This is a genomic window from Halobacillus dabanensis, from assembly GCF_900114165.1.
In the GTDB taxonomy this organism is placed as follows: domain Bacteria; phylum Bacillota; class Bacilli; order Bacillales; family Halobacillaceae; genus Halobacillus; species Halobacillus dabanensis.
On record NZ_FOSB01000002.1, the window covers coordinates 519044 to 576714 of the forward strand.

General features: G+C 41.4%; 56 protein-coding genes and 1 riboswitch (2 of these 57 running past the window's edge). Of the genes, 17 read left to right on the forward strand and 39 right to left on the reverse strand.

Annotated features, from left to right (window positions below; all coding sequences use genetic code 11):
- The 3 genes from BMZ58_RS05590 to BMZ58_RS05600 form a co-directional block, all read right to left on the reverse strand.
- Window positions 1-1477, reverse strand: partial view of a zinc ribbon domain-containing protein gene (locus tag BMZ58_RS05590; RefSeq protein WP_075035559.1) — the 5' portion only. It extends 365 nt beyond the left edge of the window; only the first 1477 of its 1842 coding nucleotides appear in the window; its start codon is at window positions 1475-1477; its stop codon lies beyond the left edge, outside the window.
- A gap of 199 nt (window positions 1478-1676) precedes the next feature.
- The gene (locus tag BMZ58_RS05595) at window positions 1677-3380 is read right to left on the reverse strand and encodes a methyl-accepting chemotaxis protein (RefSeq protein WP_075035560.1); all 1704 of its coding nucleotides are present in this window, start codon (window positions 3378-3380) and stop codon (window positions 1677-1679) included.
- A gap of 35 nt (window positions 3381-3415) precedes the next feature.
- Window positions 3416-3880, reverse strand: coding sequence for a chemotaxis protein CheX (locus tag BMZ58_RS05600; RefSeq protein WP_075035644.1), 465 nt, complete (start codon window positions 3878-3880; stop codon window positions 3416-3418).
- A gap of 557 nt (window positions 3881-4437) precedes the next feature.
- Between BMZ58_RS05600 and BMZ58_RS05605 the strand changes: the two genes are divergently transcribed.
- The 4 genes from BMZ58_RS05605 to BMZ58_RS05620 are packed head-to-tail and all read left to right on the forward strand — an operon-like array spanning window position 4438 to window position 7248.
- Window positions 4438-4797 carry a PadR family transcriptional regulator gene (locus BMZ58_RS05605; protein ID WP_139207288.1) on the forward strand — a complete coding sequence of 120 codons (360 nt, stop codon included), beginning with the start codon at window positions 4438-4440 and terminating at the stop codon, window positions 4795-4797.
- On the forward strand, window positions 4781-5449 hold the full coding sequence (locus BMZ58_RS05610) for a permease prefix domain 1-containing protein (RefSeq protein ID WP_075035562.1): 669 nt from the start codon (window positions 4781-4783) through the stop codon (window positions 5447-5449). Before BMZ58_RS05605 ends, BMZ58_RS05610 begins: the two co-directional genes overlap by 17 nt.
- A gap of 6 nt (window positions 5450-5455) precedes the next feature.
- Window positions 5456-6523, forward strand: a complete 1068-nt coding sequence (locus BMZ58_RS05615; RefSeq protein ID WP_075035563.1) for an ABC transporter permease — start codon at window positions 5456-5458, stop codon at window positions 6521-6523.
- 2 nt (window positions 6524-6525) lie between these two features.
- Window positions 6526-7248: an ABC transporter ATP-binding protein gene (locus BMZ58_RS05620; RefSeq protein WP_075035564.1), complete on the forward strand. Its 723-nt coding sequence runs from the start codon at window positions 6526-6528 to the stop codon at window positions 7246-7248.
- Window positions 7249-7472: 224 nt separating this feature from the next.
- On the opposite strand, the gene BMZ58_RS05625 is transcribed toward BMZ58_RS05620, so the two are convergent.
- The 5 genes from BMZ58_RS05625 to BMZ58_RS05645 all read right to left on the reverse strand — a co-directional run bounded on the left by BMZ58_RS05625 (window position 7473) and on the right by BMZ58_RS05645 (window position 12188).
- Entirely contained in the window at window positions 7473-8075 is a 603-nt protein-coding gene (locus BMZ58_RS05625) for a YesL family protein (RefSeq protein ID WP_075035565.1), read from the reverse strand.
- 176 nt (window positions 8076-8251) lie between these two features.
- A complete protein-coding gene (locus BMZ58_RS05630; RefSeq protein WP_075035566.1) occupies window positions 8252-9085 on the reverse strand; it encodes a sugar phosphate isomerase/epimerase family protein in 834 nt (277 codons plus the stop codon).
- Between the two features lie 21 nt (window positions 9086-9106).
- Window positions 9107-9949, reverse strand: a complete 843-nt coding sequence (locus tag BMZ58_RS05635) for a PfkB family carbohydrate kinase (protein ID WP_075035567.1) — start codon at window positions 9947-9949, stop codon at window positions 9107-9109.
- Window positions 9950-10086: 137 nt separating this feature from the next.
- Entirely contained in the window at window positions 10087-11082 is a 996-nt protein-coding gene (locus BMZ58_RS05640; protein WP_075035568.1) for an SIS domain-containing protein, read from the reverse strand.
- A gap of 92 nt (window positions 11083-11174) precedes the next feature.
- On the reverse strand, window positions 11175-12188 hold the full coding sequence (locus BMZ58_RS05645; protein ID WP_075035569.1) for an SIS domain-containing protein: 1014 nt from the start codon (window positions 12186-12188) through the stop codon (window positions 11175-11177).
- Window positions 12189-12732: 544 nt separating this feature from the next.
- Between BMZ58_RS05645 and BMZ58_RS05650 the strand changes: the two genes are divergently transcribed.
- The 4 genes from BMZ58_RS05650 (at window position 12733) to BMZ58_RS05665 (ending at window position 16825) form a co-directional block, all read left to right on the forward strand.
- Window positions 12733-14022, forward strand: coding sequence for an ABC transporter substrate-binding protein (locus BMZ58_RS05650; protein WP_083412541.1), 1290 nt, complete (start codon window positions 12733-12735; stop codon window positions 14020-14022).
- Between the two features lie 89 nt (window positions 14023-14111).
- The gene (locus BMZ58_RS05655; protein ID WP_075035570.1) at window positions 14112-14993 is read left to right on the forward strand and encodes a carbohydrate ABC transporter permease; all 882 of its coding nucleotides are present in this window, start codon (window positions 14112-14114) and stop codon (window positions 14991-14993) included.
- A 6-nt stretch (window positions 14994-14999) separates the two neighbouring features.
- Entirely contained in the window at window positions 15000-15938 is a 939-nt protein-coding gene (locus tag BMZ58_RS05660) for a carbohydrate ABC transporter permease (RefSeq protein ID WP_083412543.1), read from the forward strand.
- A gap of 143 nt (window positions 15939-16081) precedes the next feature.
- Window positions 16082-16825 carry a UTRA domain-containing protein gene (locus BMZ58_RS05665; RefSeq protein WP_075035571.1) on the forward strand — a complete coding sequence of 248 codons (744 nt, stop codon included), beginning with the start codon at window positions 16082-16084 and terminating at the stop codon, window positions 16823-16825.
- Window positions 16826-17258: 433 nt separating this feature from the next.
- Here the strand turns inward: BMZ58_RS05665 and BMZ58_RS05670 are convergent, their stop codons facing one another.
- The 3 genes from BMZ58_RS05670 to gabR all read right to left on the reverse strand — a co-directional run bounded on the left by BMZ58_RS05670 (window position 17259) and on the right by gabR (window position 21331).
- A complete protein-coding gene (locus BMZ58_RS05670; protein WP_075035572.1) occupies window positions 17259-18611 on the reverse strand; it encodes an APC family permease in 1353 nt (450 codons plus the stop codon).
- A gap of 89 nt (window positions 18612-18700) precedes the next feature.
- Window positions 18701-19528, reverse strand: a complete 828-nt coding sequence (locus tag BMZ58_RS05675) for a carbon-nitrogen hydrolase family protein (RefSeq protein ID WP_075035573.1) — start codon at window positions 19526-19528, stop codon at window positions 18701-18703.
- A gap of 387 nt (window positions 19529-19915) precedes the next feature.
- On the reverse strand, window positions 19916-21331 hold the full coding sequence (gabR, locus tag BMZ58_RS05680) for a MocR-like transcriptional regulator GabR (RefSeq protein ID WP_075035574.1): 1416 nt from the start codon (window positions 21329-21331) through the stop codon (window positions 19916-19918).
- 108 nt (window positions 21332-21439) lie between these two features.
- Between gabR and gabT (BMZ58_RS05685) the strand changes: the two genes are divergently transcribed.
- Together gabT (BMZ58_RS05685) and BMZ58_RS05690 are read left to right on the forward strand one after the other, a co-directional pair.
- The gene (gabT, locus tag BMZ58_RS05685) at window positions 21440-22777 is read left to right on the forward strand and encodes a 4-aminobutyrate--2-oxoglutarate transaminase (protein WP_244151497.1); all 1338 of its coding nucleotides are present in this window, start codon (window positions 21440-21442) and stop codon (window positions 22775-22777) included.
- Window positions 22752-24149, forward strand: coding sequence for an NAD-dependent succinate-semialdehyde dehydrogenase (locus BMZ58_RS05690; protein ID WP_075035576.1), 1398 nt, complete (start codon window positions 22752-22754; stop codon window positions 24147-24149). Before gabT (BMZ58_RS05685) ends, BMZ58_RS05690 begins: the two co-directional genes overlap by 26 nt.
- Window positions 24150-24334: 185 nt before the next feature.
- On the opposite strand, the gene BMZ58_RS05695 is transcribed toward BMZ58_RS05690, so the two are convergent.
- The 6 genes from BMZ58_RS05695 to BMZ58_RS05720 form a co-directional block, all read right to left on the reverse strand.
- A complete protein-coding gene (locus tag BMZ58_RS05695) occupies window positions 24335-24943 on the reverse strand; it encodes a flavin reductase family protein (protein ID WP_075035577.1) in 609 nt (202 codons plus the stop codon).
- 26 nt (window positions 24944-24969) lie between these two features.
- Window positions 24970-26193, reverse strand: coding sequence for an MFS transporter (locus BMZ58_RS05700; protein WP_075035647.1), 1224 nt, complete (start codon window positions 26191-26193; stop codon window positions 24970-24972).
- Between the two features lie 64 nt (window positions 26194-26257).
- Complete coding sequence (locus BMZ58_RS05705) at window positions 26258-27745, reverse strand: sodium:solute symporter family protein (protein WP_075035578.1); 1488 nt, start codon at window positions 27743-27745, stop codon at window positions 26258-26260.
- A 3-nt stretch (window positions 27746-27748) separates the two neighbouring features.
- The gene (locus BMZ58_RS05710) at window positions 27749-28006 is read right to left on the reverse strand and encodes a hypothetical protein (protein ID WP_075035579.1); all 258 of its coding nucleotides are present in this window, start codon (window positions 28004-28006) and stop codon (window positions 27749-27751) included.
- 261 nt (window positions 28007-28267) lie between these two features.
- Window positions 28268-29182 carry a hydroxymethylglutaryl-CoA lyase gene (locus BMZ58_RS05715; RefSeq protein ID WP_208601402.1) on the reverse strand — a complete coding sequence of 305 codons (915 nt, stop codon included), beginning with the start codon at window positions 29180-29182 and terminating at the stop codon, window positions 28268-28270.
- 17 nt (window positions 29183-29199) lie between these two features.
- Entirely contained in the window at window positions 29200-30396 is a 1197-nt protein-coding gene (locus BMZ58_RS05720) for a CaiB/BaiF CoA transferase family protein (protein ID WP_075035581.1), read from the reverse strand.
- A gap of 255 nt (window positions 30397-30651) precedes the next feature.
- Here BMZ58_RS05720 and BMZ58_RS05725 point away from each other — a divergent pair, with 255 nt between their 5' ends.
- On the forward strand, window positions 30652-31344 hold the full coding sequence (locus BMZ58_RS05725) for a GntR family transcriptional regulator (RefSeq protein WP_075035582.1): 693 nt from the start codon (window positions 30652-30654) through the stop codon (window positions 31342-31344).
- A gap of 149 nt (window positions 31345-31493) precedes the next feature.
- Here BMZ58_RS05725 and BMZ58_RS21000 read toward each other — a convergent pair whose 3' ends face one another.
- Window positions 31494-31658 (reverse strand): hypothetical protein, encoded by a 165-nt coding sequence (locus BMZ58_RS21000; RefSeq protein ID WP_155996943.1) that lies wholly within the window; start codon window positions 31656-31658, stop codon window positions 31494-31496.
- Between the two features lie 228 nt (window positions 31659-31886).
- The gene (locus BMZ58_RS05730; protein ID WP_075035583.1) at window positions 31887-32492 is read right to left on the reverse strand and encodes a pyroglutamyl-peptidase I; all 606 of its coding nucleotides are present in this window, start codon (window positions 32490-32492) and stop codon (window positions 31887-31889) included.
- Window positions 32493-32780: 288 nt separating this feature from the next.
- On the opposite strand from BMZ58_RS05730, the gene BMZ58_RS05735 reads away from it, so the two are divergent.
- Entirely contained in the window at window positions 32781-33875 is a 1095-nt protein-coding gene (locus tag BMZ58_RS05735) for a DUF3221 domain-containing protein (protein WP_075035584.1), read from the forward strand.
- A 131-nt stretch (window positions 33876-34006) separates the two neighbouring features.
- Here BMZ58_RS05735 and BMZ58_RS05740 read toward each other — a convergent pair whose 3' ends face one another.
- The 6 genes from BMZ58_RS05740 to BMZ58_RS05765 form a co-directional block, all read right to left on the reverse strand.
- Window positions 34007-34870, reverse strand: a complete 864-nt coding sequence (locus BMZ58_RS05740; RefSeq protein ID WP_075035585.1) for a VanW family protein — start codon at window positions 34868-34870, stop codon at window positions 34007-34009.
- A gap of 181 nt (window positions 34871-35051) precedes the next feature.
- Window positions 35052-36254 carry a transglutaminase domain-containing protein gene (locus tag BMZ58_RS05745; RefSeq protein ID WP_075035586.1) on the reverse strand — a complete coding sequence of 401 codons (1203 nt, stop codon included), beginning with the start codon at window positions 36252-36254 and terminating at the stop codon, window positions 35052-35054.
- A gap of 4 nt (window positions 36255-36258) precedes the next feature.
- On the reverse strand, window positions 36259-36678 hold the full coding sequence (locus BMZ58_RS05750; RefSeq protein ID WP_075035587.1) for a thiol-disulfide oxidoreductase DCC family protein: 420 nt from the start codon (window positions 36676-36678) through the stop codon (window positions 36259-36261).
- Window positions 36656-37615, reverse strand: a complete 960-nt coding sequence (locus tag BMZ58_RS05755; protein ID WP_075035588.1) for an HTTM domain-containing protein — start codon at window positions 37613-37615, stop codon at window positions 36656-36658. Before BMZ58_RS05755 ends, BMZ58_RS05750 begins: the two co-directional genes overlap by 23 nt.
- A gap of 23 nt (window positions 37616-37638) precedes the next feature.
- Entirely contained in the window at window positions 37639-38295 is a 657-nt protein-coding gene (locus tag BMZ58_RS05760) for a DUF5819 family protein (RefSeq protein WP_075035589.1), read from the reverse strand.
- An 87-nt stretch (window positions 38296-38382) separates the two neighbouring features.
- Window positions 38383-38721, reverse strand: a complete 339-nt coding sequence (locus tag BMZ58_RS05765; RefSeq protein ID WP_075035590.1) for a hypothetical protein — start codon at window positions 38719-38721, stop codon at window positions 38383-38385.
- A 234-nt stretch (window positions 38722-38955) separates the two neighbouring features.
- Between BMZ58_RS05765 and BMZ58_RS05770 the strand changes: the two genes are divergently transcribed.
- The 3 genes from BMZ58_RS05770 (at window position 38956) to BMZ58_RS05780 (ending at window position 41810) form a co-directional block, all read left to right on the forward strand.
- The gene (locus tag BMZ58_RS05770; RefSeq protein ID WP_075035591.1) at window positions 38956-40215 is read left to right on the forward strand and encodes a helix-turn-helix domain-containing protein; all 1260 of its coding nucleotides are present in this window, start codon (window positions 38956-38958) and stop codon (window positions 40213-40215) included.
- A 30-nt stretch (window positions 40216-40245) separates the two neighbouring features.
- The gene (locus BMZ58_RS05775) at window positions 40246-40431 is read left to right on the forward strand and encodes a hypothetical protein (protein ID WP_075035592.1); all 186 of its coding nucleotides are present in this window, start codon (window positions 40246-40248) and stop codon (window positions 40429-40431) included.
- A 243-nt stretch (window positions 40432-40674) separates the two neighbouring features.
- Window positions 40675-40778, forward strand: a riboswitch (purine riboswitch).
- A gap of 153 nt (window positions 40779-40931) precedes the next feature.
- A complete protein-coding gene (locus tag BMZ58_RS05780; protein ID WP_075035593.1) occupies window positions 40932-41810 on the forward strand; it encodes a 5'-methylthioadenosine/S-adenosylhomocysteine nucleosidase in 879 nt (292 codons plus the stop codon).
- Window positions 41811-41942: 132 nt separating this feature from the next.
- On the opposite strand, the gene BMZ58_RS05785 is transcribed toward BMZ58_RS05780, so the two are convergent.
- A complete protein-coding gene (locus BMZ58_RS05785) occupies window positions 41943-42146 on the reverse strand; it encodes a hypothetical protein (protein ID WP_075035594.1) in 204 nt (67 codons plus the stop codon).
- Window positions 42147-42542: 396 nt separating this feature from the next.
- On the reverse strand, window positions 42543-43514 hold the full coding sequence (locus BMZ58_RS05790; protein ID WP_244151498.1) for a C40 family peptidase: 972 nt from the start codon (window positions 43512-43514) through the stop codon (window positions 42543-42545).
- Between the two features lie 488 nt (window positions 43515-44002).
- Here BMZ58_RS05790 and BMZ58_RS05795 point away from each other — a divergent pair, with 488 nt between their 5' ends.
- Window positions 44003-44398: a VOC family protein gene (locus BMZ58_RS05795; RefSeq protein ID WP_075035595.1), complete on the forward strand. Its 396-nt coding sequence runs from the start codon at window positions 44003-44005 to the stop codon at window positions 44396-44398.
- Window positions 44399-44687: 289 nt separating this feature from the next.
- On the opposite strand, the gene BMZ58_RS05800 is transcribed toward BMZ58_RS05795, so the two are convergent.
- The 12 genes from BMZ58_RS05800 to BMZ58_RS05855 all read right to left on the reverse strand — a co-directional run bounded on the left by BMZ58_RS05800 (window position 44688) and on the right by BMZ58_RS05855 (window position 56885).
- Window positions 44688-45680 (reverse strand): C40 family peptidase, encoded by a 993-nt coding sequence (locus BMZ58_RS05800; RefSeq protein ID WP_075035596.1) that lies wholly within the window; start codon window positions 45678-45680, stop codon window positions 44688-44690.
- Between the two features lie 24 nt (window positions 45681-45704).
- Entirely contained in the window at window positions 45705-46769 is a 1065-nt protein-coding gene (locus BMZ58_RS05805; protein WP_075035597.1) for a dipeptide epimerase, read from the reverse strand.
- A gap of 11 nt (window positions 46770-46780) precedes the next feature.
- On the reverse strand, window positions 46781-47944 hold the full coding sequence (locus BMZ58_RS05810; protein WP_075035649.1) for a DUF819 family protein: 1164 nt from the start codon (window positions 47942-47944) through the stop codon (window positions 46781-46783).
- A 116-nt stretch (window positions 47945-48060) separates the two neighbouring features.
- On the reverse strand, window positions 48061-48378 hold the full coding sequence (locus BMZ58_RS05815) for a DUF3870 domain-containing protein (protein WP_075035598.1): 318 nt from the start codon (window positions 48376-48378) through the stop codon (window positions 48061-48063).
- A 676-nt stretch (window positions 48379-49054) separates the two neighbouring features.
- Complete coding sequence (locus tag BMZ58_RS05825) at window positions 49055-49507, reverse strand: hypothetical protein (RefSeq protein ID WP_075035600.1); 453 nt, start codon at window positions 49505-49507, stop codon at window positions 49055-49057.
- Window positions 49508-50096: 589 nt separating this feature from the next.
- Window positions 50097-50294 (reverse strand): DnaD domain-containing protein, encoded by a 198-nt coding sequence (locus tag BMZ58_RS21740; RefSeq protein ID WP_139207297.1) that lies wholly within the window; start codon window positions 50292-50294, stop codon window positions 50097-50099.
- The gene (locus BMZ58_RS05830) at window positions 50210-50818 is read right to left on the reverse strand and encodes a helix-turn-helix domain-containing protein (RefSeq protein ID WP_075035601.1); all 609 of its coding nucleotides are present in this window, start codon (window positions 50816-50818) and stop codon (window positions 50210-50212) included. The genes BMZ58_RS21740 and BMZ58_RS05830 overlap by 85 nt, the downstream gene beginning before the upstream one ends.
- Window positions 50819-51025: 207 nt before the next feature.
- On the reverse strand, window positions 51026-52423 hold the full coding sequence (locus BMZ58_RS05835; RefSeq protein ID WP_075035602.1) for a YjiH family protein: 1398 nt from the start codon (window positions 52421-52423) through the stop codon (window positions 51026-51028).
- Window positions 52424-52444: 21 nt separating this feature from the next.
- Window positions 52445-53407 (reverse strand): agmatinase, encoded by a 963-nt coding sequence (gene speB, locus BMZ58_RS05840; RefSeq protein ID WP_075035603.1) that lies wholly within the window; start codon window positions 53405-53407, stop codon window positions 52445-52447.
- Between the two features lie 29 nt (window positions 53408-53436).
- Window positions 53437-54852 (reverse strand): NAD-dependent succinate-semialdehyde dehydrogenase, encoded by a 1416-nt coding sequence (locus tag BMZ58_RS05845; protein WP_075035604.1) that lies wholly within the window; start codon window positions 54850-54852, stop codon window positions 53437-53439.
- Between the two features lie 13 nt (window positions 54853-54865).
- Window positions 54866-56215 carry a 4-aminobutyrate--2-oxoglutarate transaminase gene (gene gabT / locus BMZ58_RS05850; protein ID WP_075035605.1) on the reverse strand — a complete coding sequence of 450 codons (1350 nt, stop codon included), beginning with the start codon at window positions 56213-56215 and terminating at the stop codon, window positions 54866-54868.
- A 13-nt stretch (window positions 56216-56228) separates the two neighbouring features.
- Entirely contained in the window at window positions 56229-56885 is a 657-nt protein-coding gene (locus BMZ58_RS05855; RefSeq protein ID WP_075035606.1) for a GntR family transcriptional regulator, read from the reverse strand.
- Between the two features lie 392 nt (window positions 56886-57277).
- Here BMZ58_RS05855 and BMZ58_RS05860 point away from each other — a divergent pair, with 392 nt between their 5' ends.
- Window positions 57278-57671: the 5' portion of a hypothetical protein gene (locus BMZ58_RS05860; protein ID WP_075035607.1), read on the forward strand. Its footprint extends 32 nt past the window's final position; 394 of the gene's 426 nt are visible here — the first part of the coding sequence; the start codon lies at window positions 57278-57280; the stop codon falls past the right edge of the window.

Here is a 57671-nt window from a genome sequence, read left to right on the forward strand (position 1 = left end):
CCAAATTTTCCACTGGTGTATCCTGTTCAGGAATCTCCAATTGAAAAACATCCGAATCTTCCATGATCGGGACTGTTTCCTTGAAATCTTCTTCATAGTCCAAAGATAAATATTCCACATCATCTATTTCCCAACCATCGTTAAAAACCATGTGATAGCTTAAGGTATTATTATAAAAGCCGGGATCTCCCGGACCTTCCGCTGTTAAGAAATGACTCTCAAAGTATTCCATCCTTACATCAGCACGGATATAGTACTTATCATCACGCTTCGTCAGGTATTTATCTGCACGCGACATTTCCATATTCTTCACCCAAAGCTGAGTGGTATAGCCTTCATCATCCCATCCACTGATTCTTTCTAGTACATCTTCTTCAAAATCTTCGGTTACATGTTCCAGTGGCAATTCTCCCTTTGTTTCAAAGGACACTAAATAGGATTGATAATATTCTCCTACTATTTTCGCGATTTCCTTTTCCATGTCATCGCTGTATTCGAAGTTCACCTCTACATTCGGTTCCTTCAAAGCAATAGTGTCAGACTTCATTACCCCCCAAGGAAATTCCGCTTCCACCTCCACCTTTACAGAACCATCCAGCATCACAGGACCGTATGACTCTTTTGAAAATGGATCGAAGTCCACCAGTTCTCCATTCACATATAGCTTAGCTGAACCCTCAGGCATCGCTTCTGTTTCAAATGTGACAGTGTCGGCTTTCATTTGGAAGTGAACATCCTTGCTGGAAGTCCCCCATAGCTCCACTTCTTCCGTAGTAGTCAAATCAGCTGTGTCATTTTTATAAGCAGCAGAAAATTGATAGATTCCAGGGAAGAGCGGTCCATACTCCTGTCCCTCACCATCTTCGGACGCCGTATAAACCTCACTTTCTCCATGCGTTACTTTCGTCCCTTTATAATCCGAGTGGAGTGTAACAAACACTGGTTTCACTGCGAGACGGTAGCGGTCAAAAAATAAAAACTTCCCGTCTTGAACAATGGTTATAAAGTAATCTTCATCCAGCCATTCATCCCAAAGTTCCTCTTCTTTCGATTTCGGCTCATCCAACTGTCCTTCCAGTTCCTCCAATAATGCCTCTGCTTCCCCTGGATACTCGGTAAGATAATCCAAAAACGCCTGCGTACCCTCTTCATCCACTTTCTCGTCGGAGTCTTCAAAAACAAACAAATCTGCCAGCACCTTAGTATCCTTCTGTTCTACGGCCTCTTCATACTTTTGGACAAGGCTTGTTTTTGAATTCATATTTGACCCAAGCAAGTATGTAGTGACTAACAGGAAAACGATCATGATACCGACTACCGACCATAGTTTCTGTTTCTTTGATAACTTCTTCTTTCCGGGCTTTATTGATGGCTCTTCAGATTCCGGACTTGATGCAGGATCAACTGGATGCCCGCATTCCAAGCAAAACTTATTCCCCTCGACCAGCTCTTCTCCACACTCTCGACAGTATTTCATAAAGCCCTCCTTTTCTCTAGGAACATTGATGGGTAATCCCCTCAAATCATCCTATGAAAACGGTGGGGTAATCATACTGTAATGTAAAGCCGCCATTTACCTTACATACACTTAACCATAATCTAATGTTCATAAATAGAAGGGAGAGTCAGTTATTGATCGCTGACTCTCCCTTTTTGAAGATACTTATTCTATTCCCTTATATTTTGAATTTCTGTACATAACCATTCAATGTTTCGGCTAGTTTGGACAATTCATTGGAACTATCCGCTACTTCTTCCATTGAACTGCTAGTCTGTTGAGCAGATGCCGAGGTTTGTTCCACACCGGCAGCAGCTTCTTCGGAAATGGATGCGATTTCTTCGACGGAAGCATTCATTTCTTGACTGCTTGCTGATATCGCAGACAAGTTACTTGTTACAGATTGAATGTCATTTGTCATTTCTTTGGCAGCTTCATTAATTTTCGTGAAAGTTTCACGGGTGGTCTTCATCTGGCTGGTCCCTTTTTCAACTTCCTGGTAGCCTCCCTGCAAGGATTCTGCCATATCTGCGGATTCTGTTTGTATGCTTTCTACAATGCCAGTTATGTCCGTAACTGATTCCGCTACTTGTTCGGCAAGTTTCCGTACTTCATCCGCGACAACCGCAAAGCCTTTCCCATGTTCTCCTGCCCGTGCCGCTTCAATCGCTGCATTAAGGGCTAAAAGATTGGTTTGATCGGCGATATCTCTAATGACTGATACTAATTTTGAAATTTCTTGTGACTGGGAATCCAACCCTTTCACCTTCTGTACAGCTTCCTGTACGATTTTATCAATGGCAGCCATTTGCTGAACTGACAAATTCATCAATTGGCTTCCTTCTGTGGTCATACCTAGTACATTTTCAGAAGACTGTCGGATGTTCTCACCATTGGCATTCGCTTCCTCCACTTGTGTAGAAAAGGTAGTCATAGCGGAAGAGAGATCTGTTGCATTGTTTGCCTGAGATTCAGAACCTGAAGCCAGTTCCTGCATAGTTACAGCTACTTGCTCCGATCCGGACCTCACTTCATTGGCCGATTGCGTCAATTCTTCACTTTGGCTGCTGACCGTTTCGGAAACCTCAGAGATTTGGCTGATCATTTCTTTCAAGTTTGTACTCATCGTATTAATACTTTGAGCCAGTTGCCCAATTTCGTCTTTTCCATCATACTCAATAGCTTGGATACTAAGATTTCCATCTGCAATCTGGTTACTAACATCCACCACTTCATGCAGGTTCCTGGTTACCATCCGACTTATAAAGTAAACAAGCAAGCCACCAATAAGAACAGAGATGCCTACGGATGCAAGGAGGATCAATAGTGTTAATTGCTGATCTTTTTTTGCCTTTATGATGGCATTAGCACGCTGATCATTCACCACCGTACGGAGTTCTGCTAACAAATCCACCGTTTCGGAACGGATCGTATTCGAATCCTGCAGCAAGCTATCCGCCGCTTCTGTTTCTCCATTTTGAACTGCGGGTACAATCTGTTCCATAAAGACATCATTCATTTCTTTATCCATAGCGACGATTTGGTCAAATAAAGCAAGCTCTTTTTCAGAATCCATCTTGCTTCGTATATCTGCTTCTAAAGTGTTGAAGTTTTCCCTGCGCTTTTCAAATTCATCGATATAGATTTGTTCGGGGGTTCGTACATAATCGATGACCCGAATACTTTTTGAACGGGTCAATGAACCCATTTCAGTGATTTTCAAAGCCCTGTCCCCTCGTCTTTCCAGCGCATCTATATCATCACCTATACTAGTGATCAATGTAGTTACTACTACTGTCGAAATACCAAATAAGACAAAAACGACGATTAAAGTAAGACCGTATTTCCATGCTATACTCAAATTCCTTAACTTTTGTTTCATTTATTTTCCTCCTAAGTATTCAAATGCTTCTGTTCTTACAAATCCAACAAAAGATAAACATCCATTTCTCCCGCATTTTCGACCGTAATTGGTATATGCAGACCATCTTTAAAACCACTCATGATGGTATCTCCCTGTAGTATGGTGGGAGAAGTGATGTCTGACTTGATTTCCTTTTCCATGACTTTTGTAGCCATACCGCCTGCAATCATATTTCCTAACTCCCCACTAAAGGAAAGCAGCATATCTCCTTCCGGTGTCATGCCAAACATCTCTTTTCCAATCCTCCCAAAAAAGGCCCGTTCACCCACCAGGACCATTTTTCCTTTCACATCCCCGATGATCCCTATTAAAACCCCGTATTCCAGTTTTACTACTTGTTCCGATGATGTAGGGGCATGGAAATCAAGTTGCAATGGAATGACATTTTCGATGGAGCTAATGATACCACTTAATAAGTCTGTGGCTTGTTCGTGAAGCCGTTCTGTTGTCTCTAACATTTGATCACTTCTCCTTTTCAATTTTGTATAGAAGACTTCGGCATGAGGGGAGATGGTTTCTCCACAGGAATAAAGTCTAGAAAAAAACATAAAAAAGGCCATCCTCACATGAGGATAGCCAATCGGTTAATCTGTTTCGGCAAAGGGGATTGCAGAAAATTGACTATCATGATGTAAAGTAGCCCTTACTCCAGCCCCCTGATATTGCATTTTATCCTTTTGACTTTACTATCCGTATGTATGATTTTCGTTCTAATTATCTACGAGACCCCAACGTTCCAATCTACCTACATGCCTCTTACGTCTTTATCTCTAATTTCAGGTGGCTCTATACTATATATCGACAAAGGTGTTTATTTTTACAGATTTAAAAATAATTCCTTGTAAATTCATTGGACAAAAAAATTAATACTTCAAAGCTTAAACATCTGATGGTGTCCATTCTCTAGCTTATTAACGCAGCGGGGGGGCAGGCACATTAATTACATCAAATAACATATTACTTTGACAGACACAGTAATATGTTATACATTGTATTACAAGGAGGTGATGGTACGTTGACAAAGAAAATTTCTACAGACCTCATTCGCGGTCACACAGATTCGATCGTTTTGAACATTCTCTACCAACAAGATAGCTATGGTTATGAAATTTACAAAACGATTCTCGAACTGAGCGAGGGGCAGTATGAACTGAAGGAAGCCACACTGTACACAGCTTTCCGGCGGCTACAGAAAGAGGGCCTGATCGCTTCCTACTGGGGAGATGAATCACAGGGCGGGCGACGCAAGTACTACCGGATTACAGAAGAAGGAATCGAACGTTTCGAACAAAACAAGAAGGATTGGGAATTTGCGAAAGAAATATTAAACAAATTGATTGGAGGAGGAATCAACCCAAATGACACAAAAGAATAAAACAGATAAGAAAATCCAGAATTATCTCGACCGGGAGTTTGCCGGAATCGGGGAAAGCCAGCAATTATTTGAGTTGAAAGAGGAACTTTATATGAACCTCAAAGAAAAAGTAAGAGATTTTGAAAAAGAAGGAAAAACAGAGGATGAAGCCTTTAAAGAAGCCATCAGTTCGATGGGGGATTTGAGCGGGCTTAAAGAAGATATGCGGCAAATCGGTGATGACCATACGAAGAAAGCTGTTTATACATCGATGGCGTCCCGCGTTTCAACCGCAGGTTTAATCATAGGCATTCTTGTGATCGTCTTTGGTGCGTTGACTTCAGCTATGTTGTATTTTATGGATCTCCCAGGAGAAGCGGTGTTCGGCCCATCCATATTCATTGTCGTAGGTGGGGCGATCGTAACTTACAGTGTCTTAACACGTGAAACGGCCGCCAAGTATGCGATGAATAAAATCAGAGCGCTTCTTTACGCATTGGCGATAGGATTACTTTTATTCAGCTTGAGTGTTGCACTCCTTTCTGGTATGGCTACTGGCGAAGTGTTCGTAGCGATCAGTTCTTTCATGGTGTTTTTCATTATAGGTCTTGGACTGCTTTTAGGTCTGCTCTTTTCTAAAGGCACCGATCGAACCAAAGGAAGAATGGGGTGAATTGGTATGTTTTTAGCTTTAAAAGAAATGAAGCGAGCCAAACTCCGATATATTTTGCTAAGCCTGATCATGGTTTCGATTTTGTTTTTAGTATTTTTCATGACAGGGCTTGCTAATGGTTTGTCCTTTGCTGATAGTTCTTCCTTACAAAAAATCAAGGCAGACTATATTGTGACGAACGAAGAAGCAGAAGGTGCGGTCATCAATTCTGAGCTGACTCAAGAGCAATTCAAGGAAATCAGCAGCTCTATAGAAGAACCTGCTTCTCCACTATCACTGACGATGTCGACTATTACGGGAAAAGAAAATCAAAAAGATACCGATATGATTTATTTTTCCGTCGACCCTGAACACTACGCTGACCTTCCCATCATAGAAGGAAAGAATATTAGTGAAATAACAGGCAAGGAAGTATTGGTTAATGAAAGTTTCAAAAAAGATGGATATGAATTGAACGATCGACTCATCGATGAGAGTACAGAGAAAACGATGACCATTGCAGGTTTTATCGAAAATCAAACGTACTCTTTTCTTCCAGTCATCTATTCTGATATTGATTCAGGAATCCATCCAACGAAAAGCAATGAGGGTATCTACAATGCCGTCGTATATAACGGGGCAAAAACAGATATAGCAGGCTTCGATACTTCAACGAATGAAGAAGCAGTTCAATCGATGCCGGGATATTCGGAAACGCAAGGCTCTTTCACCGTCATGAAAGTATTCATGTTCATCATTTCCGCCTTTGTGTCCGCAGTATTTTTCTATGTCATGACCATCCAAAAAACGAACCAGTTCGGTGTTTTAAAAGCGATGGGAGCAACGACGTTTTATATCTCAAAAAGCATCGTCACTCAAGTACTGCTTCTTACACTGTTCAGCTTATCCGCCAGTGCTACAGCTGTTGTAGGAATGGCGCAAATCCTGCCTGAGGGCGTCCCTTTTCAAGCATCCGTTTCATTGGTACTCGTAACAGGCGCTGTATTCATCCTTTTGAATTTAGCAGGATCTCTTCTTTCCTTATATAAAGTGACAAAAATAGATCCATTAGAAGCAATCGGGAGGAGTGAATGATCATGTCCGAAGAAATCCTGACGCTACAGCACTTATCGAAGTTCTTTCCAGATGGCGATCGCACCATCACAGTCTTAGACGATATCTCACTCTCCATGAAAGAAGGGGAATTCGTGGCCATCGTCGGTCCATCCGGTTCTGGAAAAAGTACCTTATTATCGATCATCGGTGCTTTACTGACCCCAACGAAGGGAAAAGTTATCTTAGACGGGAAAGATATTTCGGCTTTCAAGCCAGCCCAATTGACTGCTACACGAGCCAGTAACATTGGATTCATCTTTCAGTCACCGAATTTAATCCCTTACTTGACGATTAAGGATCAACTTCTATTAATAGGAAAAATCAATAACATCAACAAAAAGGCGAACCGAAATAAAATGAATGAATTGGTCCGGGAGTTAGGATTGGAACATCGAGTGAACAACTATCCAAGCAGTCTTTCAGGTGGGGAAAAGCAAAGAGTTGCGATAGGAAGGGCTTTTATGAATGATCCGAAAATCATCCTAGCTGACGAACCTACCGCAAGTTTAGACACCGAGCGAGGCAGAACAGTCGTTGAAAAGATAGCTTATGAAGTGAAAACGAGAAGGAAAGCTGCCATTATGGTCACCCATGATGAAAGAATGTTGGGGGTATGTGACCGCGTTTTGCATATGGAAGACGGGAAACTGATCGAAGATAACCAAGCAGAAAAAAAGAACCACCCTACGCCTGCCCAGACATAAGGTGGAATCAACCACTTTAATGAAAGTGATAAAGAGAAGTGTTGGCGCACTTCTCTTTTTTCTATCATAAAATAAATTCAATTTTCCATCCAGATACCGGGGTTCTACCTTCACTTCTTAATTGAAAAGCGCTGTCCTCTTCCCCGTTTAAAACTCGCATAACATCTGTATATAGGCAATCCTCTTAATGTTACGCCACCCTTTAGTTTTCTATTCTACCAGGGTCAGACTTCAAGATTTATCTCTTGGTCAAGTAAACCATAGGCCACCCACATAATATATGCTAATGGAGCGCTGATTCCCACAAAGATGACTGTCCCAGGGAAGTAAGAGGAGACTAGATAAATTACAACTATGCAGGCGGCTATAGATATTGTACGAATCGGTTTGACGAATCCAATAATGAATGCAAATTGAAAATATTTAAACAAAGGAAGGTCATAATGCACATATACCGGGAAAAGATAAACAGCAATAATAAAGTACAAAATGAACAAGAAAACAAATCCATACTTCATAAACTCCTGTAGTAAGCCATCCATTTGGAGGATGAATTGCACGTCAGCATATAATAAAAATCCCATTATAACTAAGATATACCCTAGTATATTCGCTTGCCAGAAGTCCTTTTTAACATAGGTAACAAATTGCCGAAAGAATTTTTCATCATTTCCTCTTGACCATTGCCGAACAACAGCGAACAAAGCTACTGTTGCAGGAAACAGACCAAAAACCCCCATTCCAACAATAGTAATAAATATCCAATAAAAGTTCAGTAACGTTATTTTCATGATGAAATCTGACATACGATAAATCCTCTGGGCCATCCATCACCCTCCTAGCTGTACGATATTTCAAAAATTCCAAATCTTCTCTCCAATAGCATACCACAATATTTCACCCACATTGGTCACTCACCTGCCTCCACCTACCAAAGTCACCATGTTAAATCAACAACAAAGGAGAGTCATGCTCTAATGTCGACTCTCCCAAACCAGCCTTATTAAGTAGATTTTTCCAGCACATTCTTTATCCTATTCAAACTCTTTACCACACCCGCTTCTGGGTCTGATGTGTACTTGGAACCGATAAGCTCTAATGTCAGGTAACCCTCATAGCCATTTTCTTCCACAACCTTTAAATAGTCAGCTAGTGGAAGGTTTCCGTCGCCCCAGGCCAAATGTGCATGGTGTTGGTTCGTGTCAACGAGATGAATATGGATTAAATCCTTACCAAACTCCGCGAAGTATCTTTTCAGACTTTCACCACTTAGAGCCATCGGGACAGTATCCACCATTGCTTTCAGGTTAGGAGAATTCACTTCAGTAAGCATCCGCTTCAGTGTAGGCAGGTCAGTAACAAGGTTAGATTCATAGGTTGATAGCGGTTCCAGCGCGAGGGTAACCCCTTTTTCCTCCGCACTCTTCGTCAATTTTTCAAATGAATCGCGGGCTCTCACCCAACCCTCTTCCATATCCTCATCGAAATAACCCAGCCCAGCAGTTACTAGCATTTTGTCTACTTCAAGCGAATGACAAATATCTAAACACCGAGTAAAGTAATCCAAGCTTCTTGTTCGCATCATTTCATCTTCAGCACCTAAGCTAATCGGATACATACATTGCTCCGGTGTGAAGAAGTTGATCGTTAAATCACGGTCCCGGATTTTTTTCCGTGTTTCTTGAATTTTCTGGTGAGTAAGGTCTTCCAGATAGAAATGCGGCGCACCGCCCCAAAGTTCAATAGAGGGGATCTCAAGCTTAGCCATCGAATCCAGGAACATCTCAAAAGAATATCTGTAATAAGTAATATTCATTCCAGCAATTTTATTGATCATATGCCCTCCTTAGTCAGCTAATCATAGATTATTTTTCACAAAACCATTTTTCTCTACACCATAGCCAAAGGCGCCATAATCACCGCAAGTTTGAACTGCCGCAACTGCTCCTTCGTGCATTGCTTTTTGAATATCTTGATGCTCATAATACTTCGTGAGCAGCATGGAAATATACGAATCCCCTGCACCTAAGGTATCGACTACCTCACCTTCCACGATCGGTTGTTCATATAACTCATCATCGACCAAGAATAATGACCCCTTCGAGCCACGAGTCAGCCCAACCTTTTTCACACCTAGTTTCTGGACGTGTTTCATTAAATCGATACATTCTTCCTTAGAAAGATCCCCTCCAGAGAAAAATCCGAACTCCAAATACGGACAGACTGCCTTTAAGTACTCCTCATCACGACGAGTGGAAAAGTCAAAGGAAATCGAGATAATTTCTGCTAGGTCTTCTAAATCTTTTTCGATGTGACTAAATACACTCGTATGAAGCAGGTCATGCTCCTTAATGAACTCTACAATATTTTTGTTGAAATTCAGTTTCAATTGGGATTGGATACTAAATTCTTTATTAGAGCCAACAAAAATCCGATCCCCTTGCTCATCTAACGTGACTCTCGCTTCTCCATTCACACCAATAGCCTGAAGGACATGAGTAACATCTATATTTTCTGCTCTTAACGTATCCAGTACATGATTACCTGCTTGATCATTCCCAACCAGCCCAACATACGAGCTTTTTTCTACTCCATAACGTTTACAAAAAACCGCCACATTGAGAGCATTACCACCTGGGAACATTTCTCCACGATCTTCATAAAAATCTACTACATTATCACCAATTCCTATTATTTTCATCCTGACACCTCTTCCCTATCGGCTTGAAATTCTACGTTCATTAAATTATATATTAACAGAAAACAGAAACTATAGAGTTATACCCATCGATTGGTCTTCAACCGATGGGTATAACTGGTCCATTTTCAAGGTAGAGCTTAATATTCTACTTTCCACATATATCTTCTAGTACTTAGTGGATGATTACGCTCCTCCGCTAACGCTTCTGCATAACGACGAAGCAGACGATCAAAGATTGCCGGAACAACATAGCCCTTAACAGAGTCACTGATCCCTTCTAAATCTAACTCTTTCGCATCAACTACCTCCAGCTTTTCACCATATTTCTTGGAGAACGTCAGCGCTCTTTCTTCTAGCGGACGAGTTTCATCTAGTCCTAGTAAAATCAGGAAAGGTGTTTCTTTATCAAGAATTTCAAAAGGTCCATGGAAGTATTCTCCTGCGTGGATTGCATTAGAGTGAATCCATTGCATTTCCATTAGGAAACAGCTAGTAAATGAGTATGCCGGCCCGTAGTTTCCACCGCTTGCTAATGTATAGATATTGGATTCATCCTTGTATTTCTTCGCAAACTCTTTTACTTTTGGTGCAAATTGCTTTTCTGCCTTTTGGAAGACATCCTCCAGGTTATGCAAGCTCTCCACTGTGTCAGCGAACTTTTTGTTACCTTCTTTTACATATAGAACACCCATCGTAAGCTGAATCATAATTGCTTGGTTAGTATTAACTGCAATTAAATCCGGGAACCACCCATATTCCACAACAAACTCCGCATTCTGTGCAAGTGGAGATTCTGGTTCATGAGTCAGCGCAATAGTAAGGGCGCCTTTGTTTCTAGCAAACTCCGCAGCTTCTACTGTTTCTGGAGTTGTTCCTGACATTGAGCATAAAATGACAAGTGATTTGTCGCCTAGTGTGTTCGGGTTACGGTGAATAAACTCGTTGGAGCTATAAAGATCCGAGCTAATTGCTACTGCCTCTCTGTCCATTAAGTATTTACTTGGGTACATCAGTGCAGATGAACCACCACATGCAACGAAGAATACCTTGTTAATGTCCCGTTTTTCTACCTCTTGTAATGCTAATTCAATGTGTGGATTGATCCCTTTCACTTCCGTGTTTTTTACAGCCATTCAAAAATCCCTCCAGTTATATTTTTCAAAAACTTACTATTTATAGTGCTCAATCTTGTGACTTGATTTTTATTTAAATCTACTAAACGGTATTAATACTCTACTTTTCTGTAGTAGCGTCTTTTTTCTAATGAATGTCCACGTTTGTCCTCGAGATGAACACTGACTCGTTGCAAGAATGTGTTCATGATCAATGGCGATAGGTACTTTCTGAATTCTTGACTGATTCCACTTAATTCAAAGTCTGCTGTGTCAAATATGGTTAGTTTATTCGTATATGTTTCACCAAAGTTCTCCACTCTTTCTAATAGAGGTCTTGTTTCGTCCTCCCCTTTAACAACGACAATACTGGTTTCTTCGTCAACGATTTCTAAAGTGCCATGGAAAAACTCTGCTGCATGGATAGACTTAGTCCGGATCCATTGCATTTCTTCTAATACACACATCGCATAAGAGTATGTTTTACCCCAAAGGTTACCAGCACCAGTAAATATATGATATTTTTCATCTTTATACTTTTCAGCAAACGCTTCCGCTTGTGCTTCCCCTTGTTCTTTTACACTGATTAACTGATCAGGGATGGTGACTAATTCATCTGCAAATTTTTCATAATGAGGGAAACTATCACGTTTATACATTAAGCGGAAAATAAGTAAATATAATTGGATGGCACTCGAATCTCCACCAAAGTCGTTCTCCGCATAGTTGGCGATTGGATAATCAACGGCATCTGCCAGGGGTGTACCTAATTCCCCTACCAATCCAATTGTAGTAGCACCTTTTTCCTTACAATATTCTGCCGCTGCTACAGTTTCTGGTGTTGTGCCGGATAAAGAATAAAGAATAACTAATGAATTCTCACTAAAGTGTTTATGACCCATCACAGAGAACTCTGCTGCGATCTCTGCGTAAACCGGAATCGTAGAATTAGACTTCAGCATGTATTCAAATGGATACATGGCTGCGATCGTACCGCCAATTCCAATCAGAAATACATTTTCATAACCTTTATCGGATACCTCATCAATAACAGCTTCGATTCGGCCTCTTAAATTCACAGCCCCACCAGTTACCTGTAAATATTTCTCCTTATCAAAATTCAGCATTATTTTCCTCCTTTTATTTGACCATTACCTTCCGCTTAAAATAAACGCAATCACCGACCCCTTTGGATACCACCGCCTAACCAAAACTTGTTATATAATGTTATAAACACATCATAGTCCACCCATTACAAATTAGTCAAGGTAATATTCTGAAAAATTTAATTATTGTTAAAAATAAACGGGGCGATTTTAAGATACCTCTTATAAAAACGCATTTAAAACAGCATATTAAGCGATTACATAAATATTTTTTCTACGATCACCAGAATGCCTCCACACTAATGTTAACGCTTTCATTTTTAAGTAATAAATTTGCAGATAATTCAAAAAACGTTTGACAATGGATATAACATTATATAATCTTATACTAACTTCAACAAATTTTTTGAGCTAAGGGAGGTGGATCCCAAGGAGTCTGTACACTCATTATTTTTTTATTGGTGATGCAAGAATGCTATGGACAAGCTTCACTCAACAAAGTAAGTTAATTGAAAGTACATTTGTCCAAAAGTCCTACTTTTTAATTATTTGGGGAGGTAATTAGGTGAAACGTTTAATTTTTATGCTCATGTTACTTTTTCTGACTTTGATTATTGCAGGCTGCTCTGGTTTCGCTCCTAACAAAGAAGCAAGTTCAGATTCTACTTCTGCTTCTTCAGATACAGACGCCGAAACTACTATTACATTCCTGCACCGCTGGCCAAACGAACCATACAAAACTTATTACAATGAAGTGATTGCTGAATTTGAGGAACAAAATCCAGATATTAATGTAGAACAGACTACTGCTCTGAACGACCAGTACAAACAAAAAGTTAACGTTATTATGGGTGGTGACACACCACCAGATGTTTTCTTTACATGGGTAGGAAAGTCATTCGGGGACAAGTTCATTAATGACGATATTGCTTTAGATATCTCAAGCTATTATGAAGAGGATAAAGAATGGTCTGAAAATATCATGGCCCAAGAGCCATTTATGAAGGATGGAAAGCATTACGGGGTTCCACTTTATACAGATTCAAAAGTCTTCTATTATAATAAGAATATTTTCGATCAATATGGGTTGGAAGCTCCAGAGACTTGGGATGAGTTTATTAGCACACTTCAAACATTAAAGGATAATGGCGAAACACCATTAATGTTAGGAAACAAGGCACCGTGGGCAGGAAGTCACTACCTGACTGCTGTTAACCAGCGCATGGTCAGTCAAGAAGTTGTGGAACAGGATTATACAACTCCTGAATTTACCGACCCGAAATATGTGGAGGCTTTGGAGAAGATCGAAGAACTATCTCCATATTTCAATGACAGCCCTAACTCTGTTGGACATGAAGAAGCAAGAAACTTCTTCCTAAACGAAGCGGCAGGCATTATGTTCATGGAAACATTCGAAGCACCATATTTGGAAGAAGCATCTTTCGAATGGGGAACATTCAACTTCCCTAGCATCACGGAAGGAGAAGGTTCAGACTCTGGGATCATCGGTGCTCCAGAAGGGTTCATGGTATCTAAAAAATCGGAAAACCCAGATGCAGCAATGAAGTTCCTTAAATTCCTTACATCGCAGCCTATGGGTGAGAAGCTAATGAAAGAAGTTGGCATGCCGAGTTCTGTCATCGGAGCTGTAAATGAAGATACAGCTTCCGAGAAAGAAATTGAGCTGACAAATATGATTGCGGAGAAAGAATATATCTTAAACTGGATTGATCAAGGAATTGAAACAACAGTTTCTAAACCTTACATGGATGGTGTCCAGATGCTGATCAGCGGCTCGAAAACTCCTGAAGAAATCATGGAACAAGTACTAGCTGAGGCAGAGAAAGTAGAGTAGAAGATTTCAGAAAAAAGTAGTGTGGGCAGCTATAACATGATAGCTGCTCCCCACTACTGATTTCAATATTAAAGTAGAAGGTGTTAACTATGACTGTGCTGAAAAGAAGATTAGGGCAATACTTATATCTCGCACCAACTTTTTTAATGCTCCTATTATTTGTCTACTATCCTATCGGTGTTAACTTTGGATATAGCTTCTTTGAATTTAATTCATTTAACCCCGAAAAGTTATTTGTTAGCTTTGAAAATTATATCGAACTATTTCGGGACCCTATTTTCTACACTTCTTTAAAGAATAACCTTATGTATGTGGCAATCTCTTTCATCTTCCAGGTCTTAGGTGGTCTTGTATTAGCCGCTATTCTAGAGGATACCATTTTTAGAAAAGTAGCACCTTTTTTGCGTACCATTTACTTTATACCTGTGTTAATTTCGATGGCGGTTATCGGGATATTGTTCACTTACATTTATAATCCTGAAATCGGACTTTTAAATGCTTTTCTAGAGCTGATCGGCTTAGGTAATCTCGCTACTGGTTGGTTAGGAAGTACAAACACAGCCATCTTTGCTGTTATTTTTGTATCACAATGGCAATCAGTTGGTTACGCAGCAATGCTGTATATCTTAACCATTCAAAAGATACCACAGGAATTATATGAAGCAGCTACAATTGATGGGGCTGGAAAAATAAAGCAGTTCCTATATGTTACGGTTCCTCAATCTAAAGAAATGATGTTTGTATTATCGATCTACACGATTACAGGTTCTTTCCTTGTATTCAACGAAGTATATGTACTTACTGGTGGCGGACCATCTAATGCCTCTCAAGTACTTAGTACGTACCTGTTCGATAAAGCATTTGTAGATATGGAATCTGGTTATGCCTCTGCAATTGCAAATGTGATGTTAATACTTACATTAATTTTCTATTTCATCCAAGGGAAAATATTTAAAACAGGAGAGGAGTAAACGATCATGGAAAGTCTTGAAAGAAGTACAAACCTACCTAACCGGCCGGACCAATCAAACAATTCAAAACAACCAAACCTGAGACTACCTCCTAAGAATGACATTTCTAAAAAGAAAAAGTTCAATGCCGGCAAGATAGGTGTCGCGTTTGTATCCCTTATCCTGTTCATTTACTTTATCGCCATTGCTTACCCATTGTTTTGGATGGTAATCAATTCATTTAAAACGACGCAAGAGATATTTACTAGTAGCTGGACATTACCAGAAACTTGGCTGGTTTCCAACTATATAGAAGCCTGGAATCTAGGGGTTTCCACTTACTTTTTCAACAGTGTCATCATTACAGGTTTCACGTGTGCGATAACCGTGTTCTTTGCCGCCTTATGTGCATACGGATTGTCCAGATTCAACTTACCCGGGGAAAAAACGTTATTACTGCTTGTTTCTGCAGGTTTGATGTTCGCACCACAGGTCGGACTGATCCCGCTATACGAATTATCACAATTACTGGGGATTTATGACACCTACTGGGCATTGATTTTACCATATGCAGCCTACCGTCTACCGTTAGCAGTATTGATTATTCGTGCATATTTTCTATCGATTCCGAAAGAGCTGGAAGAAGCTGCTCGAATCGACGGTTGCTCGAATTTCGGTGTATTCATGAGAATATTCCTACCAATGAGCATCCCTATCTTGTTTACAGCAGTCATCCTAACGGCATACTTTGCTTGGAATGAAATTCTATTTTCTGTTATTTTCATTGAAAGCGAGGAATTAAAGCCGATCACAGCAGGCCTATTGATATTTAAAGATGCGCTAAGAACCGATTGGGGTATCCTGATGGCTGGACTTGTAATGTCTGCTGTCCCACTAATCATATTATTTATTTTCGCACAGAAATATTTCATCCGAGGACTTGCGGCTGGAAGTGTAAAAGGATAACTTCCTCTCCCCTATTCCCATGTTCCTTTTTCATGGGTTAGGGGATTACTTTTCGCCCCGGCCAGTCAATTTCTTTAATTGCAACCAATCACATTTAACACTATCATAATATTATGAATCTCATTTAGAAGGGAACAGGCGAAATGAAGTTAAATAATGCAAGCTCTAAACCGCTGTACATGCAAGTCAAAGAATTAATCACTGCTGATATTGAAAACGGTATCTATAAGCCCGGTGAGCAGCTATCTTCCGAGTCCGAATTATGCCGAGTGTATGATACAAGTCGAATCACGATCAGACGTGCGATACTCGATTTAGTTGATGAAGGCGTTCTAACAAGGCAACAAGGCAAAGGGACATTTGTAAATGAAGGGAAAATACAACGAGAATTAATTGCAATGAGCGGGTTTTCACAGTTTGTCGAGGAAATGGGGGAAGTACCGAAAACATCCATTTTATCCATTGAAAAAGTGGTTGCCTCAGAATTCAAACCAAAGTTAGCGGAAGTTTTGAAAGAAAACCAACACACTCCACTATTGGAATTAAGAAGATTACACTTTTTAGGCGACACCCCGATGATTTACGAAGCAAGCTATTATTCCTTATCTCGTTTCCCTAACCTTGAAAACTTAATTAAGGAAAATCCTTCTACTTATCAAACCCTGAAGAAGCATTATGACGTCCAACCAATGTTTAATGAAAAGAAATTAAACGGTAAAACAGCAACAACAGATGTAGCTGATTACTTGAATATCTCAAAAGGCTCACCATTATTTGAAATGGAGGAATTAGTTTCATGCGATTATAATATTCCAATTCACTTTTCAACTTCGTTATTACCAGCCAATAAGGTTACATTTACATTAAACAGCTCCTTTAAGAGGTGAAAATCCAGTCGGATCCGCTACCATTCTATTCACTTTCCTTACTTTTAAAAATCCAACCTCAGAGAAGTAGAAGCACCTAAAACTTTGCAAAGAGTGCAAGAAACTCTTATGCAAAATTATGGGTGCTTATTTGTGTATATACCCCTATTTTTTGGGCTTAGTTTGGGCTTTGATTGTTGCCCCTATTGATCGTCTTTCCTAAGCTCTTACTTATTATCACGTAGTGGTGTATCCAGTTTGAGCACTGTGCTGCAACCCTTAGGAAGTAGAATGTTCAAGGTGAATGAAGCACACAAAATTAAAAATCACCCTTATATTACGACTCCTTGAGGATACTACCATAGTGGGGGAGGCACCAAAACTCAAAAAGAAAAAATGACCCAAAAGGTAGTTTTTGGGTCAGCCTTTTAATCCTGCTATTTTGTTTATTATTCTATGAAGATAACCTCTCCTCTTCAGGACTTTCCAAGCGCATCTCAGGTGGTTGCTGTTTGAACATTTTTGTCAGGAATAATAAATAGATGAACCCGCATGCAGCCCACATGCCCCCGAGAAGTAGAGCATTTCTATCTAAATTGCTCCAGAGCCATATGTTCACACTTACACCGAGTAGAGGGATAACCAAGTACAAAACTGTTTCTTTAGGCGTTCTTTTATTCCCTTTTATAAAATAGTAACTAATGACAGAGAGGTTTACGAAAGCAAAGGCAGCAAATGCTCCGAAATTGATGAATGAAGTGGAGGTTGCTACATCAAGCCCAAGAGCCAAAAGCGAAATGCTCCCTACTATTAACAAGTTAAACACAGGCGTTTTGAATTTAGGGTGAATATAGCCGAAAATTTTCTTAGGGAGAACGGAGTCGCGTCCCATTACATATAAAATACGACCAGCACTTGCTTGAGCAGAAAGGGCTGAGGCAAAGGAGCTGACAATAAGACCAGCGATAAAGACGGATTCAAATAACGATCCCCCGACCATTCGTATAACCTCATATCCACCAGAATTCACATCATTGTATTGATAACTTGGGTGTACGACTTGTGCGAGATAGGAAACAACTATAAAAATACCTCCACAAATTAATACGGATAGTATAGTAGCTTTCGGTATTGTTTTCTGAGGTTCGATTGTTTCTTCTGATAAAGTGGAAATAGCATCAAAACCTAAGAAAGAGTAAACGGCTATGGCTGCACCAGCAAGGACTATAGGCATGGATGTTTCCGGTGTGAATAACGGTTTCACTGAAAATAACGAAGCCCCTGTGCCACCAAGAAGTGTGTTGATGCTTAACCCGATGAATATAGCGATGACCAGGAATTGGAACATCATCAACCAAAAGTTCAATTTTGCAGCAACTTTGATGCCTAAAATATTGATTACAGTCGGTGGTGCAATGAATAATAATACCGCGACCCAGAACGGTAAAGCAGGAATAGCAGCAGATAATGTATAGGCAGTCAGGACACAAATCGCCATCGGTAAAAACATGTAGTCTAATAACAAAGCCCAGCCGACCATGAATCCTAGGTTTGAACTAATGGACTTTCGCACATAAGTATATGCCGATCCTGCAACTGGAAATGCTTTGATCATTTGACAATAGCTATAAGCAGTAAATAACATAGCAATGATGGTGAATAGATATGCAGTTACGATTGCACCTTTCGTCACCTCAGATAGAACACCAAACGTCGTAAACACAACGACGGGTGTCATGTAAGCGATGCCGAATAAAGTCACTGGCATTAAGGTAAGTGTTCGTTTCAACGAATCACTCGTGTTCATATAGACCCCTCCCTTTCATTCCTATCCATTATTAGTTCATAACCCCTCTTTGTCTTTATTTTCATGAATCTATCAACTCTTTTTCCTTTCTAGATTTCCACTTCTACGATCCCATTAGAATCTTCTTTTAATTTCTGTTTTATGTTGTTCGTTCTTCGCTCATTCAAATAGTGATAGTGCTGTCTGCTTTCATCAACCATCGATAAATCAATAGTAGAAGAGAGAATCTCCTCTTTATCTGTACTCGCTTCAACGACAATTCGTCCATATGGATCGGAAATCATACTGCCACCAACATAGTGGTTACCATCGTTATCATCGCCAACCCGGTTGGCCATTGCCACAAATATTTGATTTTCTTGGGCGCGTGCTTGAATCGCCGTACGGTGAACTGGGCCATAAGGATGCATATTGCCATCTGTTACAAGCAATAATTCAGCCCCCAAACTTGCAACAGTCCGTGCTGTTTCTGGAAATTCAATGTCATAACAAATGAGTAATCCGAGGTGAGTATTCTTCCATGAGCAACTGCGAAACTTATTACCAGCTTCCACTCTGACAGACTCCCCGACCCAGAGATGTGTCTTGCGATAGGAAAGAATCAACCCACTAGGTCCTACAAGAATCGTAGTATTATAAACATTTTCGTCTTCTCTTTCATACAAACCAGTCACAATTGTGGTATTCGCTTCTTGTGCCTTTTGTTCCAGATGTTTCACTACTGAACCTTCCAGGGATTGAGCTAACGAGTGGCAGATATCTCTTGATGGGAATCCCATTGTATAGGTTTCAGGAAACACAACCACATCATGTGATGATCCATGCTCATCGATGATCCGATCCATACGGGTGAGATTGTCGTCGAGCTGCCCATCTTCACAAGCTAATTGGGCTAACGCAATTCTTACTTTTTCCATAAAAAATTCTCCTTTTCTCATTTATTACCTTAACCTTTCCCATCACAAATTTCGTTGTCATACCATCCCTTTCTCCTTTTCATCTGTATTACTTTCTCATAACGGAATACAATATGGACTTGATGCGGCATAGGCTTTTCATTCATTTAGTAGTGGAAGTCGATGGGTTGCATATCATTACATATGGACACTAGTAAGTTAGTTTTACGTCTCCTGATGGGAGGATCCATCATAAACATTTAAAGAATGGAAGGAAGAAGTTACTCTTTCGACCATCACTTTTTCTTAATATATTGATAATTATGACAATTGGTTGGTTTAAAGAAAAGTACCAGTTTTTCAAATCGACTGGTACCAGATAAAAGAGTATTACAGCATTTTGACTCATCATTTTATAATTCGGCGCAACCTACCTACTGCTTCAGGTATATCTTCCACTTTGATTGTTGCAAATCCCAAAACCAGACTAATCCCATTTCCCGCTCCTTTATATTTATTGTTTAATGTAAATCGTTCGATTGAATATAGTTCCAACTTTTCCTTTTCCGCTCTTTCATGAATTTCCTCATATCCTCGATTTGTTTTAAGATGAGCGAAAAAATGCAGTCCAGCCGGGACGTCTTTTATGTCGATATCATCCTTAAAAGTTTCCTGCAGCTGTTTCATTAACAACTTTCGTTTCGTTTCATAATGAAGATTCATTCGCTTGATATGTCTCTCGTATTCTCCACTTTCAATAAAGTAATGAAGAGTAAATAAACTGAGTGAATTACTTCCATGAATATAATTGGAATACTGGTGGCGATATGTTCTTAATAATTCAGGCGGCAGGACCATATAACTTATTCTTAAGCTGGGTAATAATGTTTTGGAAAAGGTTCCCGTATAGACCACCCGTTGATTACGGTCCAGACTTTGTAGAGATGGAATATTATCCGTACCATATTTGAACTCACTGTCATAATCATCTTCCACTATGTATCGTTCATTAGATAGAGCGGCCCAATTCAATAGTTCTATACGACGGGAAATCGGCATGATGATTCCAGTAGGAAACTGGTGAGATGGTGTAATAAATAATATGTTTGGATCCCCCACCTCCACTTCGTTTATATCTATTCCTTTTTTGTCGAGATTAATGGGGGAAACATTAAATTTCATACTTTGCAGGAGAGAATAAATTCGGGAATATCCTGGATTCTCCACACCAACTTTAGTGGACTCCTTTTGAAGGGTCATGAGTTGGCGGATTAACGGTTGCGTTCCTCCACCGATGATGATTTGCTCCGGCTCACATCTCACCCCTCGTGTCAATGCGATCATTCGGGAGATTGTTTCCCTTACGAGGTAGGGCCCTTGTGGGTGGGTAATTTCAGAAAGTTCTTCCTGATGATTCTTAATCGCCTCGTTTTGGCATTTTAACCATTTCTTAAATGGAAATTTGGAAATATCCGCAGTCATATGCGACAGAGACAACCAACCTTCCTTGATAGAGTGCTTCTCTCTCAAATCATTTGGTAAATCAGGGGGTGCTTTCTCTTGTTGACCAATAAATTGGTTGATATTTTCGACAAAATACCCTTTTCTTTCGATCGTATAAATATATCCTTCAGCTAAGAGTTGACCATACGCATTGGAAACGGAATTAATACTGACTTGGAATCGGTCTGCCAATACCCTCTTGGAAGGCAACTTTTCATCCACCTCTATTTTCCCTTGTAAGATCGATTCCTTTATCCCTGCGTAAATCTGTTGATAGATATACTTACCCTGGCTTGTTTTGTCTATTTGTAAAAAAATCATAGGTTATTCTCCTTCCATCTGGTCCCTAACAAAAGTCAAAACTGGCTCTTTTCATTATACCAGTTAATTGTCAAAATAGTCTATATACATGAGATGGAGGGATTATCAATGACCGAAACCCAAATTTTGCAAGATAAAAGAAGGAAATATGTCCCTAGGGGAGTGAGTAATAGTAATTTAAATATTGCTCAGCATGCTTCTGGTGCTACGGTTACAGATTTAGATCAAAACGAATGGATCGACTTTGCGGGTGCCATCGGAACATTGAATGTAGGTCATAGTCACCCTAAAGTAACCCAGTCAGTGAATAAACAGATGGATAGCTTTTTACATCCTGGTTTTAACGTAATGATGTATGAAGGGTACATCAACTTAGCCGAAAAATTATGTAATATCACTCCTGGGTCATTCGATAAGCAAGCCATCCTCTTTAATTCAGGGGCGGAAGCTGTGGAGAATGCTGTCAAGGTTTCTCGGAGATTTACAAAGAGGCAAGCGGTTGTGACATTTAAACGCGGTTTCCATGGCAGAACAAATTTGACCATGGGTATGACAAGCAAAGTGAAACCGTATAAATTTGGATTCGGACCTTTTTCACCCGAAGTTTATCAAGCGCCCTATCCTTACCCCTACCATAAAGCAGAGGGACAGTCTGAAGAAGATTATACCGACCAAATGATTGAAGAATTTAAAGAGTTTTTCGTAGCTACCGTGGCTCCTGAAATGGTGGCATGCGTAGTGATGGAGCCGATTCAAGGGGAAGGCGGATTCATCATTCCTCCCAAAAGATTTGTCCAGTTTGTAGATTCGTTCTGTAAGGAACATGGGATTGTTTTTGTAGCAGATGAAATACAAACGGGATTTGGACGCACGGGAAAACTTTTTGCCATAGAGCACTTCGGGGTTGTTCCTGATTTGATTACTGTTTCCAAATCATTAGCGGCGGGATTGCCACTAAGCGGTGTTGTAGGCAGACAAGATATATTAAATGCGGCAGAACCAGGAGAGCTAGGTGGGACATTCGCCGGTAACCCTGTTGCCTGTGCAGCAGCCTTAACTGTAATAGATGTTATTAAGGAAGAACATTTGCTTGAAAAAGCAGAACACATTGGCCAAACAATGGAGAATAAGTTAGAAGAGCTGGCAGGAAAACATGAGTTCATGGGAGAGATCCGCCGTCTTGGGGCCATGGTTGCTGTAGAGATCGTAACTAACCGTACAGATAAACTACCAAATAAACAGAAAACAGCTGAGATCACTAAATATGCTAACGAAAATGGTCTATTGTTACTTTCCTCTGGTTTAAACGGGAATGTCATTCGGTTTTTAGCCCCCCTGGTTATCACAGATGAGGAGCTCACGAAAGGTCTATCTATTCTAGAAGATGCATTTGAACAAAAGGAAAAGGTGGGAGGATTCCATGGCAAATCACATTCAAGTATATAATCCAGCTTCGGGAGAACTTATCAAAGAAGTACCTATGAATACAAAGGAACAAATTAATCAATCATTAGCGAATGGCCATATGGAATTTAAAAAATGGTCCCGCACAGATGCTCACACGAGATCCAAGTTATTGAAAGATTGGTCACGAGTCATCCAGGAGAACAAGGAAAAAATAGCAGAAGTGATGACATTAGAAAATGGAAAGCCATTAAAGGAGTCGATAGGAGAAGTTAACTATGCGACTAGTTATATTGATTGGTATGCGGAAGAAGCGACCCGCATTTATGGGCGTACGGTCCCTGCTTCCTCTCCATCGAAACGAATCATTGTCAATCGCCAGCCAATCGGACTGGTTGCAGCTATAACCCCTTGGAATTTTCCTGCAGCGATGATGACAAGAAAGGCTGCTCCTGCTTTAGCCGCGGGTTGCACTTTTATAGTCAAGCCAGCAGAGGAGACTCCTTTAACAACCATGAAGCTAATCGAGTTAGCACACGACGTAGGAATACCGAAAGATGCCATTCAATATGTCAATGGCAATGGACCAGAGATTGGTTCCTTATTTACAGATAGTGAACATGTTAGGAAAATTACTTTCACAGGTTCGACCCCTGTCGGCAAAACTTTAATACGTAATAGTGCAGACACGGTTAAACATGTAACGATGGAATTGGGTGGGCATGCCCCCTTGATTGTCGCGGAAGATGCCGATCTAGACTTTGCAGTTACTCAAACAATCATTTCTAAATTCAGAAACGCTGGTCAAACGTGTGTATGTGCAAACCGTGTAATCGTGCATGAGAATATTATTGATTCATTTTCTGAAAAACTAGCAAAAGCAGTCAGCACCTTGAAAGTCGGTCACGGTTTAGACAATGATACAGACATAGGCCCAATAATAAATGAAAAGGGATATCGTAAAATCGTCAACCAAGTGAATGATGCACTAGATAAAGGAGCCGAAGTACTTGTAGGAAATAAGTTCAGTGCTAATAAAGAACAGGATACGTACTTCGTACATCCAACTATTTTACAAAATATAGACGAGAGTATGAACATCATGCATGAGGAAACATTCGGGCCGGTAATCCCCCTCGTAAGCTTCAAAGAAATTGATGAAGCTGTGGAGTTGGCTAACCATACCCCTTATGGCCTTGCCGCATATTTCTTTACAAATGATTACCGGGTCGGCACATACCTCCAGGAGCATTTAGACTTTGGAATCATAGGATGGAATGACGGGGCACCATCTGGAGCGCATGTCCCATTTGGCGGCATGAAAGAAAGTGGTTTAGGTCGTGAAGGTGGAGCAGAAGGGATCGAACCCTACTTGGAAACAAAATATGTATCAGTTGGAGGTTATGATTTTTAAATAACCTCCAACTGCTGCGCACCCCTTATATACATGAGTGGTGCGCTTTGTTATTATCGTTTCTCTATTCACAGAACAGGTTATTTGGATGATAGACTTTTTTACGGACATTGTATCATCCAACTCTACAACTCTTCATTAGTGTGAAAGGGCGTTAACGCAATAGAGGTCAGGCACTAAAAAAATTACTTTATATTATCATCAGGTAATGAAAAGAAATTCTTATTTTCACTAAACACATTCGCCAGACGCCCAAGTGGACGCAACTGATCCAGATCCACTTTATATTGCTCCTTATAATAATCTTCCTGAATGTGATATACCACCATTTCCCCAATAATTAAATGATCACTGCCAAGCTTGATGATTTGATTTAGTTTACATTCCATTTGAATCGGCGCTTCTTTTACTCGCATTGCCTTCACTTTTTCACTAGGAACTGGCGTAAGCCCCGCTTCTGCAAATTCATCGATATCGCTAGGGAAGTTTTCAGCGGATTTTTGCACTTCATTCCCTAGGGTGGTGGAAGATATATTGATGACAAACTCTTCCGTTGCCCTGATATTTTCCAACGTATCTTTGACTGTCCCTTCTCTTTCTCCCACGCCCGGTCCAACGGATATACAAAGCATCGGCGGGTTTCTGGATGCTACGGTAAAAAAGCTGTATGGCGCTAAGTTCAACTGGCCATCGCTCGATATCGTGGACACCCAGGCGATCGGACGCGGTACTACTGCTCCTGACAATAATTTATACACATTTTTCGTCTCTAGTTCATCAGGACAAAACTTCATGACTTATTCAGCTCCTGTTCCCAAATTTAAGCTCTTTTTTTCATTTTATTTAATTGTTTTAGCAGGACCATCACAATAATCATAAGCACTGTAATCATCAGCCATCCGAGCGTATACCCTTGGCTCTGATCAACAATGAGCCCAAATAATGGAGGGAATAGGATGACTCCTAAAGAACCTAATGTAATGCTGAATCCACTGGACAAGCCTGCCTGTTCTTTGGGGACAAGTTCTGAAGCAAGGTTCATCCATATTCCATTGAATCCGGATACAGCAAAGCCGAACAGGAAAAACAATGGCACAAGAATTCCATATGACGTTCCCTTAGGGAGAAAAGCAACAACAGCACTTGCAACAAGAGTGATGGTGACAATAATCGCCATCACCTTCAACCGTTCTCCCCCAAATATCCGATCACTGATTATTCCCCAAACAATCCTTCCGAGAGAACCTCCTGCTTCCGAAAAGACTAGTAAGAGTCCAGCTAAAACTAAATGGATTCCGATTTGCTCATATGTAAAAAGAACGAGGTAGGTATTTAAACACATTTGTGACCCATTGATCCCCATCGCACTGAAACTGATAAATAATAATGGTTTATTTTTGGCCATAAGGGTAAGCGAGGAGAAAGTATCCTTCAGTGACGTTTTCTGTGGTTTTACAGGACTCTCCTCTTTTGGATCCCGATATAGGAAAAAAGCTATCACACCTGCAGCAATTAATACAAAACAGGAAATCATTACAACGGTTCGCCAGCCGTAAGTTTCCGCAAGCGGGATTAATAAAATGGCAGATAGCGCAGAACCGAATGTGATGCCCATTTGCTTGATCCCCATTGCAGTACCTCTTTGCTTTTGGCTGAACCAATAGACAATTCCACGGTTTGTGGTAGGGTGCATTCCTCCATAACCGAGTCCACCGACCATAATAAGCAAGAGAACTACCCAGTAATTTGTCTGTAAGGTCATAAACAAAAAACTGACTGCTACAAGGGAAGACATCACCGCCAATAATGGCCTGGAGCCAAACCGGTCAGCAAGAAGACCTGTTGGAATAGAAGCTACCGCCTGCCCCAGAAATAAGGCAGACGGCAGAAGACCAACTTGTGCTTTAGTTAACAATAGATCCTCCTCGATGAATACACTCAAAGGGCCAAGGCTCCTCCCGATGAATGCAACCATAATCTGAGCCATAAGCAGCCACAATAACATTCGCCAGGGGCTATACGATTGTGTATATGGTAAATTCATGGCAAAATTTCTCACGAGACTCATCTCTTTTCTATCAAACTACTTTATTAATGCTATTGTCCATCTACATACCAATGACTTGTTTCGCTTCTTCTTCTTCCACGACAGAAACCGTCATTACAAGGCTTCCAATGACACAGACTCCTAGATTGATTAGAAGTCCCCATAACCCGCTGGCAACTCCAAGCAAGGAATAGTCGAAGAACGTCATGACAGAGGCTATGATGGTACCTGTAAGCATACCTGCAAATACTGCCTTAGAATGAAGGCGATTCCAATACAGCCCTAGAATTAAGCCTGGAGCTATTTGAATGAGGAGCTCAAATTTCAATACAAATATTTCGTATAGAGTTGCCGGTGGAAACCATGCAACTAAGATAAGAATCCCTACGGCCACAATTCCAACCAATTTACCTACGAGAAGTTTCTTATGCTGGGAAGCTTCCGGATTAATGTATGTCCCGTAGAGATCATTGGAAATGATGGAAGAAAAGGTAAGTAACACAGAATCAGCTGTGGAAACAATCGCTGCAATCACTCCACCAAACAAAAGGACCATGGCCCAATAAAAAATCACATTTTGGCTTGCTACTGCACTCGCCATCATTCCCACCAATTGTTCCGATTCCCCCTCAGACAAACCAGGAAAAGCATTGATTCCTATGATTCCAATAATGAACACAACGCCAGCTGTTAAAAACGGCATCCAGGCCATTCTGCTGAACGAGCGTTTTAAAGTTCGTTCGTTTTTTGCAGCGAATATCCGTTGAATGGCATGAGGATAAACAGCGGCACCTATACCGATCAGAACTAACAAGCTGAACCAATTGACAACACCAGGTCCATCAGGAACTCCTAATTTTTCAGGAGAGTACGCTTGCATGTAATCAGCGGATGTCGGCAATCCTCCAAAGTAAATGATAGAACCAATCAAAAGCATAAACACACCAAACAAGAGCGCGATGCCTTGCATGGTATCTGTATATGCGACCGAACGCATGCCTCCAAGCCAACCATAAATAATCATGATCACTACGAAGAATACGACACCAACTTGATAAGGAATCGTTCCTCCGGTCAACCCGGACACACCTTGTCCAATCGCAACAAGTTGTTCAAGCAAATAGTTACCTAGTCCGTAGAGCATCAATAGAGATGCCAAAATAGTAACTGCTTTGGATTTGAAACGTTTTTCAAACCATTGAGCGGGGGTAACCAACTTATATTTCTTACCCATCGAATATAACCTTGGAGCAAACAATAAATAGGCCATGATAATCATGATGAAGAAAGGCACGGATACTAAGTATTCAAAACCCATACGGTAAGCAGAAGGGGGATATCCAACCACTGTATTCCCACTATATTGAGTAGCAAAAAAAGTGAAAAACAACACCATGACACCAAGCCCTCTACCACCGAGGTAATATTCATCCAGACTCTGATGGATATTCCGATTACGTAAGTACGTGATAACCCCTACACCCAGCATAATCAACCCATACATCAATAGAATCAAGATACCTGACCAACCTGAAAAAGCTAAATCCATGGATTATCGCACCCCTTTCTTCATCTCTTCTTTTTCCTCTTCCTCTTCTTCCAGCATCCAGTGGTACTTTAGTACATACGATAAAAATGCAGACAACAATAGAGATGCAAAAATGATCAATAGTGCCCAGAGGGGGATGCCGTAAATAAGTATTTCACCAAAGCTGGTCGGAAAATACCATGGTGTAATCAAAGCTAATAAAATACCAAAAACAATCCATAGCTTCCAATTTTTAATCGGTTCTCTTTTTGATTTATCCAAGAATAAGCCTCCTTAATGTCTAAATTTTCAGATATAAAATGGTATAAAAAAATACTCCTTCTCCCCATACTCATTCCCTCCAGGAGCAACATGGTATCCGGGTGCTACTCTTTGACATCTCCCTATAAATCCTCCCCTGCAAAATGGAGAATGCCAGCTAAACATGTTCCTCCATGAACAAGAGGCAGGTTCAATGATTACCAAAGTCGCTGGTCCTGATAAAAATATAAGCTTTAAACCATACCTTCATGGTCTCTTCTTTTACGTGTAAGAAATAGAATGCAAGTCTGTGATTTTACCAGCTTTAATGATCTGACCTGGTAACTCATGGTTTAAGGTCTTTTCAAGATCTTTAGAAATCTCGATCAACTGATCAAGGTTTACGTTCATGTCATACCCCATGAAAGCGAGCATGTGAACAAGGTCCTCTGTACAAATATTTCCGGTTGCTCCCGGAGCGAATGGGCAGCCACCTAATCCGCCTAAAGAGGCATCAAACCTTGTGACACCGGCACGTATTCCTTCCATTACGTTCGCAAGCCCCATGCCACGGGTATTATGGAAATGCAATGTGACGGGAAGCTCCGGCCAACGACCAAGAACCCTTTCACACAATTGGTAGACCTGCTTCGGTGTCGCCATTCCTGTCGTATCTGCGAGTGTAATGCTATCTGCCCCTAGTTCAAGATACTTGTCTATCAGTTCCATCACACGATTTTCATCAATACTCCCTTCAAATGGACACCCGAAAGTAGTTGCTAAGGTTCCATTCATGGCAATTCCTGTTCCTGCGAGGAAACTCGAAATATCATGAAAGCTCGAGAATGATTCCTCCACTGTACGGCGTACGTTTTTACGATTATGTGTTTCACTGACAGAAGCAACTAGATTAACTTCATCTGCTTTACAAAAAGCCGCGCGTTCTGCCCCTTTCACATTTGGAATCAGTGTCGTATACGTGACGCCCTCTTTGCGTTCAATCCCTTCCATCACTTCCTCCGCGTCTCTTAAGTTCGGGACGGCTTTCGGAGAAACAAAAGAAGTGACCTCGATTTTATCGACCCCTGCATGACTTAAACGATCGATTAGGGCTATCTTTTTATCTGTCGGGACAAACTGATCCTCGATTTGAAAACCATCCCTTGTCACGACTTCCTGAATAAAGATCCTTTCCACAATGCCTCACCTCTTCCTTAAATAATGCCTTGTTCTTTCAGCTTTTGAATCTTTTCCCCGTCATAGCTCAACCAACTTTTCATCACTTCCTCGGTATGCTGTCCGAGTTCCGGACCAAGCCATTTAGTTCCACCTGGAGTCTCGCTCATTTTCGGTACAACCCCCGGAATTTTCAGGGACTCTTCTTCGTTCAGTTGGTAATCCTGGATCATTTCTCTGCTCAAATAATGCTCATCTTTTACGATGTCTTCGATGCTGTAAATGGGACCCGCAGGTACTCTAGCTTCATCAAGCTCTTCTAAGGCGTTTTCAAGAGTGAGTGTTTTGGTCCATTCTTCAATGACTTTATCAAGGTAATCAGCATGGGCTGCTCTTCCGCTATTAGTTTGGAAGCGCTCATCTTCAGCCACGTCGGATTTTCCAATGGCGTTCATCAACCTTTTGAAAATCGCATCCCCATTACCGCCGATGACAATATACTTTCCATCACTGCACTGATATGTATTGGAAGGTGCTATACCAGGAAGAGAGGAACCCGTCCGTTCACGAACCGCACCAAGCTTATCAAATTCAGGAAGAGAGCCTTCCATCAAACTGAACACAGCCTCGTATAGGGCTACATCGACCACTTGACCTTTACCGGTACCTTTCACATCCCGATGGTAAATGGCCATCATAGCACCTATTACGGAATACATCGCGGCAAGGGAATCTCCAAGGCTAATCCCCACCCGGGTCGGAGGAAGATCTGGATGGCCTGTAAGGTGACGTAGCCCGCCCATCGACTCACCAATACTTCCAAACCCTGGCTTATCACGATATGGACCTGTTTGCCCATAGCCAGATACCCTGACCATTACGAGACCCGGGTTAATCGCAGATAGTTCTTCATAACCAAGATTCCATTTTTCTAAAGTTCCAGGCCTGAAGTTCTCAATAACGACATCACATTCTTTAACTAGTGATTTAATAATTTCCTGCCCTTCGTCACTCTTCAAATCAACTGTGATCGACTTCTTATTCCGGGACTGAAGTCTCCACCATAAGGATGTTCCTTCATAGACATGACGCCAATCCCTCAGAGGATCACCTTTTTCGGGTGGCTCTACTTTGATTACATCTGCCCCGAATTCAGCCATCAACCTTCCAGCAAATGGCCCAGCAATCAGACTTCCTAACTCTAATACTTTAACTCCCTCTAAACTTTGACTCATTTAACTTCACCTCTTGTTTTTCACTTTCTATTGTTAACGCTTACAAACACACTAAAAAAGAAAACTTCCGGGCTATATTTTCATTGTTTTCTGAATCTTGTGATATATACTATCAATTTGTATACAATAAATCAACCCATCTTGTGTAAAAATCTTTTACAACCTTGATATAATGCGTTATATCAAGGAAACAAACATATAAAGCTTGAATGGTTATCACTGTTTGTATACAATGAACGAAAGGGGTGTCATTTAATGAGTGCTTACGAATACATAAAGCAAGCTATATTGCACGGGGAGTTCCCTCCTAAAATGCGGCTGACCGAAGAATTTTTAGCAAAAAAGCTGCAAATCAGCAGAACTCCGATCAGGGAAGCCCTAAAGCAATTAGAAACAGAAGGATTAACGGTATCCATGAAACGCGGAGTCCGAGTCCGCCATTTCACAGAATTGGATATACGCCAAATCTATGACTTGAGAACTCTTTTGGAGGGGTACGCGGCTGCTCAGGCTGCCATCCACCGGACAGATTCAGACCTAGGAGAAATGGCTACAGCCAATGATATGTATGAAAAAGCGATCGATCAGTACCTTGAAACAGGGGAAACAACCATTGAGGATATTTTAAAAATCAATCATAGTTTTCATGACTCTGTCATACAAGCTTCCAAGAACCAGCATATCCATTCTCATATATCAAAAGTGGTCGTCGTACCATTGATCTTCCGCTCCTTCTATTGGTTCAATGCCGATCAGTTAAGACATTCTCTTGATGCTCATAAAACAATTCTTAAAGCGATTGAAAAGCAGGATACAGAGCGGGCCCGGGTAGCTATGCATGAACACATTTATCATGGAAGAGATCAAGTAATGAAACATATAGATGTCATCGATCAGCAATACACAGGGGTGGAAGAACAGAAAGTATCCTTTCAAACAGAACGCTGAACCGGATGAAGCATGACTCTGGACCATTCCAGAGGATAAGATTAAAACAATCAAATACAAAACGAGAAAGGGGAAGCACCATCAGCAGTGCCTCCCTTTTCTCGTTTGTAATGGTCTCTTTCAGCTTCTTTTCAAAAGTTTCTTCCTTTTTAAAGCATGCTTTGACATTCAGAAATACATGCCTCTAAATCCTGCTGGGCATGCTGCATTTTGTCTCTTGATTGTCCATTGTCCATGTGATCCATAGCGAGTTTTAAATGGGAGATCGCACTTTCACATTCACTGATACATGCCTGGATTTGTGACTTGTCCATTTTCCATCCTCCTTTCCTATACAAAGATAAAGTTTCCGATATGAACGCCATTTATGTAATGAGACATTTAACCGTTCTCTTTTCGCTTTGAAGATAACGGTCATTACTGGGAAAGAAACTCAAAAAAAAGAGCCACCCTACGCCTGCTTAGACATAAGGTGGAGTTTAAAAGTGATAAAGAGAAGTGTTTATTGTTTCTTCCCATTAAATCTTGGTGTTTTCTCTACATTAAGATAACAATTGAATGATATGTTTGACGGCATCGGTCAAATCTTTCTGGGACCAGCTTGGTAACTTCCCATGCTGAACGGCGAGTTCGTGAGAAGCCGGAATATGGATGAACCCAGAAGGTATATTCTGATGATTTACATGAAAATGGTAAAGCGTTTGATACATCACATGGTTACATAGGTATGTCCCAGCGCTGTTTGAAACCTCCGCCGGATACCCTTTTGATTGCAATACTTCTACAAAGCTCTTTATCGGTAACGTGGAAAACAGTCCATCCGGGCCCTCTTTTTGGATCGGTTCCCCATCTGGTTTATTTCCTTCGTTATCTCTTTCACTACTTTCATTACAATTGATAGCAATCCGCTCAGGTGTGATCTTGTAACGTCCGGCATCAAGTCCAAGCGAGAGGACTGCATCCGGTTCGATGTCATTTATATGCTTTAAGATTCCATGGCCTGAGTTGTTATAATCTACGGGTAGAATCCTTCCTTCTATACGATACCCATTCAACTCTTTTCCTTTCAGCTCCTCTACGATTTGAGTTGTCGGGTTTATCGGGAAGTCGAGAAATGGTTCAAAGCCTGTGAGTAAGAGTTTCTTCATCGACTGTTTCTCCTTTCCTGATTAAAGGTCTTTTTCTTTCAATCGTGTGTTATTCACCCTTCTTGATAACGGATATGGGTTGGTTATGAGATTACTTCTAAGACCAATGTATTAAATGCTTCTGTACTTAACTTTAAGTGTTCCAATACACTGTTTCTTTTGCCGCCTCAGATGTCAAACCTGCCCCCTCCGCTTCTCATACCCAGATCCGTACATCCAAAAATGGAACCTCCATTAAACTGTAACATTTTCCATTTTTTAACGACTAATGAAAAAAGGAGGATGGGAATGATGAGGAGACTTGGTATCCTATTTGTATTAGGATTTTTATTTTTATCGGCATGCAGCGAACCCGAAGCCCCTCAATCAAAGAACAAGTCAAAAAGTGGTGAAGACTTGGACAGCTACCCTATGATTGTGGACTCCTGCCCTGAGCCGACCTATGACGGTGACACATTTGATGAGTTGTCAGAAGAAGAACAGAAGCTGTATAGTGTGGACCACATATCTGAGGAAATGAAAGAACGTAATCCAGATGTACTGCAAGTGGCAACACTCCAAACAAAACGTCAGGAATTCTTAAGGAAGGGTATCTCTGACAAAGGTTACACGTTAGAGGATTTAAAAAATATCGGTGACATGTATATGGTTAAAGGAACAATCATCCTTCAATTCAAAGAGCAGTTGACAGAAGAAGAGCAGCAAGTAAAAGAAGCATTTACGGAAACTGCAGAAGATCTTAAACAAAAATTCAATGAAAATGCAGTTCATATAGAAAAAGTAAATCTTTCTGCAAATGAGCTCAACAAACAAAATGAGGCTTTATCTGAAATTATAGATGGTTCTACTATAAAAGATAAATTGTGGGGTTACGGGACATGTACACCTTCCAACCAATTGAAGATAGACGTTACAGAACCATTGACGGAAGAAGAAATGAAACAATTGGATGAAAACGCTGAAGTGAAAATTGCTGTTCAAGTAGAGGAGCCGAACCAATTAGAGGGCTACGTAACGGAAGTCAAAGAAAATGAAATGCTCGTGGATATGATTTGGTTCAGCAACCACCCAGAGGAAGTACAAGTGGGAGACCGTGTAAACGTATCTTACACGAATGTTATGGAATCCCTTCCCGCACAGGCAGGAGCCATGGAGATAGAAATCTTAAAAGATCTCCGGCCGGAGGGTGCCGATATGAGTACATCTGAAGCGATTAAAAAAGCAGTGGACAAGGCGAAAGAAAATCTTCCATCTTCCCCCTCCCAGAACGCATATTTAAGTGTAAAAGAAATGGACTACCATAAGAAAAGTGATCAATGGAAAGTATTATTCGAAACTACAGCCAGTGAAGAAACTGTGGAGGTTCAAATAGAGGATGAGTGAGAACGGGAAACGAAGTGACCCAACAGCAAACCATTTGTTCTTGGGTCATTTTTTTAACTATAGACTGCTGGCAAAACCATTGGTGTCCCAACCCTTTCTTTCACTAATGCGGAGGGGGCAGGCACCAAAAATCAATCTGCTTTTTTCACAAGGTCATCCGATGAATAAATTTGGACGATGACCATCCCATTGACTGATTTAGCCTGGATCAAAACAGGCGTGTTAAATTCATTTTTGAACGTGAAATCCGGACCATACCAACTGACCGTGGCATCCCTTCCCGGCGGAACATAAGGGACTTTCCGGCTATGGGAATAGCGTTCCACAATTTTAAGCCCAGCATTATCCGCAGCATTGAATAAAGTGGAAGACACTTGGCAAATACCTCCCCCAATACCATCCTCCAATTCCCCTCTAACAATAACCGGGGCACGGACATACCCTTTTTCTTTTGTCCGTTTCCCAACGACTTTATTAAAAGAAAAGACTTCTCCCGGGAAAACGACATGATTATTGATCGATTCAGTCGCTAGAGAAATGTTAGTAGTCCTTCCCTTGTTACTCTTTTTATAATAAGTCAGATAATTGCCGATTTGCTGTGTTCTTATTTCTTCCAATAACTCCGCATCTACTTGTGGATAGACCGGGGACATAGGAACGTTGGAGCTCTTAACGCGATTTGTATAGAAGTATTGGTAAAATTGCGCCTTCAATTTCGTACGGTCTACCTTTGCGCCAGGTTTCCCTTGTACAATACTCCCACCCTCATCAATGATTGCATTTACCGGTTCTTTCGCCACTTTGTCGTCTAATTCATCAAGGAAAGCTTCAAATTTTTGCTCATCTACCATATTTTCATCAAGATAGGGGATAATAAAATCCTCTTTATCTATTCGCTCAATGTTCTGCCCCTCATGCCTAAGCTCAAAAGAATCGGGCACATTTTCCTGTGGTGTTATAAATAGTAAAAGAAAAGATAAAAACATGAATTTCATTGCTAACCACCTCTACATGTAGTATGAATGAAGGCAATAAATTCATGCATTGTAACTAAGATGATTTAGGTATCGAGTATTAAAAGTTTTTTGAAATCTACATTGAAATATACAAAAAGCGTAATACCAACAGAAAACCATTGATATTACGCTATTCTTTAGTTCGCTAATACAGCGGGAGTCAGGCACCAAAAAATTCCGAGAGAAAGCCTAAGGTAACTAAAAGGCTGATGACGGCAAAAAAAGCCGTTGCTATAGAGAAGAAGAGCGGCCGCTCCTTCCTCATCCAAAAGCTTAGACAGTAGACGAAGGCCGGAAATGGGAAAAGAATACTGGTGATTTCCCAGGAGGTAAATAAAAAGGCAATCGCCAGGAACAAGGCCAAGTATCCAGAGATCTTCCTCACATCAAGCAGTCTCTTCCGTTCGCCTGCCTCTTTTACTTCCCAGGAACCAAGCGCTTCTTCTGTTCGCTTCAGCTTGTGTGGTTTGTCTGCTTGATAATAGAAGTACATCGGCTGGAAATAAGGGATTTTCCCATGGAGCGAACTTTTCCCCCAGGCAAACGATTGACCAGCAAGCGGGAACGTCTCGTATGGGGACTTCGATTCTTCTTCCCCCTCTGGATAAGCAGGAGAAGGGGTATGTTCGGTACCGATGGAAAAGACGATGCGCTGATTTTCCGTCTGCCCGAAGTATTTGCGCCATCTTAGGGTACGAATCGAGGAAAAAAAGAAACGCCATAACTGTCGCCGTACTGTGTATGCCATACTCGTGTCGACAGGAATCCACCCTTCCTCTTCCAGGTAAATCTCATTCCAAACATGGGCCTGGTGTTTCCCCATCGCAAAAGCTCCGACCATGACGCGGCAGGGAATTCCTAATGAGCGACAAAGGGAAGCATACAGGAATGAGTACTCGCCGCAATCGCCTTTTTTCTCCTTCAAGAAATGATCGACCCCGCGAGCTTTGACAGGGAACTTGTATGTATAATTTCTGATCATGTACTGGAACAATAACCACGCTTTTTCTTTATTGCCAGAGGCCTTTTCTGTTACATTTGCAGCCATCTCTTCTATCTCCTCGTTCACAGGGATCATGACTGTTGAGCGTGTGTAGTTTTCTATTTCTTCATCAGTCAAAGGAGAGGATCCATTTGTTTTCTCCTGCAGCCCGACTCTATAGGAAGCGTGGACCTGTTCCCCTGGAGCCAGTTCATAGTAACTGATCCGGTTGCCGATCGCGTCGTCGTATTCCTGCACAGGGGAGCGCTTCTCTTCAGATAAAAGGGTCTGTGTCTCTGTTTTTGGCGGGTTTGCCAGCCATACTTTCACATTGTCTGACGTTTGGTTCTTATATTGAAAAGAGTAATTTACCTTCTTCACTACTTCACCTACTTTTCTGCTTCGGGATCGGACAGGATCCTCCCTCACAACCTCCAACAGGGAGAATCGTCCTTCGCTCAGCTAACCAGTCATAGAGCCTGGAACCAGCTCCTGCCCAAATGGATAGCTGTAGGAAAGGGACGAAAACCCAAAAGAGCGGGAGCTGCTTCAAGATTCTTTGAATGCTGAAGATGCCTGTTTCGGTTTTCCTGTCTTTCAATCGGATGGTGTGCATCCTTTTTTCTGCTGCTTCTTTATTAATATGATACCTCTCCAGCACAGAATTGTCTCTGATCGTTTCATACTGGAACTTATGTCTTGTATCAAGCTTTTTAATGATTCCCATACTTTTCGAACAAACCGGACAAAACGAATCGTAAAAGATAATGACTTTCGGTCGATTATTGGACTTGTTTCGTCTCATAATTTTTCACCTTCGTGTTTTGGAATTTATCCCTGAATTTGGCTGCTGATTTACTAACATATGCAAAGACTTTTTGGTATTCTCGATCAGTCAGCATGAGAAGCTGCATCGTGATCATGGCAGCGGAAAATGTGAAAAGACCCATGACGACGGCTATCCCTATGTGTAAAGCGACGATATTAAACATGGCCAAATATTTGGTGTACCGATTCAAAAGTAAAAACGGAAAAGACAATTGAATGAATATCGCACTATAAGCACCGATCATCAATATAATTTCCGATGAGGAGATAATCGTCTGGAAAAAAGGATGGGTGTATTCTCCGACTTGTAAGATATAATAGAGTGCTGTTCCATTCGTCCACATCTCCCCCATCACTTTGTGTAAGCCTGATGATAAGTACATCAAGCATAGTTGCAGGATAGAAGCTAGAACGGCAAGGTTATGTAGCGCATTCGATAATGGTTTAGGTGTGGAGGCCTTTCCGATTTTACGCGTACGATCGATCGAGAAATGGCTGGCTGTATTGGCAAAAATCAAATACAACAGAATAATCCGCATAATGTTATCGCCGCCGTCTAGTATCAGTACATTGGCGTGCTGCAGGGACCATAAGAAGAGGAAATTAAGCACGGCCACCGTCCGGTTCATGAAGCCTACGGTAAACAAAAGGGCAAACAAGATCCCTAAATGGAAAATGACTTCAAAATACACCATAGAGTCCGAGAGCTGATACAACGAAAAGTTGCTCGTCAATGTCATCTGGTCTCTCAAGCTATCATGGCTCTGCATGCCATTCGGTCCCCAAAGGAATCTTCTTTGAGCATAGTGAATCAAATACATATACAAAATCAACAATCCGAACGAAATCCTGAGAATGCTAGTTCCGATCAACATATGTTTTTTGTTTGTCAGTTTATCAAAAAACTGTTTCATCGACCTTCCCTCCTTGAAGTGATTCAATCAAAGACAGGGGAAACTGCAACATAATCCACCCACTCAAACTCGTGGAGGTTGACTTCCCTTTCATAATCCTCATTATCTTTTTCCGAAAAAGGCTTAGCTTTTGTTTCCTGCATGATGATTTGTGTTTTTTCGATATCCTTATTGGGATAGACACTCCGCACATACGACTGTGCATAGCGGTTCAATGCTTCTAAAGCATATTCATCTTGTTTCTTCGTGCGCTCATTTTCAAGCATGTGTTCATAATCTTCACGATCTAAATTCTTTTCCTCGATCGTTTGGGAAATTTTCAATGTCACTTCATCCGTCTGATACAGGGAAGTGAACGCTCCCCGTTGAATTCGAACTAAGCGATTGTACGGGGTGAATCGGTTATCCTGGTTTTTCTCGATCATGAATGTCGTTAAATCGAGCCAGTCTGTCTTTTCTCCATCCGCGAGCTCAGCACGGACGAGAAATTTATTATTCGTGGAAGCTGGGTTTGGAGCAAACAGCCGCCAGTTTTGGGAAAATACCGGCTCCATATAGCCATTGATGGCAAAACTATATTTCGCTTTGACAGGGTTGAAAGGAGTAAGATAAAGAACAGTAAACAACAAATGCCCGGCAAATAGAAAAAGAGATAAGATAATCAGAACTTTTTTTATCATAAGGTCACCTCTTATAATTGCAACTCACCTGCCCCCTGAAACAGAGGGCAGGGAATTACGGTGTTAGTGGTAATCTAAGTATGGATGTTATTGGTCAAATACGACCTTCACATCTTCATAATCTTCCTGTGACGTCTGGACAGAGCTGCCACCTAATTGGTCTTTAGCCCAGTCGTAGGCGTCCGCCCCTGCTTTAGCTGTTACACCCGCGACAAAAGCACCACCCGCTACAGCTGCTCCTTTAAGTGCATACGCTCCAACGACAGCTGGAATCGCTTCAGGAGTTGCACCGTCAGCGGACACATTTTCTACTTCTACCGTAGATTGTGAATCGATATCATCGGTACTCGCCAAAGCGGAAGTGGCTGTCGTCCCTCCAGTAAATAACCCTAAAGCCAAAGTGCCAGCAATCAATTGTTTTTTCATTATTATTCTCCTCCTTCAGTAATCTTCCCAGGCCCTAAGTACTACCAACACCAAAAGTTATCCGCCCCATGAATCCCCCCTCTCAAATTGTCCTAATTTTTCAACATTTATTTCTAAATCAATGGTATCATTGTATTGCTCAAAGCTGTATTTCGCATGTCACTGAATTTATTTGACGATTTGTGCTTTCATTTTTCAAACTTTGCGCAATATGAATCAAGGAAGTGATCTAATATGGAAATGGGAAAAATAGTGAAATATTATCGAGTGAAAAAAGGGATGAGTCAGGAAGAAGTAGCCGAATCCATTGTTTCCCCGTCTTATTTATCAAGAATCGAGAACAACAAAACAACCGTGGATAAAGAGACCCTTATCCTATTGCTTCAAAGAGTCGGCGTCGATTATGAGGAGATTAGATCAGACGAGGGAAAAATAAAAAAACTCCTCCATCAATGGGAAGAGCCGCTCTTGGATAATAGAAAAGAGGAGTGTGAACGCATTTACAACGAACTGCAACCGTTGATTCACCCCATTACAAATACGCAGCTTCAGGCGGAATATCATATAAAGAAAATCCGGGCAGCCATCATTTTGAATACATATGAAGATTTGGATCATTCACTCAGGTTCATAAACGACTTCTACGAGACATTATCCTCCAGAAACCGTTTCTTTTACTATAAACATCTCGGAAACTACTACTGGGTCACCAACCAACAAGAGAAAGCCGTAAGTGAATTCGAAAAGGGTTTGGCAGAGTATTCATCTATCCATCTGAGTGAACTGGAAAAGGCTGATATCTATTACCTTTATGCCTTGTCCCTTTATGTGCACCAAAAAGCAACCTTAAGTTATTCCTATGCCCATACGGCCCTCACGATCTTTCAAAACAACTATAAACCGCGGCAGTGCTTAAAGATTCACATCCATATCGGAATTTGCTTCAGCAATATCGGTGACGTCCATTCCGCCCTGTCTAACTTTGAAAAAGCCAAAGTCCTAACGGCAGAAATCGGTGATGAAGAAAATCTCGGTATTATCTATCACAATATGGCGACGATGCATTTACGAAAGAGAGAAATGTCTCTTTCCATCACCTACTTAAAAAAAGCCATGAAATATAAGGAAAAAACTAGTCTAAGTTACTTCCAATCATTCGTGTTACTGCTATTCGTCTACTTACTGGAGGATAAAAGAGAAGAATGCCACAACGAGATAAACGAACATGTCGAAATGGCAGAACAATTGCCGGAGGACCACACGCTTACGAAAGAATTCTGGTTCTTCTATAATTTCTTCAAGGTCGATGAGAAGAAATGGGAGGAATATGTAAAAAAAGAGTTTCTACCCTCATTAAAAAAATATCGAAAAATCCAAGAAATGGAAAGGTATTCGAGATTTTTGGGAGAATACTATGAATCAAAGGGGGGATATAAGAAAGCTGCAGCCTACTATAAATTAGCGCTGGACTGTAACCATGTTGTTGATTATTAATCACATCTTCATTCTATGAGGGGGAATTTGATGAAAAAATTCATGATCATGACCGGTTTCATTTTCGTATTACTAGGCAGTACCGCTTCCGTCGTTGCTGCAGATGCTGTTCATAACAGTCAAAACGGAATAGGAAATAGCGAAGTTGCACAAAAGGATCACCCCACACCACCTGAAGTCAATCCGCATGGGGATGAACTTCCTCCAAGCAATTAATACTTAACTGTCTCTCTTCAGAAGGCAGCCGTATAAGTAATCAATCCATAAAAAGCGAACCATCCTACTCTTTAGGTGGTTCGCTTTTCTATTCATAAGCTAAGTGGTGTTCGTCCACACCATCCTTTAGCACGCTGACACAACGGGCGTCAAACACCAAAAGACGAACAATACAAACGAATAATATAAAAATGTTCACATTAACCCTTGTGTAGGAATCTAGTGTTTGCTATAGTAGCACCGTACCCAATTACATATCGTACTCGTATATTCTCAGTAATAAGGTCTGAGCGTCTCTACCTGGTTCCCAATAAAAGAACTAGACTACGAGTTGAAGCCATACAGTTGTGCACACGTGCAGCTATTTTTAGCCTTGCCGCTGAACCGAGCTTCGACTTTTTGTAGTCTAAAAGGTAGAACATCTACTTTTTAGGCTTTTTTATTACTCGAAAAACGACGTATTGATAGTAATTGCAAACTACATCAAGGGAGCGTTACACATGAAAAACATTCGCAGCATCACATTTGCACTTATCATTACTTTATTCTTCTCTTTCCTTGTCGGATGTCAAAGTTCCACAGAGAACGAAACATCGGCATCTGCGGAAGAAAACGACCAGCAGCCGATCATCATCCAGGGGCCAATGCCGATTGAAGCGGAAAACTTCGCAGCAAAGCTTGAAAATGTAGAGGAAGAAACATCCGGAAACTTTTTATTTTATAAAGGCGAGGTCAATGATTACCCCGTCATAGTTATGAAAACGGGCAAAGGAATGGAAAATACAGCTGCCGCTACGGCGATCGCTATAGAAAAATTCGACCCTAAAGCCATCATAAACCAGGGGACTTCCGGCGGTCACGATCCGGATTTACATGTGTTTGATATCGTCCTGGGAGAAAGAATGGTCAACATCGGTTCATTGAAAACTGGAAATAGAGATGAAGGAGAAGGCATCGCTCCAACCGAATGGATTCCGATGGACCTGATGGCATCAGAAGGAAGTGCCGGAGAAGACCCGGACGCGGAAAACATCCGCTACTTTGAAGGAGATAAAGATTTACTTGCTGCAGCAAAAGCAGTCAAGAAAACACATGAAGAAGGTAAAGTCGTAGAGGGAACAATCGGGTCTGCCGACGTATGGAACAACGAAGTCGATCGCATCCAGTGGTTCCACGAAAACTACGGAACGTCTGTAGAGGAAATGGAAACAGCTTCCGGCGCGCAAATCGCTAAAGCTTATGACGTCCCTTACCTAGGCGTTCGGATATTATCCAATAACAAAACGAATGGTGGAGAATACAACCCTGACACAGCAGCAGCCAACCAGGAATATGTCTATAAAGTCGTAAAACAATATATTTCAACAGAAACAAAATAAGCAAAAGAAGCGCAACTCGTCCATGAGTTGCGCTTTCCTCATTTATTAAAAATGTTATAAGAAGTGGGCCTAACCATTGGTATTCCGCCATCCTATAGTCTGCTAATAGAACGGGGGTCAGGCACGAAAAAACTAAAAATCATATAAGTAAGCGACTAGCTTGTCAAAGTCTTCATCAGAGGAACATTCAATTTGTAGATCAATAAAGGTCATGACGACTTCTTCATCCTCAAACGGAAAATGGCTGTTATCTACGTTGCTGATGATGTCCCTATTGGAAAGCCCCTTCGCCCGTAACACCTCAACTGCTTGCTTCATCGAAGATACTTCTGCCATTGTGTATGCCTCCTTGTTTCCTATAATCTCTTACACATGATTTTCCCCAACTTATTTTTAAAATAACTAGAATAACGGGGAAAACAAACAAAATTAGAGACTGTCCCTATTATTTATTTACTACATAAGTATGGGAAATTCCTGCTTTCCATGGGAAGAGAAATTCAAATTAAAAGGTGCAGTTCCCACCGTCAATACTTGATCCTACACCACCCTCCCTTTAACAACACACAGCGGGAGTCAGGCACATATACTTAGCCAAAGTTACTATATTGTACGAAAAAACCTCCACTTCTTATTATCCAGGAAGTGGAGGTTTTTTAGGATGATTTGAATTTTGTTCAAATAAGAGGTTTAATCATCTACCATTTGGGTTACAGGTAGACAGGAAACGGTTTAATTTAAAGCACGATACAAGAAAGCACTGAATTCAGCTCTCGTTGCTTCTTCGTTAGGACGGAATGTATTGTCTACATATCCGGAAGTGATAGAATTGGAAGCTAAAACATACACATCATCATAGGCCCAATGCGAAGATCTCATGTCATTAAAACTATAGGAACTGCTATCATTGCTGAATTCGAACGCTCTATTAATGATCGCTGCTATTTCAGCTCTCGTAATCGCTTCATCTGGTTTGAATGTACCGTTCTCATAACCAGTGACCAAACCAGCTTTCACTGCCGCATTGATGTAACCATATGCCCAGTGAGAGGAGGAAACATCCTTGAATTGGTTGGTAGAAGAAGGCTGAAGGTTCAATGACTCGCCTACCATCTTAGCAACTTGTGCTCTTGTGACATTATCTGCAGGACCAAAATTTCCATCCGAATAACCATTGATGATTCCTTCTTTATTTAACTGTTTAATTTCATCATAAGCCCAGTAATTACTTGATACATCATTGAAAAAACTATTAGTTAAAAACCTTTTGGCACCCGTATATTTATCTCCCCAATAACCAGAGAAGACCGGATCAATGGCAATCCCTCTACTTCTCGTAGCGGAAATCATATTCCCGTCTCCGATATAGAACCCTACATGGGAAACGCCTTGTTTGTGTGTACCCGAGAAGAAAACCAAGTCCCCTTTTTGAAGATTTGATTTGGCTACATAGGTCCCTTGTTTATATTGATCATAGGATCCTCTTGATAGATTGACTCCAAATTTCTTCATTATATAATATGTAAATCCTGAACAATCAAATCCAGCAGGGGTTTCTCCACTCCACTGGTAAGGAGTTCCAAGATGCTTTTTTGCAAGTTTGATTACTTCATCGCCTGAAGCGGATGCTGCCTCACTATGCGGTACAAATAGGACCATTGCCATAAGACTCGTTAAAACGACACTAAAAAATTTCTTTCCCAACAGAGTGTACCTCCTGATTATGTATAGATTGATAGATTGTACTCCTCTAGTATCGTAGCATATTATATTTCGACATGATTTTACAATTGTGTAACAGATATTCTGTATTTCTACTTTTTTCCTCTGAGGCTATTCCGTTTAAAAGGAGTTATTTGTCTATCCAGAGCATTGATTAGATGATAAATTTCCACTCCCCTCTTCCATATCAAAACTGCCAAGCAAAAAAGACTGCTTCCTTTATTGGAGAGTAGTCTCAGTTATTAATCCCACTAATCAAAGAGCTCATTGAGTATTATAGGGAGTCTACTGTTGCATAGTTGTACGGCGAAGCAAGTGAATCTGTTGGAAGTGAGAATACTTCTTCATGACGACGTAAATATCAATCCTCTTCTAAATTCTATAGTAAAGAAGGAGTTGCCTACAGATTTGCAGAAATTACATTCTAGAGATTTATTTTTCCTTTAATTTTGAAAAATGAGGAGGTTATCATGGGTAGGTTAGTACACTTCGAAATACATGTAGATGACATGGAGCGAGCTAAAAAGTTTTATGGGGAAGTATTTGGGTGGACATTTGAAGATTATAGCGAATTTGCTGGCATGCCTTATTTCGGGGCAGTGACTGGGGGTGAGGATGAGCCGGGTATTAACGGTGCTTTAATGCAACGTCAAAGTCCTCCTCCAGAAGCAGATCAACCTTTAAATGGTTATGCATGTACAATGGGAGTAGAAGATTATGATGCCATTGAAGCAAAAATCCTTGATAACGGCGGCGTGGTAGCATTACCGAAATATGCTCTGCCAGGCATGGCGTGGCAGGGATATTATAAGGATACGGAAGGAAATATATTCGGTGTTCATCAACCGGATGAAAATGCAAAATAGAGTACATCCCTATTAGAGAAGGCATTTTAATTATGTCTTTTCTTTTTTTACCTTTTTTAATTTCCTGTAGAGAACTTCCTCTGATGTTGATGATAATTGGACAAAATAGCACCGTCTGCCGTTATAAAAATCCCAAATAGTATTTTTCCTTAATCATTTCTCTTAATTTGACGGCGATGGGATCAGGCAAGAGAACGTAAGCGATAATCTCTACATCATCATAACGTAACTACAAAACAAACAGAGCGCCCGGCATGTTTCCTTTGGACGCTCTGTTACTTATCAGCTATCAATCAATGTAACGTCTTGCACCAGCAAATTCACTGGAATAATAATCGGATTCGAAGACGTCGATGATTTCCACGGTGCTTTCCGAATTAGGAGCGTGGATCATTTGCCCATCACCGATATACATACCTACATGATGGACAGACCCTTCGCCTTCCTCATAGGCGAAGAACAACAGATCTCCTTTTTGCAAATTATCTTTGGATACAGCAGTTCCATGCTCTGCTTGTACGGAGGAATCCCTTGGTATAGTTATGCCGTGCGCTTTGTAGATGGTATGGGTGAATCCGGAACAGTCAAAACCGAAGCCGGAAGCTCCCGCCCATAAATAGGGCAGACCCAAAAACTGTTTTCCTGTTTCTATCACGTCTTCTCCATCTGGATTTGGTATGTCTTCCTCGTTTTTATAAATGGATACGTGATCACTGCTTACCCATTTCATTCCATCACTCGGTGTAGCAACGAGCACCATGCTTCCCGTCTGAGCTACTACAGGAAGGCGGGTATTGAAACTGATTTCCTTGAATTCCTGACTCTTTATCCTGTCATCATAGATGTTAGCGGTTGGTGCTGTGACTAGAGCGAAAGATTTTTTCTCTTTCAGTACACTGTAACGTTTTTGATCAGCGAGTTGATCTTTCGGCATCCAGGCCGGGTAGCCAAGTTCGTTTTTCGGTGTCGGCTGCCCATCGACAGCGACTTTCACCCAGTCCCCTTGCTCTTCCAAAATCGTCACTTTCTGTCCGTACAGAGCCTGAGTCTGCAATTCACCAACAAGCCATTTCTTCTCCTCATACGTCATGCTTTCGGTCCATTCCCACATGTCTACGGGATTACTTAAGGATGGAGCATCCAGATCCCTCGCTTGATCAGGTTCACTCCACAACGTAGCAACAGAAACATCTACATACATCTCTTTATCCTCCGCCTGTACGGAAGATCCGAAAGCGATACTCAACAGCAAAATTGCCGCTATCAGCCAATACTTTTTCATTATCCATACACCCTCCATCATAGATTAATAGAAACCGAGACCTGGTGAATCACCTACCGCCACTTCCCTTCCTTCGTAACTCATCCCCCCTTTCAATCCTTCATCTTTCATCCATAACGGTGCATCAAGATCATATAGCTTAATATTCGGGTGAGCCATAGCCAGGTGGGCAGCCGCAGTACCAGAAACGGTCGATTCCATCATACTTCCGATCATGCAGGGGATACCTGCACTCTCACAAATATCAGCAATTTGCCCTGCCCTTCTCAATCCTCCGGCTTTCATCAGTTTGATGTTCACATAATCGACGCAGTCCATCTCCACAAGGCGAAGGACTTCTCTCGGAGAAAAGGCACTCTCATCCGCCATGATCGGCAGATGAACATTGTCGCGGACATACTTCAATGCTTTCAGATCATGGGCAGACACGGGCTGTTCGATGAATTCCACATTAATACCCGCCTTTTCCAATCGTTTAATGAAATGCACGGCCTGTTTCCCGTTCCATCCCTGATTGGCATCCAGTCTTAAGCCGACTTCGTTTCCTACCGCTTCTTTCACTTTCAGCACACGCTGGAAATCCTCTTCTTCCTCATGCCCGACTTTCAATTTAAGTACATTGAACCCTTCTGCCACCCTTGCGACAGCTTCCTCCTGCATCATGGCAGGAGCATTGATGCTGACAGTCATATCTGTTTCTAATACGTCTTTCTCCCCGCCGAGCAATCGATAGACAGGGAGGTTGTACTGTTTTCCAAAAGCATCATGGAGCGCTATATCCACAGCAGCTTTGGCATTGGAATTATGGATGCAGCAATTTTCCAATTTCAAAAGAAGCTCGTTCCGTTTATTCATGTCTTCATAAAGAAGCGCCTCTTTTATCGGACCTTCCACAGCCGCTTTCATCCCTTCGAGGGAATCTCCGGTAACCTGAAGAGTCGCTGTCGCGGATCCATACCCTTCCGTGCCATCCTCTGTTATCACACGGACATCCATTACATCGATGGTTTCCACCGTGCGGACAGCTGTTTTGAAAGGTCTTTTGAGGAGGACTGTCCTTTTCTCACATATAATATCGGTAATATTCATTTTTTCACCCCTTACAGATTAGACAAGATTTGAGCAACCAGCAGACCACCGTACGTACCGAGGAACGATCCTCCAAGAGCCATCAGTACCCCGATCGGAATCAGCGACCTGTGGTAAGCTCCAGCGAGGAGCGGGGCAGATGCCATTCCCCCGATATTGGCAAGACTGGAAACACCAAGGGTGAAAAGATCCAACTTGAACAGCTTCGCCACGATCATCATGATGATGGCATGGACAGCGAGGATGACGAATCCGGAAATGATGTAGACCGGCGCCTGTCCCAACTGGGAAAAGTCCGCTCTTGAAGCGATCAGGGCAATGACGATATAAAGAAATACGTTCGCCATATCCATCGATCCCGGAACTTTGGCAAGCTTTGTCATAGCGAGCAGTACACCCAGAACCGAGACGATCAGAATCGTCCATGTCGTCGCATTCACCACCGTACCAAAGGACGGCAACAGACCGCCGATTTCTGCAGCAACGGCAGAGACGAAAATAGCTAATGACAGCAGTCCCAGCATGTGTACAAAGGAAATCGTTTTCCCCTCTTTTTCTTTATCTTCTTCAACTAGCTCAGCTGTCACTTCATCCAGATGCTCCGTGTTGGATTTCGCCCATTTGTTGAAAACGGCAGCGAACGGCACGAGCCAGAACATGATCATCACCCATGTCGAGTAGTTGATCGTATCCATAATCAACGCATAACCGAAGATATTTTCCGGCACTTCCAAAATCCCCTGGATGATGACCATATTGGCAGAACCGCCCGTCCAGCTTCCTGCCAGAGCACCGAAAGCTTCCCAAGTGTTCGGTGCATAGAAACTTTGAAATAAAAGATAAGTGATTACGAAACCGGCTATGATACTGAATGCAGCTGCAAAATAGCCGATAAGCATTTTCGGTCCGAGTTTTTTCAGCTTCCTTAAGTCACAATTGAGAAGCATCAGAAATATGAGCATCGGCAGCAGCACATTACGTACATTTCCATAAGTACTGTCAATCGTTTCCGTTGATCCGATGATACCTGTCGTCTTCAGAATCGCGCCTCCAAAATAAATAAGTACGATACCGGGAACAAACTTAAAGAACTTACTATTCGATGATTCCAGAAAAGCGACAAGGCCAGCGAGGCCGATAATCACTCCCAAGTATAGAAATCCGCTTTCGATCATCATGCATTTCCCCCTTTGAATGATGTAAATGTATAAAAAACAAAAACCCAGCCGCAAGAATTCTCTTCTTGTCGACTGGGTTTTATCCACGATTAAGTGAGATAAAGCAATCTGCCTTATATATTCATAATGTCATAATATTTCAACTGTGCTTGCTTGAAAGCGACAATCAGTGCTTTTTGCGAGGACCCGAAATAACGCTTCCGAATCGCCTGCTCGATCGATTCCTCTTCCGTCATTTTCTTTCCGGCAAACAGGCTGTGTACAAAATTGATGGTAATGTCCATCATTGCTGTACATTCGACATCAACAATTTCATGGTTTGTCGTGTCGACGACGAATCCTGCAAAAAAAGATTCATACTTTTTCGTGATGGCATTGTTTCCGGGTGCCTTGGATTCCCCCACCACATAACATGTGTGCTCTGAATACATTCTGATATGCCTCCGAATCTCTGACATCTTTTGTATGGAAAGCCTGTCCGTCCAAAGACAAACTGCCATTACAAAATGCAGAATCCTTTCGGTGTTCATTGAAATACTACCATTTTTTAAAAACGCTTTCAATATATTTTTTGAATAATCCAACAAAAATAGTATTGATATTTTAATAAAGAATTTGATTCCAAGTATCTAAACATATGATACGCTTAATCTGTCTTATAAAGGAGGCATACCATGATTGCCATAGGTCCCATACTACATATAATTGCGCTTTTCTTTCTGTCCGGTACTATTGGACTGTTGATCCGTCTTTACTATCCCAGCCTCCGAAAAAGATGGGTATTTTTGATTAACACGGGTTTTTTGTTCTTTTACTCTTTTTTGTTCCCCATGATTTTTGTTGTGTTTTATTTCTATTTTTTCCTCTCCTTTATTTCCTCCTATCTTGGTCTTTGTTTAGGGAGAGGGGTTCTCATTCTCATCTCCCGAGAAGAGCAGCGACACGCGATAAGATAATAATTTCAGGTAGGATGGTTTTTCTTTAGTTTCTGTCTTCGTGCTACACTTTTAAATAATATGGCTGTGGATCTGACACAGTGACTAATATAGCGGAAGCCGGGGCACGAAGATTTGATATAGATCTTACTTTTGGCTAGAGGAAGAAAGGTCAGGCTTCTTCTTTCTTATCCGATAGAGGAGTCAATGCTTGTCCAGGTATATATAATTCACTGTTCCCAGCACCCATCAAGTATAGTTCCAACCTCCTGTAATCCAACGCCAGCCCTTCTCTATAGAAATGCACCTTTTTTATGGTTTTAGCTACATCTAAAAGCAGCCCAGTATTTGCTTTCATATCTGTCCTCAAACCGGCAATACTATAAAACAGAAGTACATCGATTTTTTCGGTAGGTTTTTCTGTTATTTTTTTAATTTGCAGCAATTCAGGACGTCGAAAAGGAGAACCTAAATACCCTAAGTCACTGAACCTTTTGAGAACAGTTAAGTTATTGGATGAACAGTAATGAAACAATACTTTGTCCTGATAGACAATGCGTTGGACTGGAGACCATGAGTTTCCAAAATTAATAGACTTCCTATAATAGCAGAAAACATTTTTCATCCCTTATCCACATCCCGTTTAGCATATTAGTTAATAAATAAAAGTGCTGGGTTCATCTGCTAGTATGGGCTCATTAAGCTCTAAAGTATTCACTCCATACGGGATTCAATGGGGTCATTTACCTTTCACATCCTATAGTTCCCTATAAAGGGGGCAGCTGCGGAAATGGGTTGAGGGTACAAACGGTATTAATTTCCCAGGTATTGATGAAAGAATGAGCACAAGTTGTCTGGTTCTTATGCTCATTCTTCATAAAACTTAAAAGGAGGACTTCACTTACCGTTTTGTCCTCGGCTGTTTCTCTTCTTTGCGATCGTGTTGTTGTGCGTTTTTATTCGAAAGCTTTCTGTTTCCCTGCGCCATGATTATCCCTCCCTTCGCTCTTATTATTTCGAAAGTTAAACGTTTTATTAAAGCACAGGGATAGTTCCTCAAGCCTTATAAGGCAAATTCTGAGACAAACCAAGAATGCTTGCTTACTCCCTTACAAAATACAGAAGTTTTTATGTATTAGGAGGAGATAATAGATTTTTGTACATTTCCTCAGCACCGAACCGTTGTAATTTTATATAGATTCTGGCTTTGGTTGTCAACATTTTACATGACGAGTCCGTATGTACCCTTGATAAACAAGGAATTTCACGAAATGTCCCCTTCCCAAGCTGGTCTTCTTGTACTCCTTCTTGGCTTGTTTTGCCGCTTTTAGGGCGCGGACTCCCGCTTGCTCCCACTGTTTGAGAATGCCTTCCCAATAGCTGTAGAAAGGTTTGTCGCTCTCGACCGTGATTCTATCAAGAGATCATCAGACATCTCTTCACACCACTGGTTGTTTTTTTCTGTGATGAACGGCAACAACGTCTCGATGTTTGGCTCATGAAAATGATGGGCATTCTCGTCTTGCTTTACTACTACTTCTTCTTTTTCTTTCGTTTCGTTTTGTTTAATTAATGTGTTCCACTTTCCGTTCTCATTGCCGTTCGACTTGCCGCCACTGTTCTCCTCCACACTGTCGTTCTCGTTGTCCACCTCTTCATATAAAGGGAGTATCCGGTAGATGGGAGCCTGGTTGCCAGATCTCGAAGTGAACGTGATATATCCTTTCTCCACGAGTTCCTTGCGTGCTTTACGGATGTTGCTTTCGCTCAAATTGGATTTCACACAAAGGACGGTCATCGAAGCAGTAAACTCTTTTTTCCAACGGGATTTGTTATTCACATGCATGAGGCTGTACCAAAGGTTGATGGCAGCAGATGTTAGAGGGTTGAATTCCTGGTGATCGTAGAAAGCGTTGAGGGCTTTGATATAGTTCATTAGGATTCTCCTATTCTTATGGAAAGATGGAGGGTTTGTGCATAGAAAAACACTTCCTCGATTCTATAATCGAAGGAAGTGTGCGTCTGGTGTCTATAAATGGGAATTATTTGTTTGAATAGACCTTTGATCATACTATACTTCCCATGATAAGCATTCAGTTATCATTTACATATATAGGAAGCGCTAGAACCGTCCCCGCGCTTCCTAGAAAAAGAACAGGTGAGCCATAGCAGCAATTATTGGTAAAGTAATTAATGTACGCTGTAGGAAAATGACGACAAGATCGACGAAACCAACAGGAATTTTCGACTTGATCAACAATATTCCTACTTCAGACATGTAAATCAGCTGAGTCACGGACACAGCGGCAATAATGAAACGAGAAAGCTCACTCTCAATGCCACTACCCACGACAGCAGGCAGGAACATATCCGCAAATCCGACAAGGATCGCTGGGGCTGTTTCAGCGGCGGAAGGGATTTGCAAAAGATTCAAAAGCCAAATAATAGGGTAGGAAAGATATGTAAACACCGATGTGAATTCAGCTAAAATCAAAGCGAGGGTTCCCAGTGCCATCACAAGTGGCAGGAGTCCAAACCAGATATCGATAACGTTATGGATACCTTTCTTGGCAACTTGTTTGAATCCTTGTATTTTTTGAGCTTTTTCGAGTGCTTTTTCAAGTCCCCATTGGAAGTTCGATGTATGCTCTGGAACGGCTTCACTGATTTGTTTTCCAACAGGTTCATAATATTCGTCTTTCTTATTTGATAAAGGTGGAATGCGCGGACAAATGACAGCGGCGGCAAAACCTGCGACTACGATGGTGGCATAGAACGGAATAAAGAGATGTTCGAGTCCAATAAACGTGATGACAACTAAACTGAAGGCTATGGAAGCGACCGAAAAGGTTGTAGCAATCACAGAGGCTTCCCGCTTAGTGTAGAACCCTTCTTCATATTGTCTTGTAGTTATGAGGACACCTACCGTTCCGCTTCCCATCCATGAAGCAAAGGCATCAATGGAGGATCGTCCGGGAAGTTTGAAAAGTGGATACATAATCTTGCGGAAAATGGAACCGATAAACTCCATCAATCCGAATTCTAAAATAAGTGGCATCATTAAGCCTGCAAATAAGAACCATGTGGTAAGAACAGGTATCAAAGAATAAAGGACGGTTCCGCCTGTAATGTCGGCATACAGCCAACCAGGTCCCCATTGAAAAATCGTGCAGATCGCAAATACTGCCCCCATAATCCGGATGATTAACCAAATAGGGTGAAGATTGAATAAGGACTGGAGAAACTCAGATTTTATCACCCAGCCAGGTTTAGCAACTTTCGTATAAATCGCCCCGAGGGCAGACAGTGCCAAAATAATCGTCATAAAGATATAAAGATATCCTTCAAAAAAGGTTTGAAAGAATTCGGCCATGATGCCGACACCAATCGTGACTTTCCCATCGTAGTAGATTGGTGCTAAGAAAAGCAAAGCACCAATCAACGATGGTATGATAAACATCATATAATCCTTTTTTGAAAAAGACGTCGAATACGTTTCTTCTTTAAATTCGTCTACTTTTTCTTGCGAATGCAAAGAAATTCCCCCTTACCAAAAAATTAGTTATCTGGTCAGAGCCTTTTGTTCCGCTCTCTTTTTCATCGCGACAAGACTGATCATTTCGTAACCGACAGCAGAAGCAAGGCCTGCAGTGATTTCTCCTGCATCATGTGTAGGTAGAACCTCTACTAAATCGAATCCTACCAGGTTGAGACCATGTAGTCCTCGTACACATTGTAACGCTTCATAACTTGTCGGGCCTGCCACTTCTGGTGTCCCTGTTCCTGGCGCATAGGCAGGATCGACGAAATCTATATCGAAACTTACAAACACAGGATGATCAGGGCCGATTTTTTCATGCACCCGCTCGAGTACTTTTTCTACGCCCACTCTACGGACGTCATTCATCGACCATACTTCAAACCCTAAGTCTTCCGCATCTTTAATGTCCTCCGGTCCATAAAGCGGGCCTCGTAAACCGATTTGAATCGAACGGTCCATATCCAGAAGTCCTTCTTCTACAGCCCTTCGAAATGGTGTGCCGTGCATATATTTCTCTCCATAATAGTTGTCCCACGTGTCTCCGTGAGAATCAAAATGAACAAAAGCCATTTTGCCATATTTCTTATGGAAGGCGCGGAGATTTCCTAAGGAGATGGAATGATCCCCACCTAAAATAATTGGGGTGACGGATTTGTCGAGAAGTGGTTCCAAGCCCTCCACGATGTTGTCGTACGTGCGATGAATATTCCCTGGGATGACATCAATATCGCCATAGTCCACACCAGATGCAAAATCAAAAATGTTGATGTCCTGATCCGGATTGTAAGGACGAAGCAGTACGGAAGATTTACGAATATGCTGAGGACCTCCTCTCTGTCCGGTCCGGTTGGATACTGCCGTGTCAAAAGGAACGCCTAAAACGGCAAAGTCCACATCCTCTTCCGTTTTGACCGCCTGCAGTCTCATAAATGTACTCAATCCACAAAAACGTGGAGATAGGGAAGAATCTATTGGTTTATACATCTGAAAAACTCCTTTTCTAGTTGTAAAATTTATAGCCCTAATGAAATGTATTTCGTTTCAAGGTATTCCTCAATCCCTTGTGGGCCGCCTTCTCTGCCCATCCCGCTTTCTTTAAAGCCTCCAAATGGGGCCTGTGCTGCCGATGGGGCTCCATCATTCATGCCGACAATGCCATAATCAAGAGCTTCAGATAATGTGAGCGCTTTACTTATGTTTTCCGTAAACAGGTAGGCGGCTAATCCGAACGGCGTATCATTGGCTCGTTCGATGGCCGATGCTTCATCCGTAAAAGAAGTGATCGGAACGACAGGACCGAACGTTTCTTCCGTCATGCAAAGCATGGAATCTGTTACATTTTTCAAGATGGTTGGTTGAATGAAGAAACTTTCATCGGAAGCATCTCCTGCGCCTCCAGTAACCAGTTCCGCCCCATTCTCAACTGCATCGTCGATATGACGAATGACTTTTTCATAGGCTCCTTGATCGATTAATGGACCGATATCTGTTTCGGAATCCAGACCATTTCCCACTTTTAAGGCTTGGACTTCTGATTTCAGTTTCTCGGTAAAAGGTTCAACGATTGATTCGTGGACAAAGAATCGGTTGGAACAAATACACGTCTGTCCAGCATTTCTGAACTTAGAAGCCACAGCTCCTGCGACGGCTTTATCAAGATCGGCATCTGGAAGGACGATAAAGGGAGCCTGCCCACCCAGTTCTAAGGAGATCCGCTTCATCGTGTCTGCAGACTTTTTCATCAGCAGCTTCCCGACTTCGGTCGATCCTGTAAAAGAAAGCTTCCTGACTCTTGAATCGGACAACCAGACATCACTGATTGTTTCCGCATCCCCTGTCAAAATATTGATCAACCCTGGAGGGGCGCCTGCTTCATTGGCTAATTCAACTAACCGTATCGCTGTTAATGGCGTTTGCTCGGCTGGCTTGATCAGCACTGTGCATCCCGCGGCAATGGCCGGGGCCACTTTTCTTGTGATCATCGCTGCAGGGAAATTCCATGGGGTAATGGCCGCTACGACGCCAACAGGCTGTTTCTGGACGAGAATTCGTTTGTCTGGTTTCGATGCCGGAATGGTTTGACCATAAACCCGCTTCGCTTCTTCCGCAAACCAGGAAATGTAGCTGTTAGCATAAGCAATTTCCCCTCTCGCTTCTTTAAGCGGTTTGCCTTGTTCCTTCGTCATGGTCTCTGCCAACTCATCCGTATGGTCTTCAATTAATTGAAACCATCTATTCAGAAAGGCGGATCTTTCATTTGCCGTGGTATGTTTCCATTGGTTGTAAGCCTGATGAGCCGCTTCAACCGCACGCTTGGCTTCTTTCTTTCCTGCATCCGGTACAGAAGCCAGCCATTCCTGGTTGATTGGATTATAAACATCGAATGATTTTTCTGTTTGTACATTTTCTCCATCAATAAAAATATTCATGGATAAACCTCCTTTACACGAATTGGGGTGCGTAACAGTTCTTCATTGCATTTTCCAAAAGATCCAGTCCCTCTTCCAGTTCTTCATCCGTAATGACAAGAGGCATCAAGAAGCGGATGACATTTCCGTACAAGCCTGCGCCCAAAACTAATAGACCATTTCGCTGGGCTTCTGCGATTATCTTTTGTGTCAACGCTTTGTCCGGTGTTTTTATTTCTTTATCCTCGACAATCTCTATGGCGATCATGGCTCCAAGACCACGGACTTCCCCAATACAATCCAGATCAGCAGACAATCGACCGAACCTTTCTTTTATAATTTCACCGATTTTACCGGCACGCTCATTCAATCTCTCGTTTTCAATCACATCAATTGCGGCTATCGCTGCTCGGCAGCCAAGTGGGTTCCCACTATATGTACCTCCTAGTTCACCAGGACCCGAAGCATCCATCACCTCACTTCTGCCAATCACTCCACTGATTGGTGTCCCTGCTCCAAGAGATTTAGAAACAGTGATCAAGTCTGGAACAACATCATAATGGTCAATTGCGAAGTATTTCCCTGTCCGGCCAAAACCCGTCTGGATTTCATCTGCGACAAAAAGGATGCCATGTTCCTCGCACAACGTTTTTACTGCTTGTAAGAATTTAGGATCAGGAACGATAAATCCTCCCTCTCCCTGGACAGGTTCTATCACTACCGCTGCAACCATCTCTGGAGCGACTTCTGTCAGGAAGAATTTTTCGAACTCTTCAATCGAATAATCACAGTACTCCTCATCGCTCATCCCTTCAGGTTTGCGGTAAGGGTAAGGGAAAGGTGCTTTATAAACCTCCGGAGCAAAAGGTCCAAAACCGAATTTATAAGGCTTCACTTTGCTCGTCATTGACATTGTCATCAATGTTCGCCCGTGGAAAGCGTTTTCAAAAGTGACAATCGATTTCCTGCCCGTGTACTTTCTAGCTATTTTTACTGCGTTTTCAACCGCTTCAGCACCGCTATTCTGCAGTAAAACCTTCTTGTCATAATCTCCAGGAGCAAGATCGGCGAGTTTTTCCGCAAGCTCTACATATGGCTCGTACATCATAACGTTGAATCCTGTATGAATGTATTGATCCACTTGGTCATGCAGCGCCTGTTTTACTGTCGGATGGCAATGGCCGACATTGATTGTGCCGATCGCCCCCGCAAAATCAATGAACGTGTTGCCATCCACATCTGTAATTTTGGCTCCTTCTGCTTTTTCAGCAAAGGTTGGGAGCCCACAACTGACGGCATCCGGCACTATTCGGTGACGCCGCTTTAAAAGCTCTCCCGCTCTCGGTCCTGGTAATTTTGTTTTTATTGATGCATGTTTCGTCATTTAAAATCCTCCCTTAATTAAAAATCGACGTCCGTTCAGAAAGGTCGTTAAGTGTGGAAAGCATGTGAGCTTCAATAGCTTTTTTCGCAGCCTCAGCATCCCGTTTTTTCAAGGCATCTATCACTTCCTTGTGTTCTGGAATAGACAGGACTTGATTTAACGGCGTAGTGTAGAAGTTATCTCTTAAAATGAGGTAACAGTCGGACCACTGATTCAACTTTTCTATTTCCTGAAGCAAGAATTTATTTTCAGCTACTTTAGCTGGGTAAGCGTGGATTTGTCCATTAATCCGTAAAAACTCTTCATAATCCTTATCCTCGTAAGCCTTTTCCTCTTCTTCTAGAAGCTGGTCCAACTCTTCAAAGTTTTCCTTCGTCATTTGATGGATTGCTAATTCTACTGCATAACTTTCGAGCACAACCCGAAGGTTAAACACATCTTCAAGCTCCTTGTCAGATGGATCACAGACAAAAGCCCCACGATGTGGAATCAGTTCAATCAGTCCCTCATTTTCAAGGCGATTAAAAGCAGCTCGAATCGGCGTCCGACTCATGTTCAGCTCCTTACCTACCCATTCTTCTGTTACACGCTGGCCAGCTACTAACCGTTTTAACATGATAGCGCGTTTGATTTTTCCATAGGCTATTTCTTCGTTCTTTTGTTTGTTCATATTTTCTACCACCAATTGTTTTCATAGATTGTATACAATCTGAATATACAATTATTCTATAACAAAACTATTCAGATTTCCACAACTTTTCTGAATTTTTTATATGGGATAGTACATTCAAGACAATAAAAAAAGAGTATGATAGGGAGGTTCCTTGCCCCATCATACTCTAGTATTCTATTATTTGACTGCTACATGAAAGCGCTGGTGAAAGCTCTAGTACTTCCTCTTTTCAGTCACCTCCCTCCACCTGAAATGGAAGTGATCTACCTGCGTATCATGAAACTAAAAAGGTTTTTGGGTCTTTGCTAAGTACAAAATGAACAAGTGGGATACAGGGGTTGCTAAATCTATGATAATATTACATTTTAGTTTTAAAGGAGGGGGAAATAATGAGTAAATTACTAGCAACATTGATTTGTGGTAACCTTACCGCTATAATCTTTGCAATATATTTTACAAAAGACCCGAACATGTTTTGGATTAATTTATATGGAATTTATTATGTAGTTTTTTTAGGGCTGTTTTTGTTAGCTTTTCCTTTTTCATTTTTGATAGAAAAAATGGTCAGGAAGCTTGATATAGGGAGGTTCTTTATTAAAGTAGGGTTATATATTTTTTTAGGAATTATAGCAATGGTGTTACTCTTTCCAATCATCCTCCATTGGAGTTCTATGGCTATCATAGTGGCTATTGTTTTCCCTTTCATTCTCCATATGGTAGAGAAAATACCTGAAAAATATAAAAGGATGGCTGTTATAATTTGGGTGATTTTCTCGATCGTTT

Coding starts and splice junctions, on each gene's coding strand:
- BMZ58_RS05760 (WP_075035589.1), bottom strand. CDS start 38,295: ATGATAAAAAAAGTTCTGATTATCTTATCTCTTTTTCTATTTGCCGGG.
- gabT (WP_244151497.1), top strand. CDS start 21,440: ATGACCGAAACCCAAATTTTGCAAGATAAAAGAAGGAAATATGTCCCT.
- BMZ58_RS05825 (WP_075035600.1), bottom strand. CDS start 49,507: ATGAAAAATGTTTTCTGCTATTATAGGAAGTCTATTAATTTTGGAAAC.
- BMZ58_RS05690 (WP_075035576.1), top strand. CDS start 22,752: ATGGCAAATCACATTCAAGTATATAATCCAGCTTCGGGAGAACTTATC.
- BMZ58_RS05625 (WP_075035565.1), bottom strand. CDS start 8,075: ATGGCCCAGAGGATTTATCGTATGTCAGATTTCATCATGAAAATAACG.
- BMZ58_RS21000 (WP_155996943.1), bottom strand. CDS start 31,658: ATGGACAAGTCACAAATCCAGGCATGTATCAGTGAATGTGAAAGTGCG.
- BMZ58_RS05615 (WP_075035563.1), top strand. CDS start 5,456: ATGTTTTTAGCTTTAAAAGAAATGAAGCGAGCCAAACTCCGATATATT.
- BMZ58_RS05665 (WP_075035571.1), top strand. CDS start 16,082: ATGAAGTTAAATAATGCAAGCTCTAAACCGCTGTACATGCAAGTCAAA.
- BMZ58_RS05855 (WP_075035606.1), bottom strand. CDS start 56,885: ATGAACAAACAAAAGAACGAAGAAATAGCCTATGGAAAAATCAAACGC.
- BMZ58_RS05620 (WP_075035564.1), top strand. CDS start 6,526: ATGTCCGAAGAAATCCTGACGCTACAGCACTTATCGAAGTTCTTTCCA.
- BMZ58_RS05595 (WP_075035560.1), bottom strand. CDS start 3,380: ATGAAACAAAAGTTAAGGAATTTGAGTATAGCATGGAAATACGGTCTT.
- BMZ58_RS05705 (WP_075035578.1), bottom strand. CDS start 27,745: ATGGATTTAGCTTTTTCAGGTTGGTCAGGTATCTTGATTCTATTGATG.
- BMZ58_RS05675 (WP_075035573.1), bottom strand. CDS start 19,528: ATGGAAAAAGTAAGAATTGCGTTAGCCCAATTAGCTTGTGAAGATGGG.
- BMZ58_RS05805 (WP_075035597.1), bottom strand. CDS start 46,769: ATGAATATTACCGATATTATATGTGAGAAAAGGACAGTCCTCCTCAAA.
- BMZ58_RS05730 (WP_075035583.1), bottom strand. CDS start 32,492: ATGAAGAAACTCTTACTCACAGGCTTTGAACCATTTCTCGACTTCCCG.
- BMZ58_RS05755 (WP_075035588.1), bottom strand. CDS start 37,615: ATGAAACAGTTTTTTGATAAACTGACAAACAAAAAACATATGTTGATC.
- BMZ58_RS05765 (WP_075035590.1), bottom strand. CDS start 38,721: ATGAAAAAACAATTGATTGCTGGCACTTTGGCTTTAGGGTTATTTACT.
- BMZ58_RS05720 (WP_075035581.1), bottom strand. CDS start 30,396: ATGAGTCAAAGTTTAGAGGGAGTTAAAGTATTAGAGTTAGGAAGTCTG.
- BMZ58_RS05815 (WP_075035598.1), bottom strand. CDS start 48,378: ATGTATTCAGAGCACACATGTTATGTGGTGGGGGAATCCAAGGCACCC.
- BMZ58_RS05810 (WP_075035649.1), bottom strand. CDS start 47,944: ATGATCGAAAGCGGATTTCTATACTTGGGAGTGATTATCGGCCTCGCT.
- BMZ58_RS05770 (WP_075035591.1), top strand. CDS start 38,956: ATGGAAATGGGAAAAATAGTGAAATATTATCGAGTGAAAAAAGGGATG.
- BMZ58_RS05750 (WP_075035587.1), bottom strand. CDS start 36,678: ATGAGACGAAACAAGTCCAATAATCGACCGAAAGTCATTATCTTTTAC.
- BMZ58_RS05645 (WP_075035569.1), bottom strand. CDS start 12,188: ATGCTGAATTTTGATAAGGAGAAATATTTACAGGTAACTGGTGGGGCT.
- BMZ58_RS05740 (WP_075035585.1), bottom strand. CDS start 34,870: ATGAAATTCATGTTTTTATCTTTTCTTTTACTATTTATAACACCACAG.
- BMZ58_RS05600 (WP_075035644.1), bottom strand. CDS start 3,880: ATGTTAGAGACAACAGAACGGCTTCACGAACAAGCCACAGACTTATTA.
- BMZ58_RS05630 (WP_075035566.1), bottom strand. CDS start 9,085: ATGATCAATAAAATTGCTGGAATGAATATTACTTATTACAGATATTCT.
- speB (WP_075035603.1), bottom strand. CDS start 53,407: ATGTATAAACCAATAGATTCTTCCCTATCTCCACGTTTTTGTGGATTG.
- gabR (WP_075035574.1), bottom strand. CDS start 21,331: ATGATTTTTTTACAAATAGACAAAACAAGCCAGGGTAAGTATATCTAT.
- BMZ58_RS05735 (WP_075035584.1), top strand. CDS start 32,781: ATGATGAGGAGACTTGGTATCCTATTTGTATTAGGATTTTTATTTTTA.
- BMZ58_RS05830 (WP_075035601.1), bottom strand. CDS start 50,818: ATGAACTATATCAAAGCCCTCAACGCTTTCTACGATCACCAGGAATTC.
- BMZ58_RS05785 (WP_075035594.1), bottom strand. CDS start 42,146: ATGGCAGAAGTATCTTCGATGAAGCAAGCAGTTGAGGTGTTACGGGCG.
- BMZ58_RS05695 (WP_075035577.1), bottom strand. CDS start 24,943: ATGAAGTTTTGTCCTGATGAACTAGAGACGAAAAATGTGTATAAATTA.
- BMZ58_RS05795 (WP_075035595.1), top strand. CDS start 44,003: ATGGGTAGGTTAGTACACTTCGAAATACATGTAGATGACATGGAGCGA.
- gabT (WP_075035605.1), bottom strand. CDS start 56,215: ATGACGAAACATGCATCAATAAAAACAAAATTACCAGGACCGAGAGCG.
- BMZ58_RS05635 (WP_075035567.1), bottom strand. CDS start 9,949: ATGAAAATAATAGGAATTGGTGATAATGTAGTAGATTTTTATGAAGAT.
- BMZ58_RS05640 (WP_075035568.1), bottom strand. CDS start 11,082: ATGGCTGTAAAAAACACGGAAGTGAAAGGGATCAATCCACACATTGAA.
- BMZ58_RS05655 (WP_075035570.1), top strand. CDS start 14,112: ATGACTGTGCTGAAAAGAAGATTAGGGCAATACTTATATCTCGCACCA.
- BMZ58_RS05800 (WP_075035596.1), bottom strand. CDS start 45,680: ATGAAAAAGTATTGGCTGATAGCGGCAATTTTGCTGTTGAGTATCGCT.
- BMZ58_RS05610 (WP_075035562.1), top strand. CDS start 4,781: ATGACACAAAAGAATAAAACAGATAAGAAAATCCAGAATTATCTCGAC.
- BMZ58_RS05670 (WP_075035572.1), bottom strand. CDS start 18,611: ATGAACACGAGTGATTCGTTGAAACGAACACTTACCTTAATGCCAGTG.
- BMZ58_RS05845 (WP_075035604.1), bottom strand. CDS start 54,852: ATGAATATTTTTATTGATGGAGAAAATGTACAAACAGAAAAATCATTC.
- BMZ58_RS05660 (WP_083412543.1), top strand. CDS start 15,000: ATGGAAAGTCTTGAAAGAAGTACAAACCTACCTAACCGGCCGGACCAA.
- BMZ58_RS05725 (WP_075035582.1), top strand. CDS start 30,652: ATGAGTGCTTACGAATACATAAAGCAAGCTATATTGCACGGGGAGTTC.
- BMZ58_RS05780 (WP_075035593.1), top strand. CDS start 40,932: ATGAAAAACATTCGCAGCATCACATTTGCACTTATCATTACTTTATTC.
- BMZ58_RS05700 (WP_075035647.1), bottom strand. CDS start 26,193: ATGAATTTACCATATACACAATCGTATAGCCCCTGGCGAATGTTATTG.
- BMZ58_RS05775 (WP_075035592.1), top strand. CDS start 40,246: ATGAAAAAATTCATGATCATGACCGGTTTCATTTTCGTATTACTAGGC.